51 protein-coding genes (1 of these 51 running past the window's edge) are annotated in these 55970 nt (G+C 72.9%); 24 read left to right on the plus strand and 27 right to left on the minus strand.

The features are described from left to right. The coding region (locus ACZ6ZI_RS30515; protein ID WP_469526177.1) for an acetyl-CoA carboxylase biotin carboxylase subunit at window positions 1–1014 on the minus strand (1014 nt) is incomplete at its 3' end. 376 nt (window positions 1015–1390) lie between these two features. Here ACZ6ZI_RS30515 and ACZ6ZI_RS30520 point away from each other — a divergent pair. After that, window positions 1391–1864: a hypothetical protein gene (locus tag ACZ6ZI_RS30520; RefSeq protein WP_469526178.1), complete on the plus strand. Its 474-nt coding sequence runs from the start codon at window positions 1391–1393 to the stop codon at window positions 1862–1864. On the opposite strand, the gene ACZ6ZI_RS30525 is transcribed toward ACZ6ZI_RS30520, so the two are convergent. The 4 genes from ACZ6ZI_RS30525 to ACZ6ZI_RS30540 all read right to left on the minus strand — a co-directional run bounded on the left by ACZ6ZI_RS30525 (window position 1845) and on the right by ACZ6ZI_RS30540 (window position 4646). Next, window positions 1845–2453 carry a Maf family protein gene (locus ACZ6ZI_RS30525; RefSeq protein WP_363062487.1) on the minus strand — a complete coding sequence of 203 codons (609 nt, stop codon included), beginning with the start codon at window positions 2451–2453 and terminating at the stop codon, window positions 1845–1847. The genes ACZ6ZI_RS30520 and ACZ6ZI_RS30525 overlap by 20 nt on opposite strands. Before the next feature lie 126 nt (window positions 2454–2579). Next, complete coding sequence (gene mmpB, locus ACZ6ZI_RS30530) at window positions 2580–2714, minus strand: morphogenic membrane protein MmpB (protein WP_363062485.1); 135 nt, start codon at window positions 2712–2714, stop codon at window positions 2580–2582. A gap of 102 nt (window positions 2715–2816) precedes the next feature. Beyond that, entirely contained in the window at window positions 2817–3035 is a 219-nt protein-coding gene (locus ACZ6ZI_RS30535) for an acyl-CoA carboxylase epsilon subunit (protein WP_469526181.1), read from the minus strand. Window positions 3036–3053: 18 nt separating this feature from the next. Further along, window positions 3054–4646, minus strand: coding sequence for an acyl-CoA carboxylase subunit beta (locus tag ACZ6ZI_RS30540; protein ID WP_469526182.1), 1593 nt, complete (start codon window positions 4644–4646; stop codon window positions 3054–3056). A 465-nt stretch (window positions 4647–5111) separates the two neighbouring features. Here ACZ6ZI_RS30540 and ACZ6ZI_RS30545 point away from each other — a divergent pair, with 465 nt between their 5' ends. The 5 genes from ACZ6ZI_RS30545 (at window position 5112) to hutH (ending at window position 11299) form a co-directional block, all read left to right on the plus strand. Beyond that, a complete protein-coding gene (locus ACZ6ZI_RS30545; protein WP_469526185.1) occupies window positions 5112–5975 on the plus strand; it encodes a biotin--[acetyl-CoA-carboxylase] ligase in 864 nt (287 codons plus the stop codon). A 237-nt stretch (window positions 5976–6212) separates the two neighbouring features. Next, window positions 6213–7370 (plus strand): adenylate/guanylate cyclase domain-containing protein, encoded by a 1158-nt coding sequence (locus ACZ6ZI_RS30550; RefSeq protein WP_469526188.1) that lies wholly within the window; start codon window positions 6213–6215, stop codon window positions 7368–7370. Window positions 7371–7407: 37 nt separating this feature from the next. Continuing rightward, window positions 7408–8211, plus strand: coding sequence for an enoyl-CoA hydratase/isomerase family protein (locus tag ACZ6ZI_RS30555; RefSeq protein WP_469526564.1), 804 nt, complete (start codon window positions 7408–7410; stop codon window positions 8209–8211). Between the two features lie 117 nt (window positions 8212–8328). After that, window positions 8329–9444, plus strand: coding sequence for a GGDEF domain-containing protein (locus ACZ6ZI_RS30560; RefSeq protein WP_469526190.1), 1116 nt, complete (start codon window positions 8329–8331; stop codon window positions 9442–9444). Window positions 9445–9757: 313 nt separating this feature from the next. Next, a complete protein-coding gene (gene hutH, locus ACZ6ZI_RS30565) occupies window positions 9758–11299 on the plus strand; it encodes a histidine ammonia-lyase (protein WP_469526566.1) in 1542 nt (513 codons plus the stop codon). Between the two features lie 77 nt (window positions 11300–11376). Here the strand turns inward: hutH and ACZ6ZI_RS30570 are convergent, their stop codons facing one another. Then, window positions 11377–11880 (minus strand): hypothetical protein, encoded by a 504-nt coding sequence (locus tag ACZ6ZI_RS30570; protein ID WP_469526193.1) that lies wholly within the window; start codon window positions 11878–11880, stop codon window positions 11377–11379. 107 nt (window positions 11881–11987) lie between these two features. Between ACZ6ZI_RS30570 and ACZ6ZI_RS30575 the strand changes: the two genes are divergently transcribed. Together ACZ6ZI_RS30575 and ACZ6ZI_RS30580 are read left to right on the plus strand one after the other, a co-directional pair. Beyond that, complete coding sequence (locus ACZ6ZI_RS30575; RefSeq protein WP_469526196.1) at window positions 11988–12329, plus strand: hypothetical protein; 342 nt, start codon at window positions 11988–11990, stop codon at window positions 12327–12329. 160 nt (window positions 12330–12489) lie between these two features. Further along, on the plus strand, window positions 12490–13734 hold the full coding sequence (locus ACZ6ZI_RS30580) for a L,D-transpeptidase (protein WP_469526567.1): 1245 nt from the start codon (window positions 12490–12492) through the stop codon (window positions 13732–13734). 101 nt (window positions 13735–13835) lie between these two features. Here the strand turns inward: ACZ6ZI_RS30580 and ACZ6ZI_RS30585 are convergent, their stop codons facing one another. The 6 genes from ACZ6ZI_RS30585 to ACZ6ZI_RS30610 form a co-directional block, all read right to left on the minus strand. Then, window positions 13836–14900, minus strand: coding sequence for a cobalamin-independent methionine synthase II family protein (locus tag ACZ6ZI_RS30585; protein WP_469526198.1), 1065 nt, complete (start codon window positions 14898–14900; stop codon window positions 13836–13838). Window positions 14901–15166: 266 nt separating this feature from the next. Continuing rightward, the gene (msrA, locus tag ACZ6ZI_RS30590; protein WP_469526200.1) at window positions 15167–15835 is read right to left on the minus strand and encodes a peptide-methionine (S)-S-oxide reductase MsrA; all 669 of its coding nucleotides are present in this window, start codon (window positions 15833–15835) and stop codon (window positions 15167–15169) included. 78 nt (window positions 15836–15913) lie between these two features. After that, complete coding sequence (locus ACZ6ZI_RS30595) at window positions 15914–17077, minus strand: hypothetical protein (protein WP_469526202.1); 1164 nt, start codon at window positions 17075–17077, stop codon at window positions 15914–15916. Then, window positions 17077–18675, minus strand: a complete 1599-nt coding sequence (locus ACZ6ZI_RS30600) for a M48 family metalloprotease (RefSeq protein WP_469526204.1) — start codon at window positions 18673–18675, stop codon at window positions 17077–17079. Before ACZ6ZI_RS30600 ends, ACZ6ZI_RS30595 begins: the two co-directional genes overlap by 1 nt. Before the next feature lie 104 nt (window positions 18676–18779). After that, window positions 18780–19808 (minus strand): hypothetical protein, encoded by a 1029-nt coding sequence (locus tag ACZ6ZI_RS30605; RefSeq protein ID WP_469526206.1) that lies wholly within the window; start codon window positions 19806–19808, stop codon window positions 18780–18782. 151 nt (window positions 19809–19959) lie between these two features. Next, window positions 19960–21069, minus strand: coding sequence for a hypothetical protein (locus ACZ6ZI_RS30610; RefSeq protein ID WP_469526207.1), 1110 nt, complete (start codon window positions 21067–21069; stop codon window positions 19960–19962). Between the two features lie 129 nt (window positions 21070–21198). On the opposite strand from ACZ6ZI_RS30610, the gene ACZ6ZI_RS30615 reads away from it, so the two are divergent. Continuing rightward, on the plus strand, window positions 21199–22356 hold the full coding sequence (locus tag ACZ6ZI_RS30615) for a cystathionine gamma-synthase (RefSeq protein ID WP_363062457.1): 1158 nt from the start codon (window positions 21199–21201) through the stop codon (window positions 22354–22356). An 80-nt stretch (window positions 22357–22436) separates the two neighbouring features. On the opposite strand, the gene ACZ6ZI_RS30620 is transcribed toward ACZ6ZI_RS30615, so the two are convergent. The 3 genes from ACZ6ZI_RS30620 to ACZ6ZI_RS30630 all read right to left on the minus strand — a co-directional run bounded on the left by ACZ6ZI_RS30620 (window position 22437) and on the right by ACZ6ZI_RS30630 (window position 23782). Then, a complete protein-coding gene (locus ACZ6ZI_RS30620) occupies window positions 22437–22688 on the minus strand; it encodes a hypothetical protein (RefSeq protein WP_469526209.1) in 252 nt (83 codons plus the stop codon). After that, window positions 22685–23188: an RNA polymerase gene (locus ACZ6ZI_RS30625; protein WP_469526211.1), complete on the minus strand. Its 504-nt coding sequence runs from the start codon at window positions 23186–23188 to the stop codon at window positions 22685–22687. Before ACZ6ZI_RS30625 ends, ACZ6ZI_RS30620 begins: the two co-directional genes overlap by 4 nt. Window positions 23189–23260: 72 nt before the next feature. Next, window positions 23261–23782 carry a MarR family winged helix-turn-helix transcriptional regulator gene (locus ACZ6ZI_RS30630; protein WP_363062451.1) on the minus strand — a complete coding sequence of 174 codons (522 nt, stop codon included), beginning with the start codon at window positions 23780–23782 and terminating at the stop codon, window positions 23261–23263. Window positions 23783–23964: 182 nt separating this feature from the next. On the opposite strand from ACZ6ZI_RS30630, the gene ilvA reads away from it, so the two are divergent. The 3 genes from ilvA to ACZ6ZI_RS30645 all read left to right on the plus strand — a co-directional run bounded on the left by ilvA (window position 23965) and on the right by ACZ6ZI_RS30645 (window position 27287). Continuing rightward, the gene (ilvA, locus tag ACZ6ZI_RS30635) at window positions 23965–25200 is read left to right on the plus strand and encodes a threonine ammonia-lyase (RefSeq protein ID WP_363062449.1); all 1236 of its coding nucleotides are present in this window, start codon (window positions 23965–23967) and stop codon (window positions 25198–25200) included. 180 nt (window positions 25201–25380) lie between these two features. Continuing rightward, the gene (locus tag ACZ6ZI_RS30640) at window positions 25381–26415 is read left to right on the plus strand and encodes an ATP-binding cassette domain-containing protein (protein WP_363062447.1); all 1035 of its coding nucleotides are present in this window, start codon (window positions 25381–25383) and stop codon (window positions 26413–26415) included. Further along, complete coding sequence (locus tag ACZ6ZI_RS30645) at window positions 26412–27287, plus strand: ABC transporter permease (RefSeq protein ID WP_469526213.1); 876 nt, start codon at window positions 26412–26414, stop codon at window positions 27285–27287. Before ACZ6ZI_RS30640 ends, ACZ6ZI_RS30645 begins: the two co-directional genes overlap by 4 nt. An 83-nt stretch (window positions 27288–27370) precedes the next feature. On the opposite strand, the gene greA is transcribed toward ACZ6ZI_RS30645, so the two are convergent. Together greA and ACZ6ZI_RS30655 are read right to left on the minus strand one after the other, a co-directional pair. Beyond that, a complete protein-coding gene (gene greA, locus ACZ6ZI_RS30650) occupies window positions 27371–27868 on the minus strand; it encodes a transcription elongation factor GreA (RefSeq protein ID WP_363062443.1) in 498 nt (165 codons plus the stop codon). A 322-nt stretch (window positions 27869–28190) separates the two neighbouring features. Next, a complete protein-coding gene (locus ACZ6ZI_RS30655; protein WP_363062439.1) occupies window positions 28191–28604 on the minus strand; it encodes a DUF4307 domain-containing protein in 414 nt (137 codons plus the stop codon). A gap of 259 nt (window positions 28605–28863) precedes the next feature. On the opposite strand from ACZ6ZI_RS30655, the gene mca reads away from it, so the two are divergent. Continuing rightward, a complete protein-coding gene (gene mca, locus ACZ6ZI_RS30660) occupies window positions 28864–29745 on the plus strand; it encodes a mycothiol conjugate amidase Mca (RefSeq protein ID WP_469526214.1) in 882 nt (293 codons plus the stop codon). A 2-nt stretch (window positions 29746–29747) separates the two neighbouring features. Continuing rightward, window positions 29748–29975, plus strand: a complete 228-nt coding sequence (locus ACZ6ZI_RS30665) for a hypothetical protein (protein ID WP_363062435.1) — start codon at window positions 29748–29750, stop codon at window positions 29973–29975. A 306-nt stretch (window positions 29976–30281) separates the two neighbouring features. On the opposite strand, the gene ACZ6ZI_RS30670 is transcribed toward ACZ6ZI_RS30665, so the two are convergent. Continuing rightward, window positions 30282–33611 (minus strand): tetratricopeptide repeat protein, encoded by a 3330-nt coding sequence (locus tag ACZ6ZI_RS30670; RefSeq protein ID WP_469526216.1) that lies wholly within the window; start codon window positions 33609–33611, stop codon window positions 30282–30284. Between the two features lie 240 nt (window positions 33612–33851). Here ACZ6ZI_RS30670 and ACZ6ZI_RS30675 point away from each other — a divergent pair, with 240 nt between their 5' ends. The 5 genes from ACZ6ZI_RS30675 (at window position 33852) to ACZ6ZI_RS30695 (ending at window position 42820) form a co-directional block, all read left to right on the plus strand. Continuing rightward, window positions 33852–35906, plus strand: a complete 2055-nt coding sequence (locus tag ACZ6ZI_RS30675; RefSeq protein ID WP_469526218.1) for a thioredoxin domain-containing protein — start codon at window positions 33852–33854, stop codon at window positions 35904–35906. 242 nt (window positions 35907–36148) lie between these two features. Next, window positions 36149–37429, plus strand: a complete 1281-nt coding sequence (locus ACZ6ZI_RS30680; protein WP_363062429.1) for a glycosyltransferase — start codon at window positions 36149–36151, stop codon at window positions 37427–37429. Continuing rightward, on the plus strand, window positions 37426–39189 hold the full coding sequence (locus ACZ6ZI_RS30685) for an ArnT family glycosyltransferase (protein ID WP_469526219.1): 1764 nt from the start codon (window positions 37426–37428) through the stop codon (window positions 39187–39189). Before ACZ6ZI_RS30680 ends, ACZ6ZI_RS30685 begins: the two co-directional genes overlap by 4 nt. Next, on the plus strand, window positions 39186–40379 hold the full coding sequence (locus ACZ6ZI_RS30690) for a glycosyltransferase (RefSeq protein WP_469526221.1): 1194 nt from the start codon (window positions 39186–39188) through the stop codon (window positions 40377–40379). The genes ACZ6ZI_RS30685 and ACZ6ZI_RS30690 overlap by 4 nt, the downstream gene beginning before the upstream one ends. Window positions 40380–40402: 23 nt before the next feature. Continuing rightward, the gene (locus ACZ6ZI_RS30695) at window positions 40403–42820 is read left to right on the plus strand and encodes a galactose oxidase-like domain-containing protein (protein ID WP_469526223.1); all 2418 of its coding nucleotides are present in this window, start codon (window positions 40403–40405) and stop codon (window positions 42818–42820) included. 89 nt (window positions 42821–42909) lie between these two features. On the opposite strand, the gene trhA is transcribed toward ACZ6ZI_RS30695, so the two are convergent. Further along, on the minus strand, window positions 42910–43602 hold the full coding sequence (gene trhA / locus ACZ6ZI_RS30700) for a PAQR family membrane homeostasis protein TrhA (protein ID WP_363062423.1): 693 nt from the start codon (window positions 43600–43602) through the stop codon (window positions 42910–42912). A gap of 219 nt (window positions 43603–43821) precedes the next feature. Between trhA and ACZ6ZI_RS30705 the strand changes: the two genes are divergently transcribed. Next, window positions 43822–45654 carry a phosphoenolpyruvate carboxykinase (GTP) gene (locus tag ACZ6ZI_RS30705; protein WP_363062421.1) on the plus strand — a complete coding sequence of 611 codons (1833 nt, stop codon included), beginning with the start codon at window positions 43822–43824 and terminating at the stop codon, window positions 45652–45654. A gap of 68 nt (window positions 45655–45722) precedes the next feature. On the opposite strand, the gene ACZ6ZI_RS30710 is transcribed toward ACZ6ZI_RS30705, so the two are convergent. Genes ACZ6ZI_RS30710 through ACZ6ZI_RS30725 form a run of 4 tightly spaced genes read right to left on the minus strand, consistent with a single transcriptional unit; the run spans window position 45723 to window position 50281 of the window. After that, on the minus strand, window positions 45723–46346 hold the full coding sequence (locus ACZ6ZI_RS30710; protein ID WP_469526225.1) for a hypothetical protein: 624 nt from the start codon (window positions 46344–46346) through the stop codon (window positions 45723–45725). Next, entirely contained in the window at window positions 46333–48000 is a 1668-nt protein-coding gene (locus ACZ6ZI_RS30715; RefSeq protein ID WP_469526226.1) for a vWA domain-containing protein, read from the minus strand. The genes ACZ6ZI_RS30710 and ACZ6ZI_RS30715 overlap by 14 nt, the downstream gene beginning before the upstream one ends. Further along, window positions 47997–49184: a toxic anion resistance protein gene (locus tag ACZ6ZI_RS30720; RefSeq protein ID WP_469526228.1), complete on the minus strand. Its 1188-nt coding sequence runs from the start codon at window positions 49182–49184 to the stop codon at window positions 47997–47999. The genes ACZ6ZI_RS30715 and ACZ6ZI_RS30720 overlap by 4 nt, the downstream gene beginning before the upstream one ends. After that, window positions 49181–50281: a hypothetical protein gene (locus tag ACZ6ZI_RS30725; protein ID WP_469526230.1), complete on the minus strand. Its 1101-nt coding sequence runs from the start codon at window positions 50279–50281 to the stop codon at window positions 49181–49183. The genes ACZ6ZI_RS30720 and ACZ6ZI_RS30725 overlap by 4 nt, the downstream gene beginning before the upstream one ends. Window positions 50282–50424: 143 nt before the next feature. Between ACZ6ZI_RS30725 and ACZ6ZI_RS30730 the strand changes: the two genes are divergently transcribed. Further along, entirely contained in the window at window positions 50425–50847 is a 423-nt protein-coding gene (locus ACZ6ZI_RS30730; RefSeq protein ID WP_469526231.1) for a hypothetical protein, read from the plus strand. Between the two features lie 57 nt (window positions 50848–50904). Here ACZ6ZI_RS30730 and ACZ6ZI_RS30735 read toward each other — a convergent pair whose 3' ends face one another. After that, the gene (locus ACZ6ZI_RS30735; RefSeq protein ID WP_469526232.1) at window positions 50905–51297 is read right to left on the minus strand and encodes an SCO4983 family protein; all 393 of its coding nucleotides are present in this window, start codon (window positions 51295–51297) and stop codon (window positions 50905–50907) included. Window positions 51298–51446: 149 nt separating this feature from the next. Further along, complete coding sequence (locus ACZ6ZI_RS30740) at window positions 51447–52658, minus strand: pyridoxal phosphate-dependent aminotransferase (protein ID WP_363061882.1); 1212 nt, start codon at window positions 52656–52658, stop codon at window positions 51447–51449. 270 nt (window positions 52659–52928) lie between these two features. On the opposite strand from ACZ6ZI_RS30740, the gene ACZ6ZI_RS30745 reads away from it, so the two are divergent. Together ACZ6ZI_RS30745 and ACZ6ZI_RS30750 are read left to right on the plus strand one after the other, a co-directional pair. After that, the gene (locus ACZ6ZI_RS30745) at window positions 52929–53405 is read left to right on the plus strand and encodes a macro domain-containing protein (protein ID WP_469526235.1); all 477 of its coding nucleotides are present in this window, start codon (window positions 52929–52931) and stop codon (window positions 53403–53405) included. Window positions 53406–53566: 161 nt separating this feature from the next. Next, a complete protein-coding gene (locus ACZ6ZI_RS30750; RefSeq protein WP_469526237.1) occupies window positions 53567–54034 on the plus strand; it encodes a hypothetical protein in 468 nt (155 codons plus the stop codon). Window positions 54035–54043: 9 nt separating this feature from the next. Here ACZ6ZI_RS30750 and ACZ6ZI_RS30755 read toward each other — a convergent pair whose 3' ends face one another. Then, window positions 54044–54496 carry a nitroreductase/quinone reductase family protein gene (locus ACZ6ZI_RS30755; RefSeq protein ID WP_469526238.1) on the minus strand — a complete coding sequence of 151 codons (453 nt, stop codon included), beginning with the start codon at window positions 54494–54496 and terminating at the stop codon, window positions 54044–54046. A gap of 103 nt (window positions 54497–54599) precedes the next feature. Between ACZ6ZI_RS30755 and ACZ6ZI_RS30760 the strand changes: the two genes are divergently transcribed. Then, a complete protein-coding gene (locus ACZ6ZI_RS30760; protein ID WP_469526241.1) occupies window positions 54600–55691 on the plus strand; it encodes a LysR family transcriptional regulator in 1092 nt (363 codons plus the stop codon). On the opposite strand, the gene ACZ6ZI_RS30765 is transcribed toward ACZ6ZI_RS30760, so the two are convergent. Then, on the minus strand, window positions 55583–55970 hold the 3' portion of the coding sequence (locus ACZ6ZI_RS30765) for a peptidylprolyl isomerase (protein WP_469526242.1). 113 nt of this gene lie beyond the right edge of the window; the window shows 388 of its 501 coding nt (coding positions 114–501); its start codon lies beyond the right edge, outside the window — the gene reads right to left on this strand; it ends in the stop codon at window positions 55583–55585. The genes ACZ6ZI_RS30760 and ACZ6ZI_RS30765 overlap by 109 nt on opposite strands.

Genomic DNA, 55970 nt, shown 5'->3' on the forward strand with positions numbered 1-55970 from the left:
GCCGTTGATGCGGAACTCGATGGAGTGGCCGCGCAGGGTCGGGTCGTCGTAGCCGAGGGCCTCGCCGTCGGCGATGCGGAACATCTCCCGCACCAGATCGATGCCGGAGACTTCCTCGGTGACGGGGTGTTCGACCTGGAGGCGGGTGTTGACCTCGAGGAAGGAGATGAGGCCGTCGGCGGAGACGAGGAACTCCACGGTGCCGGCGCCGATGTAGCCGGCTTCCTTGAGGATGGCCTTGGAGGCGGCGTAGAGCTCGGCGTTCTGCGCCTCGGTCAGGAACGGTGCCGGGGCTTCCTCGACGAGCTTTTGGTGGCGGCGCTGGAGGGAGCAGTCGCGGGTGGAGACGACGACGACGTTGCCGTGGGAGTCGGCCAGGCACTGGGTCTCGACGTGGCGGGGCTTGTCGAGGTACTGCTCGACGAAGCATTCGCCGCGGCCGAAGGCGGCGACGGCCTCGCGGACGGCGGAGTCGTAGAGCTCGGGGACCTCTTCGAGGGTGCGGGCGACCTTCAGGCCGCGTCCGCCGCCACCGAACGCGGCCTTGATGGCGATCGGGAGGCCGTGTTCCTCGGCGAAGGCGACGACCTCGTCGGCTCCCGAGACCGGGTCGGGGGTTCCCGCGACCAGGGGGGCGCCGGCGCGCAGGGCGATGTGGCGGGCGGCGACCTTGTCACCGAGGTCGCGGATCGCCTGGGGCGGGGGGCCGATCCAGGTCAGGCCGGCGTCGATGACGGCCTGGGCGAACTCGGCGTTCTCGGAGAGGAAGCCGTAACCGGGGTGGATCGCGTCGGCGCCGGAATCGGCGGCGGCCTGGAGCACCTTGCCGATGTCGAGGTAGCTGGCCGCGGGAGTGTCACCGCCCAACGCGAAAGCTTCGTCTGCCGCGCGGACGTGCAGGGCGTCCCGGTCCGGATCGGCGTAGACGGCTACGCTCGCGATCCCGGCATCCCGGCAGGCCCGAGCAACGCGGACAGCGATTTCGCCACGGTTGGCGATGAGCACCTTGCGCACGATGGCTCCCTCCTTGAAACAAGCTGAGTTTAGGGACAGGCAACACGGCCTTTCGACCCTTCCCCGGAGGTGAGCTTGCCCACACAGAGCGTGACACAGGTCCCTCCCGAGTCGGAAAGCCCTTGTGTCGCCCCAGGTCAGGGAGATCCCCGACTGCACAGTAACCCCGTTGCGTATCGAAGGTCTCTGTTCACCGGGTCAGCCGCCCCCGTTGATTCTTTGTCGAGTCCCTACGAACGGCCTATGCATTCTTTGAGTGAGAGCCGTCACGGAGGGCTCCCGTAACGAAGCCGACCGGCCCCCTTGTCCCCGGGATTACTCGTTAGTAGCCTCCAGGCGTCGAACACGCTTGTGGTGTGTGGGGGATGGGGGCGTCGTGCTGCGCAGAATCGTGGCCGGGCTCGGCGCGGCGGCGTGCGTCGCCGAGGCGGCCGTCCTCGTCCTCGTCCACGTGGTCCTGGGTCGGACCACCGCGAACCAGTCGATGTCCATCGCCGGTACGGACCCCGCGCTCGTGTCCACGGCGACCTACGGGCTCGGCGCCGGCACCGGCGCGTTCCTGCTGCTCTGCGCCTTCCTGCTGGCCGTCGTCGCCCTGCGCGACCGCGCGCCCGGGCGTTTCGCGCGCGTCGTGATCATCGCCGCCGCGGCCCTGCACGTCCTGCTCGGGGTGCTGTCCGTCGGGCTCGTCGGCTGGGTCGCCTTCGCGGCGACGATGCTGATCTTCTGCCTGCTCGTGCTGGTCCTGACGCTCCACGGGCGCGCCGCCGGCCCGGGCGCGGACGAGGGTCCGGACCCGGACCCGGGCTCGGACCCGGAGGTGAAGGGGTTCAGGCCCACAAGTCCGTGATGGACACGTCCAGTTCTCCCAGCAGGGACCGCAGCAGCGGCAGCGAGAGGCCGATCACATTGCCGTGATCGCCGTCGATGCCGTCGATGAACGGCGCGGACAGCCCGTCGAGGGTGAAGGCCCCGGCCACGTGCAGCGGCTCGCCGCTCGCCACGTACGCGGCCACCTCGGCGTCCGACGGCTCGCCGAAGCGGACCGTCGTGGAGGCCGTGGCCGACACCCGGCGCCCGTTCGCGGTGTCGATGACGCAGTGTCCGGTCCGCAGGACGCCCGCCCGCCCGCGCATCGACTTCCAGCGCGCGGTGGCCTCCGCCGAGTCGGCCGGCTTGCCCAGGGCCTCGCCGTCCAGCTCCAGCACCGAGTCGCAGCCGATCACCAGCGCGCCCTCGGCCTCCGCGAGGCCCGCCACCACGTCCGCCTTGGCCTCGGCGAGGGCCAGGGCCAGGTCGGCCGGGTTGTCGTGCTCGATGGTGTCCTCGTCGAAGCCGCTGACGATCACGTGCGGGGCGAGTCCGGCCTGCCGCAGCAGGTTGAGCCGGGCGGGCGAGGCGGAGGCGAGGACAACGGTGCGTACGGTCATGCGGGCCATCGTAGGGCGGCCCGCGCGGCGCGGGACCCGTCGGGACCCGTGAGGCCGCTGCCGGGGCCGGCCGGGCCCGGGCGGGGCGGTCGGGGGCGTTCGGTGGCCGGGCGGGCGCGGGCGGGCGCGGGCGGGCTAGAAGGGGGCCACGCCCAGGACGTACACGCCCACCACCATCGCCAGGGCGAGCACCAGCAGCAGGCGGCGCAGCATCGCCTGGGCGTCGCGCATGTCCTTCGGCGGCTCGTTCTTCGGGTCTGACCAGAGCATGCCCCGATCCTGTCCCGGGGACGACGGTGGCGCCTGAGTACGGGTACTCAGGCGCCACCGTCGGTTCACGCCATCTTCGGCGCGGGGGTCTCGGCCCCGGCCTCAGCCCTGGCCGGGCCAGTACGTACGGCCCCACGCGCGCGGTCCCGGGTGGGGCACGCGGCGGCGCGCCACCCGGGCGGGCGAGGCCCACTCGTCCCGGACCCGGGGCGCGGTGCCGGCGGCGCCGGAGGCCAGCGCCGCGGCGCGTGCCTGTACGACCGCCAGTGCGGCGGCCAGCTCCTCGGGGGTGGGGTTGCCCTTGACGACCTTGATGACCACGGAGTCCTCCTGGAGGGCCTAGAGGGGGATGTTGCCGTGCTTCTTCGGCGGCAGCGACTCCCGCTTGGTGCGCAGCTGCCGCAGCCCCTTCACCACGTGCGCCCGCGTCTCGGACGGCAGGGTCACCGCGTCGACGTAACCGCGCTCGGCCGCCGTGTAGGGGTTGAGGAGGGTGTCCTCGTACTCGGTGATGAGCCGCGCCCGGGTCTCCTCCACCTCCTCGGGGGCCGCCTCGGCGAGGGTGCGGCGGTGCAGGATGTTGACCGCGCCCTGGGCTCCCATGACCGCGATCTGCGCGGTCGGCCAGGCGAGGTTCAGGTCCGCGCCGAGGTGCTTGGAGCCCATGACGTCGTAGGCGCCGCCGAAGGCCTTGCGGGTGATCACGGTGATGAGGGGGACGGTGGCCTCGGCGTACGCGTAGATCAGCTTCGCACCGCGCCTGATGATTCCGTTGTACTCCTGGTCGGTGCCCGGGAGGAAGCCGGGCACGTCCACGAAGGTCAGGACCGGGACGTTGAAGGCGTCGCAGGTGCGGACGAAGCGCGCGGCCTTCTCGGAGGCGTTGATGTCCAGGCAGCCGGCGAACTGCATCGGCTGGTTCGCGACGATGCCGACCGGGTGGCCCTCGACGCGGCCGAAGCCGGTGAGGATGTTCGGGGCGAAGAGGGACTGGGTCTCCAGGAACTCGCCGTCGTCCAGCACGTGCTCGATCACGGTGTGCATGTCGTACGGCTGGTTCGCGCTGTCGGGGATCAGCGTGTCGAGTTCGAGGTCGAGGTCGGAGACCTCGGTGTCCGCCTCCTCCGGGAAGGCGGGCGGCTCGGAGAGGTTGTTGGACGGCAGGTACGCGAGGAGGGACTTCACGTACTCGATGGCGTCCTTCTCGTCGCCGGCCATGTGGTGGGCGACGCCGGACGTGCTGTTGTGGGTGCGGGCCCCGCCCAGCTCCTCGAAGCCGACGTCCTCGCCGGTGACCGTCTTGATGACGTCCGGGCCGGTGATGAACATGTGCGAGGTCTGGTCGACCATGACCGTGAAGTCGGTGATGGCCGGGGAGTACACGGCGCCGCCGGCACAGGGGCCGACGATCAGGCTGATCTGCGGGATCACGCCGGAGGCGTGGACGTTGCGGCGGAAGATCTCGCCGTACATGCCCAGCGCGCTGACGCCCTCCTGGATGCGGGCGCCGCCGGAGTCGTTGATGCCGACGAGGGGGCAGCCGGTCTTCAGGGCGAAGTCCATGACCTTCATGATCTTCTGGCCGTAGACCTCGCCGAGGGCTCCGCCGAATACGGTGAAGTCCTGGGAGAAGACGGCCACGGGGCGCCCGTCGACCGTGCCGTAGCCGGTGACGACGCCGTCGCCGTAGGGGCGGGTCCGGTCGAGCCCGAAGGCGGTGGAGCGGTGCCGGGCGAACTCGTCCAGCTCTACGAAGGAGCCCTCGTCCAGCAGCAGCGCCACCCGCTCACGTGCCGTCAGCTTGCCTTTGGCGTGCTGCTTCTCGACGGCGCGAGCGGAACCTGCGTGGGTGGCCTCCTCGACGCGGCGCCGCAGGTCCGCGAGCTTGCCCGCGGTCGTGTGCATGTCGATCGGCTCTGAGGGTTGTGACATCGGGGTCGCGGCTCCCTGTGTGGTGTCAACTGCCTGGTCAATTGATTGACTGCTGCTGGCTACTGGTGCGTAGCGTATCGGCGGGCATGGCGCTCGGCAGTGCGGCGTTTGACACACCTGATGTGGCTTGCCTGGCCTGGCCGTCTTCCCTAGGGGAACGGATTCCCGGCCTCGCGGCCGAGGCTTCCCGCTTCACCGCGGGCCGCCCCGTGCGGGGAGTGCCCGCCCGAGGTCCTACGCCCGCTCCACAGGCGGTGACCGCCGACCCGGGCCGGGTCGTGGACCTCGCGGACGCGACCGGAGGTCCGTGACGGATCCACTGCCTGCGCGTCGTCGGGGTGGAAACGGAACTTGAATGCCCGCTTTACCCGAGAATTCCCCACGCACCCGGAGCTAGGGTCGGTCACGATCCGAACGCAATCCTCGGTCAGAGGGTCACACCCGGCGACAAGAAGGAACCCGATCATGCCATCAGATGCAGCAGCCGGAGCCTCAGCGGGACGCTGGTCGAGCCTGGACCGACCTCCTCTCAACGTCGCGGGTCTGCGGCGGGCCCTCGTGACCGGGGACGGGCTGTGGACCTCCCTGGAGGTGGTCCCCGCGACCGGCTCCACCAACACCGATCTCGCGGCGCGCACCGCCGGGTTGTCCGAGGGGGCCGTGCTGGTCGCCGAGGAGCAGACCGCCGGGCGCGGACGCCTGGACCGGACCTGGAGCGCGCCCGCCCGGTCCGGACTGTTCTTCTCCGTCCTGTTCAAGCCGGGTCCGGACGTGCCCGAGGAGCGGTGGGGGTGGCTGACCCTGCTGGCGGGGGTCGCCGCCGCGTCCGGGCTGTCCCGGGCCGCGGGCGTGGACACCCTCCTCAAGTGGCCCAACGACCTGCTGGTCGTCGTGGACGGCGAGGAGCGCAAGACCGGCGGGATCCTCGCGGAGCGGGTCGCGGACGGGGTGGTCGTCGGGATCGGGCTGAACGTCACCCTCACCGAGGACGAGCTGCCCGTGCCGGGCGCCGGCTCGCTCCTGCTGGCCAAGGCGACCGTCACCGACCGCGAGCCGCTGCTCAAGGCCGTGCTGCGCTCCCTGGAGGAGTGGTACGGGCGGTGGCGCGAGGCCGGCGGCGACCCGGCGGCCTGCGGGCTCCAGGAGACGTACGCGGCCGGCTGCTCGACCCTGGGCAAGCACGTGCGGGCGGACCTGCCCGGCGGGCGGGCCCTCACCGGTACGGCCGAAGCGGTCGACGCGGACGGGCGGCTCGTCATCCGTACGGTCGAGGGCGAGCGGGAGGCCGTGGGCGCGGGCGACGTGGTGCACCTGAGGCCCGTGCGCTGACCCCGCCGGGAGCGGTGCGGGGCCCGGGATCGGGTCCGTACGGGCGGCGCGTTCCCCGGCCGCGGGGGATTCCGGGCGCCTACGGACCCCCGTGGGACCCCCGGGGCCCGCCGCGGGCGATCGGGCCCCGGGGAAGGGGAGTGAGCTACGGCACACCTGCCGTATGGTTTAGGCGATCCCGGTCCCGCGGTGATCACCCGGTTCGGCAGTGCGTACGGAATGGACAGGAGGCGGCCCTTGACCGTCGACGACTCGACGTCCAGCCCGTCCGGGTCCGGCTCCGGTGCCGGACCCGGTACCCCGATCGGGCGGGACCAGCACACGCCGCTGCACGAGGTCGACCACACGGCGCAGCCGACGGCCGACCCGCTCGCGATCCGCCTGGAGCAGCTGATCCTGGGCGCCGAGCGGCGCTACACCCCCTTCCAGGCCGCCCGGAGCGCCGGCGTGTCGATGGAGCTGGCCTCCCGCTTCTGGCGGGCCATGGGCTTCGCGGACATCGGCCAGGCCAGGGCGCTGACGGAGGCCGACGTGCTGGCGCTGCGCCGGTTGGCCGGTCTGGTGGAGGCGGGGCTGCTGAGCGAGCCGATGGCGGTGCAGGTGGCCCGGTCGACGGGGCAGACCACCGCCCGGCTGGCCGAATGGCAGATCGATTCCTTCCTGGAGGGGCTGACGGAGCCCCCGGAGCCGGGGATGACCCGTACGGAGGTCACGTACCCGCTCGTCGAGCTGCTGCTGCCGGAGCTGGAGGAGTTCCTCGTCTACGTGTGGCGGCGCCAGCTGGCGGCGGCCACGGGGCGCGTCGTGCAGGTGGCGGACGACGAGGAGATGGTCGACCGGCGCCTCGCGGTGGGCTTCGCGGACCTGGTGGGCTTCACGCGGCTCACCCGGCGCCTGGAGGAGGAGGAGCTCGGCGAGCTGGTCGAGGCCTTCGAGACCACGGCGGCGGACCTGGTGGCGGCCCACGGCGGTCGGCTGATCAAGACCCTCGGCGACGAGGTGCTCTACTGCGCCGACGACGCCGGCACGGCGGCCGAGATCGCGCTGCGCCTGATCGAGACGATGGAGTCGGACCCGCAGATGCCCGAGCTGCGGGTCGGCATCGCCTTCGGCACGGTGACGACCCGGATGGGCGACGTCTTCGGCACGACGGTGAACCTGGCGAGCCGGCTGACCTCGATAGCCCCCAAGGACGCCGTGTTGGTGGACGGGGCGATGGCCCAGGAGCTGGGGCGCACGGGAGCCGCGCCGGTCTCGGAGAAGGAGGCCGAGACCGAGGAGGGCGGGGGCGCGTACCGCTTCGCGCTCCAGCCGATGTGGCAGCGGCCGGTGCGCGGTCTGGGTGTGGTGGAGCCCTGGTCGCTGACGCGCCGGAAGCCTAAGATCCCCGGGTAACGTTCGTTAACCTGTTTCCGGGGAGAGTGCCGTGGCTGTGGACGAGGTCCGTTTCGGGGAGTTCGTGGCGGTGCGACGGCACGGCGACGAAGGGGTCGTCGCGGAGCTGGTGCTCGACCGCCCCAAGGCCATGAACGCGGTCTCCACGGAGATGGCCCGCTCGATCTCCGCCGCTTGCGCGGCGCTGGCCGCCGACGCGGGGGTGCGGGTCGTCGTCCTGTCGTCCACGCACGAGCGGGCGTTCTGCGTGGGGGCGGACCTCAAGGAGCGCAACTCCTTCTCGGACGCCGAACTGCGCCGGCAGCGGCCGACCACGCGCGGGGCGTACGGGGGGGTGCTGGAGCTGCCCATGCCGACGATCGCGGCGGTGCACGGCTTCGCGCTGGGCGGCGGCTTCGAGCTGGCGCTGTCGTGCGACGTGATCGTGGCCGACGAGAGCGCCGTGGTCGGGCTCCCGGAGGTTTCGGTCGGCGTGATCCCCGGCGGAGGCGGTACGCAGCTGCTGCCGCGCCGCGTCGGGGCGGCGCGGGCCGCCGAGCTGATCTTCACCGCCCGGCGGGTGGAGGCGGCCGAGGCGCTGGAGCTGGGGCTGGTGGACTCGGTGGCCCCGGCGGGCGAGGACCGGGCGCGGGCCCTGGAACTGGCGGCGGCGATGGCGGCGAACTCGCCGGTGGGGCTGCGGGCGGCCAAGCGGGCGCTGCGGCTGGGGCACGGCAAGGACCTGGCGGCGGGGCTGGAGATCGAGGACGCGGCCTGGCGGACGGTGGCCTTCTCCGGGGACCGGGCGGAGGGCGTCGCGGCGTTCAACGAGAAGCGCCGGCCGAACTGGCCGGGGGAGTAGCCGCCGGGCGGGATGTTCGCCGGGCGTTGCGTGCGTACGTCACCGTTCGTGATCTTGAGGTCACCGAAAGCCGCGCCAATTGTCACCAAATCGGATAAAACTCCCTAACCTGGGGTGATGGGAGTTGACGGGCGGCTTCGGGCCGTCGTGGGCCTCGCGCAGGCCATGGCGGCGGCGTGCGCGCCACGGGACAGTGTCCGGGCCGCCGCGCGCGGCGCGCGGGTGGCGATGGACGGGTCCTTCGCCGCCATCTCCGCCTGGGAACGGGAGCGGGGCCGCCTGCGGGTCCTCGTGAACGAGGGGGAGCGGCGGCCGGGCGAGGAGGAGTTCCCCGAGGACGAGTCCTACCCCGTGCACGACTTCCCCGAGATCACCGAGTTCCTGCACGAGCGGTGGGCCGGCGGCGGCGGACCGCACGCGTGGGTGGAGAGCGCCGCGGACGGGCGGCCGGGCCGCCGGGGCGAGGTCCTCAGGCGGCGCGGCCGCGGCTCGTGCGTGGTCGCGCCGATCGTCCTCAGCGGGCGTGCCTGGGGCGAGCTCTACATCGCCCGGGACGAGGGGCTGGCCGACTTCGACGGGGAGGACGCCGAGTTCGCGACGGTGCTGGCGGCCGTGGTCGCGGCCGGGCTCGCGCAGAACGAACGGCTGGAGGAGGCCCGCCGCCTCGCCTTCACCGACCCGCTGACCGGCCTCGCGAACCGGCGCGCCGTGGACATGCGGCTCGACGAGGCGCTGGAGGAGCACCGGCGCACCGGGGTGGTGGTGAGCCTGGTCGTGTGCGACCTGAACGGGCTCAAGAAGGTCAACGACACCCTGGGGCACGCCACCGGCGACCGGTTGTTGGAGCGGTTCGGGACGGTGCTCGGTCTGTGCGGGGCGATGCTCCCGGGGGCCCTGGTGGCGCGGTTGGGCGGCGACGAGTTCTGCCTGGTGAGCGTGGGGCCGGTGGCCGACCGGGTGGTCGAGGTCACCGAGGAGGTGTGCGTACGTGCCGGCGCCTTGGAGTGGGGCGAGGGCGTGGCCTGCGGGGTCGCCTCCACCGGGGACCCGATCGGCCCGGTCAAGTCCTCGCGCCGGCTCTTCCGGCTCGCGGACGCCGCGCAGTACAAGGCCAAGGCGGCGCGCGCGGCGAAGCCGGTGGTCGCGGGGCGCGACACGGCGGTGGTCCGACTGGCCGACGCCGCCGCCCGGGAGGGCGCCGGCGAACGCCGCCGTTTCCGCGGCCGCCAGTAGGACCGCCGCTGTCGAGCCGGGGCCGCGGGCCGGGCCGCGCCGGGTCGCACCGGTCGGGTCCGGCCGCGTCGGGCGTGTCGGGTCGCGTCGGCCGCGCCGGGTCGCGCCGGTCGGAGGTCCGGCAGCGCCGGGCGGGTCGGACCGGGCGCGCCCGCGGCGTGGGCGTCCCGCCGCGACGGTGCGCGATGCGTCGGGCACCGGGCGCCACGCGGGGTCGGAGCCGGGCGGCGTAAGGGGTGGCGGGGCGGCTCGATCGTGACAAAGCCGGCTAGTGACATGAAGGGATTCAATCCGTAGGGTGCTGAATATGGATATGCACACTGTCGTGGTGGGAACGTCCGGGACCACCGCCGAGGACGTCATCGCCGTCGCCCGCGGCAACGCGCGGATCGAGCTGTCCGCCGAAGCGCTGGAAGCGCTCGGCCGCGCTCGTGAGATCGTCGACGCGCTCGCCGCCAAGCCCGAGCCCGTCTACGGGGTCTCCACCGGTTTTGGCGCCCTCGCCTCCCGGCACATCAGCCCCGAGCTGCGCGCCCAGCTCCAGCGCAACATCGTCCGCTCGCACGCCGCCGGCATGGGCCCGCGCGTCGAGCGGGAGGTCGTGCGCGCCCTGATGTTCCTGCGCCTGAAGACGGTCGCCTCCGGCCACACCGGCGTCCGCCCCTCCGTCGCGCAGACCATGGCCGACGTGCTGAACGCCGGGATCACCCCCGTCGTCCACGAGTACGGCTCCCTCGGCTGCTCCGGCGACCTCGCGCCGCTCTCCCACTGCGCCCTCGCGCTCATGGGCGAGGGTGACGCGGAAGGCCCCGACGGCGTCGTGCGCCCCGCCGGCGAACTCCTCGCCGAGCACGGCATCGAGCCCGTCGAACTGCGCGAGAAGGAGGGCCTCGCCCTCCTCAACGGCACCGACGGCATGCTCGGCATGCTGGTCATGGCCCTCGCCGACCTCGACACCCTCTACAAGTCCGCCGACATCACCGCCGCCCTCACCCTGGAGGCGCTGCTCGGCACCGAGAAGGTCCTCCAGCCCGAGCTGCACGCCATCCGCCCGCACCCCGGCCAGGGCGCCTCCGCCGCCAACATGGCCGCCGTGTTGAAGGGTTCCGGGCTCACCGGGCACTTCCAGGAGGAGTCCGCGCCGCGCGTGCAGGACGCCTACTCCGTGCGCTGCGCCCCGCAGGTCGCCGGCGCGGGCCGCGACACCATGGCCCACGCCGCCCTGGTGGCCTCCCGCGAGCTGGCCGCCGCCGTCGACAACCCGGTGGTGCTGCCCGACGGACGCGTGGAGTCCAACGGCAACTTCCACGGCGCCCCGGTCGCCTACGTCCTGGACTTCCTGGCCATCGCCGCCGCCGACCTCGGCTCCATCGCCGAGCGCCGCACGGATCGCCTCCTGGACAAGAACCGCAGCCACGGCCTGCCGCCGTTCCTCGCGGACGACGCCGGCGTGGACTCCGGCCTGATGATCGCCCAGTACACGCAGGCCGCCCTGGTCAGCGAGCTGAAGCGGCTCGCCGTCCCGGCCTCCGCCGACTCGATCCCCTCCTCCGCCATGCAGGAGGACCACGTCTCGATGGGCTGGTCGGCCGCGCGCAAGCTCCGTACGGCCGTCGACAACCTGACGCGGATCATCGCCATCGAGCTCTACGCGGCCACCCGCGCCATCGAGCTGCGCCACGGCCTCACCCCCGCCCCGGCCAGCCAGGCCGCCATCGCCGCGACCCGTGCGGCGGGCGTCCAGGGCCCCGGGCCGGACCGTTTCCTCGCCCCCGACCTGGCCGCCGCCGACGCGTTCGTCCGCGCGGGCGCCCTGGTGGCGGCGGTGGAGCCGGTGACGGGTCCGCTCGCCTGACGCGTCCCACGACGACACAGGGCCGCACCCCGCGAGGGGTGCGGCCCTGTGCCGTTCCCGGCGGGGGTGCCCCGGCGCTACCCCTCGCGGGAGCGGCGGACGGAGAAGGCGACGAAGCCGGCCCCGAGGCCCAGGCAGAGCGTGCCGCCCAGCACGTACGGGGTGGTGTCGATGCCGCCGGTGTCGGCGAGCGAGAGCGTGACGGCGGTCGAACCGGCGGCCGGGCCGGCGGTCGAACCGTCGGTGGATCCGGCGTCCGGACCGACGGGCGATCCGGCGGCCGGGTCGGCGCCGGAACCGGAATCCGAACCGGAAGCCGAGGCGAAGGTGGCGTCGGTATCGGCGCCGGAGCCGGTGGCGCCGCCGTCGCCGGCATCGAAGTCAGCCGTCGCGCCGGACACGTCGGAGACGCCGGAGGCGTCGCTGACGGTGCCGGTGTTGGCGGAGGCGGGCGCTCCGGACCTGCCGGACGCGCCCGGCGGCGCCTGCGGCGCGGTCGCGTTGGCGGAGGGGACGAACCAGAGGGCGGCGAGGAGGGTCGTCGCCCCGAGCGAGGTGAGCAGTGGTCGACGTGCGGACACGGAGCGATCCCCCTTGTGGCAGCAGCGAATTGGCCGTGTGGGCAGATGCTAGTGAAAGGGGCGGGTCGCGGGAAAGTCGGGGCCGTCGCGGGCTTACGCTCCGTCGTATGAACCCTTCTGACACATCACGATACGTACGGCTTCGGGTGGATTTGGTGCTGGAGGTGACGGATGCCGAAGCGCTCATCGGCGCCGCGCTCGCCCACATCAAGGCCGACGAGTTCATGCCGGACGAGGAGCGCGGGCACGCCGAATCGGCCGTACGGGAAGACGAATCGGAGGCGCTGGCCTACCTGGTGGACCCCACCGACCTGGTCGTGGAGCTGCCCGGCGTCGAGCTCGCGCAGGCCTCGTGGAGCAGCGAACCGGTCGAATACGACCCCGAGTCCCTGGAGTGGGACATCGACGAGGAAGATGGTGTCTACGAGGAAGAGGCCGACAACGCCTGACCGTGGGGTTGCACACATTCGAACGGAGTGTGGAACCGTTCCGCGCCGTTAACGCGTTGTCAGGACGAGCAGGGGGGTGATCCCCCCTGCCCGGCCCGATCCCGGGAATGCAGCCTCGGGGTTTCCGGCAACGATGGAGTGACGTGTGAGGACGTACAGCATGCGGCGGAGAAGGTCCCTTGTGGCCGTGTCCGCCGTGCTCGGTGGCGTACTGATGCTTTCGGCCTGCAATGACGGGGGCGCCGAAAAGCCGCAGGGGAGCGCGGAGGCGGGCAAGTCGCAGGCGGACGTGGACGCCGCCGCGGCGAAGGACGCATCCAAGGCGAAGATCGTGATCGCGCCGAAGGACGGGTCGAGCAACGTGGCCCTGAACGACGGGGCGAACGTCACCGTCAGCGACGGGACGCTCACCAAGGTCGAGTTGAAGTCGGTGGAGGGCGCCGCGGTCGCGGGCAAGATATCCGCCGACGGCAAGAGCTGGAAGCCCGACGCGGCCCTGAAGCGCTCCACCAAGTACGCCCTGGCGGCGACCGCGAAGGACGAGTCCGGTCGCGAGGCCCACGAGAACGCCTCCTTCACCACCCTCTCGCCGGAGAACAGCTTCATCGGCTCCTTCGTCCCGGACGAGGGCCAGACCGTCGGCGTCGGCATGCCGGTCTCGATCACCTTCAACAAGCCGATCAAGGACCAGAAGGCGGTCCAGGCGGCCATCACCGTCAGCTCCAGCAGCGGCCAGGAGGTCGTCGGCCACTGGTTCGGCAACCAGCGCCTGGACTTCCGCCCGGAGCAGTACTGGCAGGCCAACTCCACGATCACCCTGAAGCTCGCGCTCCAGGGCGTGCAGGGCGCCCCCGGCATCCTCGGCGCGCAGAACAAGACCGTCACCTTCAAGGTCGGCCGGAGCCAGGTCTCCACCGTCGACGTGAAGGCCAAGACGATGACGGTCACCCGTGACGGTCAGGTCCTCAAGACCATCCCGATCTCGGCCGGTTCCCCCGAGAACCCCACGTACAACGGCCAGATGGTGATCTCCGAGAAGTTCAAGGAGACCCGGATGGACGGCGCCACCGTCGGCTTCAAGGGCAACGACGGCAAGGGCGAGTACGACATCAAGGACGTCCCGCACGCGATGCGCCTGTCGACGTCCGGCACCTTCATCCACGGCAACTACTGGGGCGCCGACTCGATCTTCGGCAAGGTCAACACCAGCCACGGCTGCGTCGGCCTGAACGACGCCAAGGGCGCGAACGACCCCGACCAGCCCGGTGCCTGGTTCTTCGACAACTCGCTCATCGGCGACGTCGTCACCGTGGTGAACTCCCCGGACAAGACCATCAAGCCGGACAACGGCCTCAACGGCTGGAACATGCCGTGGGCCGAGTGGAAGGCCGGCCCGTCGGCCTGACGCCTCCCCGGCGCGCTCCGCGCGCCCTGTGACACCCGCGGACGGCGGGGAGCCCAACGGGCTCCCCGCCGTCCGTCGTCACGCCTCCCGGCGGCCCGTGGTCACAGGCCGAGGGCCTCGGAGGCCAGGGCCGTGCCCCGCACCCGGGCCTCGATCTTGGCGAAGGCCACCTCGCGCGAGGTCGAGGTGTCGTCCGCGAACGGCGAGAAGCCGCAGTCGTCACAGGTGCCCAGCCGCTCCACCGGGATGTGCCGCGCGGCGGCCAGCACCCGGTCGCGCACCTCCTCGGCCGTCTCGACGCGCGGGTCGACCGGGTCGGTCACCCCGACGAACACGCGCGCGTCGGCCGGCAGGTGGTCGCCGATGACGCCCAGCACCCGCTCGGGGTCGGCCTCGCCGGCGAGCTGCACGTAGAAGTTCCCGACCCGCAGCTCGAACAGCTTCGGCAGCAACCGCGCGTAGTCGACGTCCGCGCTGTGCGTGGAGTCCTGGTCGCCGCCCGGGCAGGTGTGCACGCCCAGGCGGGCCCGCTCCCGCGCGTCGAACCGGTCGAGGACCTCGTTGTTGAGGGCGACGAAGTCGGAGAGCAGCCCGCCGCTGGGGTCGAGCTTGAGGGAGAGCCGGCCCTCGGTGAAGTCCAACTGCACCACGTGGGCGCCCGCCTCCAGGCAGCGCCGGATGTCGGCCTCGGCGCCGTCCTTGAGGTCGTTCAGGAACTCCTCGCGCGGGTAGCCCTCGATGCCGTCGGCCGGGTACAGCAGGCTCAGCGCGGACGGGGCGATGACCGCCTGCTTGATCGGGAGGTCGGTGTGCCGGCGGGCGTCGCGCAGGTAGGCGTCCGCGTGGACCTGGTAGCGGAACGGACCCGCCGTCAGCCGGGGCAGCTGCCGGGTGTGGCCGTCGGCGAAGGGGATCACGGCGCCGTCGGGGGCCAGGGTGGTCAGGCCGGTGAGGGGATAGGTGGCGAAGCTGGGCTTGGCCTGCTCGCCGTCGACCAGGACGGGGGAGCCGAGCCGCTCCAGCCGCTCCAGGGTCTCGGCCGTCGCCTGCTCCTGAAGCTTCGTCAACTCGTCGGCGGACAGGCGCCCTTCGGCGTGGTCGGCGAGGGCCGACAGGAGGGCGGGCGGGCGCGGGATGCTGCCGATGGCCTCGGTGGGGATGCTCATGGCCGGACCCTAGGAAGCGCCGCCCGCGCGGGCAACCGGTCTGCGGCCCGCGCCGGCCGGGACCCGTCGCCCCCGCCGGCGCGAACCTTCCCCACCCCCTGATGATCGCCGCAGGTCACCGCCCCGCCCGCACAGCTCTGGCCAGGGCTTTTGCGGATACCCGGGGCGTCCCGGGCCGGCAACGACTTTGGCGGGTTCACCGATCCGGGCGGCGCCGCCCCCCGCGGTTGACCGATTCCCGCCGCCGGCCCCCGCCCGCGCGTCGCCTACTCCCCGGGAGCCCCGGCGATGCCGATGGGGCAGGAGACGCCCGTGCCGCCGATGCCGCAGTAGCCCGCCGGATTCTTGTCGAGGTACTGCTGGTGGTAGGCCTCCGCGGGCCAGAAGGGGCGGTCCTCGGCCGGGAGGACCGCGGTGGTGATGTCGCCGTACCCCGAGCCCGTCAGGACCTTCCCGTAGGCCTCGCGGGAGGCCTCCGCCGCCGCCTGGTGGGCGGGGGAGTGGGTGTAGACCGCCGAGCGGTACTGGGTGCCGACGTCGTTGCCCTGGCGGAAGCCCTGGGTGGGGTCGTGGGACTCCCAGAACAGCTTCAGGAGGGTCTCGTAGGAGACCAGCGACGGGTCGAAGACCACGCGGACGACCTCCGTGTGGCCGGTCTGGCCCGAGCACACCTCGTCGTACGTCGGGTTCTGCGTGTAGCCGCCCTGGTAGCCGGCGAGGGTGGTCCACACCCCCGGGGTCTGCCAGAACTTGCGCTCCGCGCCCCAGAAGCAGCCCAGACCGAAGTCGGCCACCTCCAGGTGCGCGGGATAGGGGCCGGCGAGCGGGTTGCCGAGGACCGTGTGGCGCTCCGGCAGCGAGAACTGCGCCTGCGGGCGGCCCTTCAGGGCCTCCTCGCGGGTGGGGAGCTCGGGCGTGCGACGGTACGAGAACATGGGGATTCCCTCCTTGTGGGAGTGTCAACGGGTGGCGGCCGCGCAGGATTCCCGCGCGGCCGCCCGGCCTCCCCGGCGTCAGATGGCCGGCGTGGACACGTCCACGGCCCAGTCGCGGGCGTACGTGTACCGCTTGCGCGGGTCTTCCGCGTACGTCCACGGCATCGAGCCGATGTACCCGTCGATGTGCCGGAACTGCTCGACGGCCTGCGCGTCCCGGTCCTGCCAGAACAGGAAGAACGCCAGCATGTGCCGGACCCACACCACGCCAGGGCGCAGCGGGTCGGCGTCGGCCAGGTCCTGGAGGGCCGCGTCGGTGGCGGCGACGATCTCCGGCTGCTTGTACCAGGTCTCGATCTCGATGTCGGTCTCGTCGTACTCCTGCTCGAAGTACGCGATCAGCGGCAGCAGCGTCAGCAGCTCGCCGGGCCCCCCGAGGGCGGCCGACCCGCGGGCGAACTCGAGGGCCAGCTCGTGCGAGCCGCGCCACTTGCGGCACCAGTACTGGAGCGCGATGGTGTGCGCGAACAGCAGGCGCGGGGCGCGGTCGGTGATCTCCGCCCACAGGGCGCGGTAGCGCTCGTGCGAGTAGCCCAGGCCCATCGCGATGGCCTGCTCGACCATGTACGGCAGGGGGTCCGCCGGGTCGGCGAGCCGCTGGGCCTCCTGGGCGGCGCGCTGGGCGGTGCCGAGGAGCTGGTGGAAGAGGCGGAACTGTTCCTGGGTGGTGTGGGAGGCCCGCGCGCTGCCGCGCACGTTCCAGGCGACCTGGACGGCGGTCTCGGCGGCGACGACGGCGGCCGTCGGGTCGGTGGGGCGGGCGGCGCGCCAGGCCAGGAGCCAGGCGTCGTCCTCGTCGCAGGCGGACCGGGACAGCAGGAGGACGCGCTGCCAGCGCTCCTCCCAGTCGTCGCCGGTCAGCTCGACGTACTGCGCGGCGGTCTCCCAGTGACCGGCGCGCACGGCGTCGAGGACCTGGAGCTGCTCGGCGGACAGCGCCCGGGGGCGGTCCACGTTCAGGTCCTCGGGGGCGGCGAAGCCCAGGGCGCGGGCCGCCTCGCCCTTGGCGTCCCGCGCGGTCGCGGCGTCGGCCTCGGTCTGCTCGGTGAGCCGGGCGGTCTCGGCCTCGTGGGCCTCGGCGCGGGCGGTGAGCCGCTTCGCTTTGCCGATGAGGTAGAAGCCGCGGGCGACGTACAGGGCGCCCGTGAGCGCCAGGGTGGCGAGGACGAGAAGGAAGACCATCACGGGGCGAGTACCAGCTTCCGCAGGGGTTCGGTGTCGGGGGAGTCGGCGACGGCGGCGTCCAGGGCGGCCTCCAGGCGTTCCTCGAAGCCGTCGCCCGCGTAGCGCAGGCTCGTGTCCTCGGACCAGGACAGCTGCCAGCGGGCGGTGCCCTCGGCCATCAGGTCGGCCTTGACCAGTACCTCCAGGACCCGGCGCTGGGCGGCGCGGGCGTATTCGCGGGCCGCGCGGCCGGTGGCGGTACGGGCCCCCTCGGACCGCGGGAGGCGCTCGGTCAGGCGGGCGCGCAGCCCGGGGTCGCGGTCGAGGGCGTCGAGCAGGCCGGCCGGGGTGGGCTCGACGCCTTCGGCGGCGACGGCCTCACGGGCGCGGTGGGCCTCGGAGCCGGTGAAGTAGATCATGCTCGCGTGGACGAGGTCCTCCCAGTCCACCCGTGCCAGTTCGAGGGCCTGGGGGGTGAGCGTGACCGGCTCCAGGGCGACCGCCACCGCGTCGGCGTCGGCGAGCAGCGCCAGGGCGGGGCGGGCGGCCCGGCCGCCGAGGCCGTCGTCGGGCAGGGCCTCGACGCGGGCCACGCGTTCGGCGAGCGCGGGGTGGGAGTCGTAGGGGGAGGCGGGTTCCGTCGACAGCTCGGTGCGCCGCTCGTCCAGTGCGGCAGAGCGGGCGTCGAGGAAGGGGCGGAACCCGCCGATGAACTGCCCGGCGGGGGGCAGGACGCCGGCGCCGACGCCGAGGGTGGCGTAGGCGTTCAGGTAGAACCGGTACGCCGGTCCCAGGGCGTTCAGCTCGCGCAGCGCGGAGGCGGTGGCGTCGCGGCCCGCGACGCGTACGGCGGCCAGGTCGGCGGCGAGCTCCTGGCGGCGGGATCCGGCGAGGCCGGCCCGCAGGTAGAGATGGGCGTAGGCGGTGTAGACGGAGGCCATGATCCGGTACGAGAAGCCCTCGCCGTCGGTGTCGACCTCCTTGGCCTTCTTGCCCTTGGCGACGCGCTTCGCGGCCCGCTTCTCCTGCCGGGCGCGTTCCTTGGCCTCCTTGGCGTCCGCGCGGTCGTGGAAGTGCGCGATGGTGCGCGTCAGCTGGACGTGGCCGCGCCGTAGGAGCGGGGTGAGGCGGGTGTCGAAGTTGGCGTAGTGGCCCATCTCGTGGGCGAGGACGGAGCGCAGCTGGAACTCGTCGAGGCCCGTCATCAGGGGCAGGCCGAGGTGCAGGCGGCGGGTGCCGGGGAGCAGGCCCAGCAGGCGGGAGTCCTCGCCGACGGACGCGTTGACCTCGTCGGTCAGCACGATCTCGTCGGGGGCGCGGGTGCCGACCTGCGCGGCGGTCTCCCGTACGACCTGCCACAGGGCGGGTTCGTCTTCCTCGGTGGCGAGGACGCCGGGCTCGGGCTCCGCCTTGGGGGTGCGGAGCATGAAGACGCCGCGCACGATCGGGATGGCGAGGACGATCGAGCCGATGATGATCTTGCCGCCGATGAAGGCGGGCAGCCAGCTGTGGGCGGCCCAGTCCATCAGGCCCAGGAGGACCAGGAGGACGAAGCTCAGCAGGTAGAACCCGCAGAGCAGGACGAGAGTGCGCAGCGTGCGCAGTGAGGCGCCCATCAGGACGGTTCCCCCCGGGGAAGAAGAAAAGGGTGCGGGTGGTGCGGGTGGTGCGAGTGGTGCGGGGCGTACGGGTCGTGCGGGGGCGGGGTCGCCGGGCGGCCCTACCGCTCCTTGCGGGAGCCGTGGGCCGCGAGGCCCCGGGCGCGCTCGAAGGCGGCCGTCGGGCCGGCCGGGTCGGAGGCCCAGGGTTCGGCCCCGCAGTGGGGGCCGATCAGCCGGAACTGTTCCAGGGCGGCCCCGTGCAGACCGGCCTCGCCGAGGCGGTGCGCGAGCAGGTGGCGCAGCCGGGGCAGTTCCTCGTTTCCGGGCGCTACGGTACCCAGCCGCGCGGCGACGTCCGCGAGCACGGTCCGGTTGCGCGCGGAGCGGGCGCCGGCGGCCTTGGCGGACAGCTCGGCCAGCGCGTGGAGGTACACGCCGGGCAGGAGGCTGCCGGGCGGGGCCGTGGCCACGGCCCGTTCCGCGAACTCGATCATCAGCTCCGCGGAGCCGTGCCACTTGGCGCACCAGAACTGAAGGGCCTGCCAGTGCGCGCCGGCGTGGTGCGGGGCCCTGCGTACGAGGTTGCGCCACAGGTCGGCGAACTCGCTGTGCGAGTACGACATGGCCCGGGCGGCGGTGATCATGACCACCCAGGGGCCGGGGTCGGCGGGGGCCAGGTCGGCGGCGCGCTGGGCCGCGGCCATCGCGGCGGGCAGGCGCGCGAGGAACTGCTCCATGTCCGCGTCGGGGACGTCGCGCGCGTAGGCGGAGCCGCGCACCGCCCACGCCTGGCGCACGAGCAGGGAGGCGTGGACCGTCGCGGCGTCCGCGTCGGCGGGTTCCGCGGTGCGCCAGTCGGCGAGCCAGCGGTCGTCGCCCTCGGCGATGCGCACCAGGAGCTCCACCCGGGTCCAGCGGGCGTCCCAGTCGTCGCCGGCGGCCCGGACGTGGGCCGCCGGTGCGCGCCAGTCGCCCTCGAAGGCCGCGTCGGCCACCCGGCGGCGCTCCGCGCGGTGGGCCGGGTCGCTCGCGGGACCGGCGGCGTTCGGGTCGAGCGCCGCGGTGGGGACGAGGCCGAAGGCGGCCGGGTCGAAGCGGGTGCGGACCCAGCGGGTGGCGAGCGCGCGGGAGGTGCGGTTGACGATCACGGGCGGATCATGCGCCCTCGACCTCACTTACGGCAACTTTATTGGCCAACGGTTTCCGGCCAGGAGGCGCCCGGCGCCCCGGCCCGGCGCCCCGCGCGGTGGCCCAGCCCGGTGTCCCCGTGTCGCGCCCCGGCCGCTGTCCGCGCCCCCGTCAGTGCGGCAGCGTCGCCGGGGAGCCGCCGTTCGCCTCGTACCCGGCCACGGCCAGCGCCCGGTACACCGCGTACGTCGCCGCCGGTTCGGCCCCCGCCGACCACGGCAGGGCGCCGACGTAGCCGTCGACGAAGCGCACCTGCTCCATCGCCTCCGCCCAGCGCTCCATGTTCACCAGGTACGCCAGCAGCAGGTGTCGTACGTGCGGCAGCATCGGGTCGTCCGGACGGGCCTGGTGCACCGCGTAGAGGGCGCCGCCGACCGCGCGCGTGACGACCTCGCTCTGCCAGAAGCTGTTGACCAGGTTCACCTCGGGCAGGTGCTCGTGCACCGCGAACAGCGGCAGCGCCGCCAGCAGCGAACCCCGCGGCGCCCGGGCCGCCGCCGCGTGCGCGAACGCGTCGGCCTGCTCCCGCGAGCCGTGCCACTTCTCGCACCAGTACTGCAGGGCCGCCAGGTGCGCGCCCATGTGGTCGGGGGCCAGGTCCATCACCTTCGCCCAGAGCATGTCGAACTCCGCCTCCGGGTAGTGCAGCGCCCGGGCGACGGCCAGCTCGGTGATGAACGGCACCGGGTCGCCCGGTGCCAGCAGCGCCGCCTTGCGGCAGGCCTCCAGGGCCTCCTCGACGATGATCCGGTGGTCGGTCGTACCGACCCCGCCCGACGCCCGCCACGCCTGCTGGACCAGCAGCTCCGCGTGCACCTGCGCGCCGCCCGCGTCCTTCTCCGCCTCCAGCCGCCAGGCCTTCAGCCACCCGGCCCCGGCCCCGGGCTCACGGGCGAGCTCCAGCGCGGCCGCGCCGCCGAAGCACTGCACGCGCTGCCAGCGCAGCTCGCCCTCCTTCGGGGTCCCGGCCAGCAGGGCGGAGGCCGCCTTCCACTGACCGCTGCGCTGGACGCTGCCGAGCGCGTCCACGAAGTCCTGGTCCGGGCCGGGGAGCCGGACGTCCAGCTCCTCCTCCCGTATGAACCCGTAGTTCGCCGGGTCCGCGGCGTCGGGGCTGTCGGGCATGACCCGACGGACGCCGCCACCGCGTCTGGCGCGCACGTAGAGGGCGATCGCGACCGCGACCACGCCGAGCCCCGTCAGGACCGAAAGAATCTCCATACCGCCAAGCGAACCAGACACGGCGGGGGAAAGGCCAATGGTGCCCCCTGCCACCGCCGACCTGCCGGTATCGCCGCCGGCGTCCGGCCGGGGGAGGAACCCGGCGCTGACGGGGCATAGCATCTGCCCATGAGCGACGACAGCCACGAGCACCAGAGCTTCGAGACCCGCGCGATCCACGCGGGCAACACCGCGGACCCGCTGACCGGAGCGGTCGTCCCCCCGATCTACCAGGTGTCCACCTACAAGCAGGACGGCGTGGGAGGCCTGCGCGGCGGCTACGAGTACAGCCGCAGCGCCAACCCCACCCGCACCGCGCTGGAGGAGAACCTCGCGGCGCTGGAGGGCGGCCGCCGCGGCCTCGCCTTCGCGTCCGGGCTCGCCGCCGAGGACTGCCTGCTGCGCACGCTGCTCTCCCCGGGCGACCACGTGGTCATCCCGAACGACGCCTACGGCGGCACCTTCCGCCTCTTCGCGAAGGTCGTCTCCCGCTGGGGCGTCGAGTGGTCGGTGGCCGACACCTCCGACGCCGACTCCGTGCGGGCCGCCCTCACCCCCAAGACCAAGGTGATCTGGGTCGAGACCCCCTCGAACCCGCTGCTCGGCATCACCGACATCGCCGTGGTCGCCGACATCGCCCGCACCGCCGGCGCGAAGCTCGTCGTCGACAACACCTTCGCGTCCCCCTACCTCCAGCAGCCGCTGGCGCTCGGCGCGGACGTGGTCGTGCACTCGCTGACCAAGTACATGGGCGGCCACTCCGACGTCGTCGGCGGCGCCCTGGTCACCGCCGACGAGGCCCTCGGCGAGGAGCTCGCCTACCACCAGAACGCGATGGGCGCCGTCGCCGGCCCCTTCGATTCCTGGGTCGTGCTGCGCGGCATCAAGACCCTCGCCGTGCGCATGGACCGGCACGCCGAGAACGCCGCGAAGATCGTGGAGGTGCTCCAGCGCCACCCGAAGGTCACCAAGGTCCTCTACCCTGGCCTGCCCGAGCACCCGGGTCACGAGGTCGCCGCCAAGCAGATGCGCAACTTCGGCGGCATGGTCTCCTTCCAGGTCGCCGGCGGCGAGGAGGAGGCCGTCGCGGTCTGCGCCCGGACCAAGGTCTTCACCCTCGCCGAGTCCCTCGGCGGCGTCGAGTCCCTCATCGAGCACCCGGGCCGCATGACCCACGCCTCGGTGGCCGGTTCGGCCCTGGAGGTCCCCGCGGACCTGATCCGCGTCTCGGTGGGCATCGAGAACGTCGACGACCTGATCGCGGACCTCACCCAGGCCCTCGGCTAGTCACGGCCCTCGGCCGGTCACGGCCCTCGGCCGGTCACGGCGTACGGCGTACCGCGCCCCTCTCCCCGTCCCCGGATGGGCTACCAGCCCTCCAGGGGCGGGGAGACGTCGCTCGGCGGCACGGCCCAGGGTCGGGTCATCGCCGCCCACACGGTGAAGGCCACCGCAGCCGCCCACAGCAGGCTCCAGCCGAACCGGCGCAGGGCCCGGCGGCGGCGCAGCAGACGCCGCCCGTGCGTGGCCGCCGCCGCCGCGAGATCGGCCGGCACCGCCGGGTACGGACCCTCCAGCAGCTCCCTGACCTGCGCTTCCTTACGGTCGTACGGGCTCATGCGGCACCCCGCCGGACAGCCGGCCCCGAGCCACCCGACCCGCCCGAGGCCTTCGCGGCGCCCGCGGAAGCGGCGCGCAGCGCCCGCAGCGTCGCCACGGCCCGGTTGCACACCGCCTCGACCCGCTCCGGCGGCAACCCGAGCTGCGCGGCGGTGACCTCCTCCGCGACCCCCTCGTGGATCCGCATCACCAGCACCAGCCGCTCCAGCGGACTCAGCGGTGCCAGCACCCCCGTTCCGGCGGGCAGCCGCCACGCGCCCCGCGCGTACGCGGCGCACAGCTCCTGGCGGGTGCGGTCGTAGGGATCGTCCCCGCGCGAGCGCGTCCAGTGCGCGTAGGTCCGCGCCAGCGCGCCCGCGAGGATCCGGCGCGCGACGGGCGCCCGGTCCGCGGGCTCGGCCGTCAGCAGCACCGCGACGTACAGCAGCCGCCCCGCCGCACCCGCGACGAAGGCCTCGAACTCCGGGTCTCGCCCCGAACGCCGGTCCACGGCACCCATGGTGCGGCCGGGGCCACCACCCGGGTCAAGGGGTCGGACGGGCCGGGATCCGCCGGGCCGCGTTCCGCGCGCTCAGGAAGCGGGGCCGCCCTCGGCGGCGGCCGCCATCAGCTCCGACAGCGAGAGGTTGAACCGGGTCAGCAGGGTGGTGAACGCCGTGCGCTCCTGTTCGTCCCACCCCTCCGTCACCCGCGCCATCAGCTCGCGCCGGGAGGAGCGGACCTCCTCCAGACGGGCCAGCCCGCGCGGGGACAGCGCGAGGACCACGGCGCGCCCGTCCTCGGGGTGCGAGGTGCGCTTGACGAGACCGGAGTCCACGAGCGGGGCGACCTGACGGGTCACCGTGGAGGAGTCGATGCCCATGCCGCCCGCCAGCGCCTTCACGCCCATCGGGCCTTCCAGGTCGAGGCGGTTCAGCAGCAGGTACGCGGCGCGGTCCATCGAGTTGCGGGCCTGGCCGACACCGCCCAGGCGGGTCTGCTCGGCGCGCCGGGCGAACACCGCCACCTGGTGCTGGAGCGCGTCGAGGAGGCCGGGGCCGGCGGGCGCTTCGGCCGCCGTGGGCAGGTCGGAACTGGCCGGGATGGAGGGCATGGCCGTGGGCTCTCTTCACATGGGGTCGACAAGGTTGGGGGACAGAGTACGCGGACGCACGGCGGCTCGTACGCCGCGTTTGAGAACTGATACGACCCGTCCGCCGGGCCGTGCCGGACCCGTCCGGCATGGCGGGATTTCGCCCATGCGCCGCGGTCCCCGGAGGCTGCGAGACTGACCGCATGAACTACCGCGTGCCCCAGCCCGTCCCCTCGGTCATCCTCGACGACGTCCGCGGCGCCCAGAAGATGCTGTCGGGCGTCTCACGGGTGACCCCCATGGAGGGCAGCAGGCACCTCACGGCCCTCACCGGCTCCCCGGTGCACCTCAAGTGCGAGAACCTCCAGCGGACGGGCTCCTTCAAGCTGCGCGGCGCCTACGTGCGCATCGCGGGCCTGCGCCCCGAACAGCGCGCGGCCGGCGTCGTGGCGGCGAGCGCCGGCAACCACGCGCAGGGCGTGGCCCTGGCCTCCTCGCTGCTCGGGGTCCGCTCCACCGTGTTCATGCCGGTAGGGGCGCCGCTGCCCAAGGTGGCCGCCACCGAGGAGTACGGCGCCGAGGTGCGGATGTACGGGGACGTCGTCGACGAGACCCTGGCCGCCGCCCAGGAGTACGCCGACCGGACCGGCGCGGTGTTCATCCACCCCTTCGACCACCGCGACGTCATCGCCGGCCAGGGCACCGTGGGCCTGGAGATCCTGGAGCAGTGCCCCGAGGTGCGCACGATCCTCGTCGGCATCGGCGGCGGCGGTCTCGCGGCCGGGGTCGCCGTGGCCGTGAAGGCGCTGCGCCCGGACGTGAAGGTCATCGGCGTGCAGGCGGCGGGCGCGGCCGCCTACCCGCCCTCGCTGCGGGTCGGGCACCCGGTGTCCGTCGACAACCCGACCACGATGGCCGACGGCATCAAGGTCGGTCGTCCCGGGGACGTCCCGTTCGCGATCATCGGGGAGCTGCTGGACGACGTGCGGACGGTTTCCGAGGACGCCCTGTCCTCCGCGCTGCTGCTCTGCCTGGAGCGGGCCAAGCTGGTCGTCGAGCCCGCCGGGTGCAGCCCGGTGGCCGCCCTGCTGAGCGAGCCCGAGCTGTACGGGGGCGGCCCGGTGGTCGCCGTCCTGTCCGGCGGCAACGTCGACCCGCTGCTGCTCCAGCGGATCCTGCGGCACGGCATGGCGGCGGCGGGCCGCTACCTGTCCCTGCGGTTGCGCGTGGCCGACCGGCCGGGGGCGCTGGCCGGGCTGCTGGGGGTGTTGTCGGTGGTGGACGCGAACGTGCTGGACGTCAGCCACGTGCGCACCGATCCGCGGCTCGGGCTCACCGAGGTCGAGGTCGAGTTGCAGCTGGAGACCAAGGGCCCGGAGCACTGCGCCCAGGTGGCGCGCTCGCTGCACGGCGCGGGGTACCGGGTGACGAGCTCGTAGGGAGGCCACGCTCCCGCCGCGGAGGAACACGTTCGAGGCATGGCGTGACGCGATATGACGCGATACCGTCCTGGTCCGGTCCGATACCGCCGGGCGAGGCCCGCCCGGCGCCCCTAGGATTTGCGCAGGAACATCCCCCATTCAGCCGATTCGCTTCGCATCGCACACGGGAGAATCCAAATGCCAGGCGCCATCTACGCCGAAGGTCTGGTCAAGACCTTCGGCGACGTACGGGCACTGGACGGCGTGGACCTCGATGTCCCCGAAGGCACCGTGCTGGGCCTCCTCGGCCCCAACGGCGCGGGAAAGACCACGACCGTACGCGTCCTGACCACCCTCCTTCGACCCGACAGCGGCAAGGCCCTCGTCGCCGGCATCGACGTCCTCGCCCGCCCCAACGACGTCCGCCGCTCCATCGGCCTCTCCGGCCAGTTCGCCGCCGTCGACGAATACCTCACCGGCCGCGAGAACCTCCGGATGGTCGGCCGGCTCTACCAGATGTCCGGCAAGGAGGCCAAGGCCCGCGCGGACGAGCTGCTGGAGCGCTTCCACCTCGCCGACGCCGCCGACCGCACCGCCAAGACCTACTCCGGCGGCATGCGCAGACGCCTCGACCTCGCCGCCGCCCTCGTCGTCCGCCCTCCCGTGATGTTCATGGACGAGCCCACCACCGGCCTCGACCCCCGCAACCGACAGGCCCTGTGGGACGTGATCGAGGAACTCGTCGCGGGCGGCACCACCCTGTTGCTCACCACCCAGTACCTGGAGGAGGCCGACCGCCTCGCCCACGACATCTGCGTGGTCGACCAGGGCCGGGTCATCGCCCGGGGCACCTCGGACCGGCTCAAGGCCCGCACCGGCGGCGAGCGCGTCGAGGTCGTCGTCCACGAACGCGAGCACATCGCCGAGGCCCGCACGGTGCTCGCCGGCTTCGGCAAGGGCGAGACCACCGTCGAGGAGCACACCCGCAAGCTCACCGTCCCGGTGGCCGGCGGGGCCAGGCTGCTCGCCGAGGTCATCCGGGAACTGGACGGCCGGGGCATCGAGATCGACGACATCGGCCTGCGCCGCCCCACCCTCGACGACGTGTTCATCTCGCTCACCGGCCACGCCGCCGAACGCGCGACCGACGAGGACGCGGAAGGCGGCGCGGACCCCAAGGGCCGCGGGTCCGCGCGCGGGTCCGGATCCAGGACGAAGGAGGCGGCGAAGTGACCGTCACCGACCCGGCGGCGCCGGGACCGGCCGCCCCCCGACCGGCCGCCCCCCGGCCGCGCGGCGGAGTCGTCCAGGGCGTCACGGACTCCCTCGTCATCGCCCAGCGCAACCTCATCAGGATGTCCCGCATCCCCGAGATGATCATCTTCGGCGTGATCCAGCCGGTGATGTTCGTCGTCCTGTTCAGCTACGTCTTCGGCGGCTCCATCAGCGTCGGCGGCAACACCTCGCCGGCGGCCTACCGCGAGTTCCTGATGGCCGGCATCTTCGCCCAGACCGTCACCTTCGCCACCGCCGGCGCGGGCGCGGGCATCGCCGACGACATGCACAAGGGCCTGATCGACCGCTTCCGCTCCCTGCCCATGGCGCGCGGCGCGGTCCTCACCGGGCGCACCCTGGCGGACCTCGTCCAGACCACCCTGACCCTGATCGTCCTCGCGATCGTCGCCCTCCTCGTCGGCTGGCGCACCCACACCAGCCTCGGCGAGGTGCTCGGAGGCTTCGCCCTGCTCCTCCTGCTCGGCTACGCCTTCTCCTGGATCGGCGCCCTGATCGGCCTGTCGGTGCGCACCCCGGAGGCGGCCACCTCGGGCGGGCTGATCTGGCTGTTCCCGCTCACCTTCATCTCGAATGCCTTCGTCCCGTCCGAGAACATGCCGACCTTCCTGCGGCACATCGCGGAGTGGAACCCCTTCAGCGCCACCGTCCAGGCGGCCCGCGAGCTCTTCGGCAACCTGCCGCCCGGCTACCCCGTCCCGGAGGCCTGGCCGATGCAGCACCCGGTGCTCGCGTCCGTCCTGTGGTCCCTGCTGATCATCGTGGTGTTCCGCAGCCTGGCGGTCCGCAAGTACCGCTCGGCCACCGCCTGACCCGCCGCCCGACCCGCGCCGCACACGCGAAGACCCCCGCCGGAACCCGGTTCCGGCGGGGGTCTTCGCGTGTGCGGGAGTGATCAGCCGGTGAACGGCTTGACGGCCAGGATCCTGACCGTGGCCTTCTTGCCGTTCGGCAGCTCGTACTGGGCGTCCTCGCCGACCTTCTTGCCGCTCACGCCGCTGCCCAGCGGGGACTGCGGGGAGTAGGTCTCGAAGTCCGAGGAGGCGTACTCGCGGGAGGCCAGCAGGAACTCCAGCGTGTCGTCCTCGTCGCCGTCGAAGGCGATCGTCACGAGGGTGCCGGGAGCGACCACACCATCGGACGCGGGCGCGGTGCCTACCTTCGCGTTCTCCAGGAGCTGGGTGAGCTGGCGCACCCGGAGCTCCTGCTTGCCCTGCTCCTCCTTGGCCGCGTGGTAACCGCCGTTCTCACGCAGGTCGCCCTCCTCGCGGGCGGCTGCGATCTTCATGGCGATCTCCGTGCGTGCGGGACCAGAGAGGTAGTCCAGCTCGGCCTTCAGCTGGTCGTACGCCGCCTGGGTAAGCCAGGTGACGCTCTCGCTCGTCTGGGTCACGGGTGCTCCTCGTCGGTACAGGGGACTTCAAAGCCGCCAGCGGCGGGCGAAACCACGAGCCTAACAATTCGGGAAGAAAAGGGGGAGGACACCATGTGTATGAAGTGTGTCATCGTGCCTCCGCCGGGCTCGTGGGGCCCGAATGAACCGCGTGACGACGTCAGCGTTCGAAATGCGTGAGGACGCGGCCCTCGGCGAGCGACTCCTCCGGGCGGTAACCGGCCGGGGCGTCGAATCTCCCCGTTCCGCGTCCCGTCCCGGTGTCGACCGCGTCGTCCGTCGCGGGGCGGAGGGCGGAGGGCGGAGGGGGAGGACCCGTAGGTCAGCGCGCGGTGCCCGCCGCCTGGCAGCCGACCAGCTCGATCATGGTCGCGCGGCCGGTGGTCTTCAGGGTGACCAGCTCGTCCACCCGCTTCGCCCGCTCGTCGATGACGAAGTCCGCCCGACCCACCTCGCCGTGCCCCTCGTCCTGGGAGCTGAGCGTGCACACGCCCTTCACCGAGGCCTCCTTGCGGACCTCCAGGTGCACCTGGACCTCGCGGTCGGAGACGATCTGGAACTTGATCACCTCGGCGCTGACGGTCTGACCGCCCACGTAGTCCCAGCCGATCCACCCGACCACGGCCAGCAGCCCGACGCCCAGCACCGAGCCGACGACCTTCAGCTTGCGGTCCGCACGCTCGTCCGCGGAGCGGCCGTAGCGGCCCTCGGGGAGCCCTTCGCGTACCGCGCTCATGATCGTTCCTCTCCGCGGGGCCGGGGGCTTCCCCCACCGGTCCGGTATCCAGGTAACTGGAGCATGCCACGGCGCCCCGGGCGGGGAGGAATCGGGCCGGCCTCCGGGCCTCCCGCGTCCCGCTCGGGAGGGGCACGAGGGGCGCACGAAGGGCGCTGGAGGGCGGGGACAGCGGGCGGGGAATCCCCTTCGTCGTTTGCCCCGGGGAGGCGTCACTATAGAAGCCGACCGTCGCGCCCGATTCGCAGAGGATCCTGTCTTGACCGAGCAGCTTCGACTGATGGCCGTCCACGCCCACCCCGACGATGAGTCGAGCAAGGGCGCGGCCACCATGGCCAAGTACGTGTCCGAGGGGGTGCCCGTGCTCGTCGTCACCTGCACCGGCGGTGAGCGCGGCTCCGTCCTGAACCCCAAGCTCCAGGGCGACAAGTACATCGAGGAGAACATCCACGAGGTCCGCGCCAAGGAGATGGACGAGGCCCGCGAGATCCTCGGCGTCCAGCAGGAATGGCTCGGCTACGTCGACTCCGGCCTGCCCGAGGGCGACCCGCTGCCCCCGCTGCCCGAGGGCTGCTTCGCCCTCGCGGACGTGGACGAGGCCGCCGGCGAGCTGGTGAAGAAGATCCGCGCCTTCAAGCCGCAGGTCGTCACCACGTACGACGAGAACGGCGGCTACCCGCACCCCGACCACATCATGACCCACAAGATCACGATGGTGGCCTTCGACGGCGCGGCCGACACCGACAAGTTCCCGGAGGCCGAGTTCGGCCCGGCGCACCGGCCGCAGAAGCTCTACTACAACCAGGGCTTCAACAAGCCGCGCACCATCGCCCTGCACGAGGCGCTCCTCGCCCGCGGCCTGGAGTCCCCCTACGGCGAGTGGCTGGAGCGGTGGAAGGAGTTCGAGCGCAAGGAGCGGACCCTGACCACCCACGTGCCGTGCGCCGACTTCTTCGAGATCCGTGACAAGGCCCTCATCGCGCACGCCACGCAGATCGACCCCGACGGCGGCTGGTTCCGCGTCCCGATGGAGATCCAGAAGGAGGTCTGGCCCACGGAGGAGTACGAGCTCGCGAAGTCGCTCGTCGACACTTCCCTCCCCGAGTCCGACCTCTTCGCGGGCATCCGGGAGAATGCTTAGCCATGAGCGCTACGCAGGCAGCAATCACCCAGTTCCTTCCGCTGGCCGCCGACACCTTCGACAAGAACAAGGTGACCCCCGGAATCCTGGGGTTCCTCGTGTTCGCGGCCCTCGCCCTCGGCGTCTGGGGCCTGATGAAGTCGATGAACCGGCACATGGGCCGGGTGGACTTCCAGGAAGCCCCCGAACCGGCCGCCGGTGCGGCGGGCAAGAGCACCCCGAAGTCGTAGGCCGGCGGGCCCCGGCGCGCGGCCCCGAAGGCCGTACGCCGCCCCGGGCCCGCCCGTCGCGGCCCCCGGCCGCGCCCGCCCCGGGCGCACGCGGCCGCGAGCGGCCGTACGCCCGCCGTGCCCGGCCCCGGCACGCGGGCCCGCTCGGCGTACCCCGGCGGCGCCCACCGGCCCCGGCCGACCGCAACGGACCCGCCCGGGTCCGGCGTACCCGGCCGGTCCTGCGGATCCGCCCGGGTCGGCACGCCGTGTCGGCCCCGACCGGCGTCGCCCCGGCCGCACGGCACCGCCGGCCCCGGCGTCCGGTCAGGGCGCGGGCGGCGGGACCGGGACCCCCATCAGCTCCTGCGAGTGCAGGTTCGGGACCAGCCCCAACCGCCACGCCTGCCAGCCCTCCGCCGGATCCACACCCCGGGCCAGGACCACCCCGTACGTCTCCAGGCAGTCCTCCAGCCGGCCGTCGCGCAGCGGATGCCCGGCCGCCGCCAGCGCCGCCAGCTCGGCACGCGCCCCCTCCACGCCCACCGGCACGGTCACGGCCGGGGCGTCGACGTACGGCAGCAGCGTGCACCGCAGGAACCGCGCCCAGTCCTCCCCGCGCCGGTCCCGGTACGAACCGAACAGCCGGACCGCCTCCTCGCACAGGCCCGCCGCCTGCGCCGACCGCCCGTTGCCCGCCTCCACCACCGCCAGCTCCAGACAGGTCCAGGCCTCCCCGTGGGCCAACCCGATCCGCCGGAAGTCCGCCCGCGCGTCCGTCAGCAACTGCCGGGCGAAGCCGGAATTGCGCAGGTTCCCCGTCCGCGCCGCGTTGAGGTCGCGCGTGACCCGACCCGAATGGTGGCGGGCGTGCGCCAGCCCGTACACGTCCCGCATCCGCGAGAACATCGTCCGGGCCCGCTCCAGCTCCCGTACCGCCTTGTCCGGCTCGCCGTTCTCCTCCAGCGCCTGCCCCAGGTGGTACAGCGTCCACGCCTCACCGCGCGCGTCCTCCGCCAACCGGTGCCGCCCGAGCGCCTCCCGCAGCCGCTCCAGGGCCCCCGCCGGATCACCGTCCACCACCCGCGCCCGGCCCGACTGGGTCAACGCCCACGCCTCGCCGCGGTCGTCACGGGTCCGCCCGTACAGCTCCAGCGCCCGCCCCAGCTCCGCCTCCGCCCGCGCCACCTCGCCCGTCCGCAGGTACACCTGCCCCAGCTGGAAGTGCGCCCACGCCTCACCGTGCACGCTCTCGCTCTCCCGGTGCAGCGCCAACGACTCCTCCAGCAGCGCCATCGCCTCCGCCAGGTGCGCCCGGTCCCGCTCCACCGCCGCCAACGCGTGCAACCCCCACGCCCGGTCGCCCGCCAGCTCCGGCGGCTCCTGCAACACCAGCGCCTCACGGATCCGCGCCGCCGCCTCCGGCAGGTTCCCCTGGTGGTGCAGCGTGATCCCCAGCGAGATCAGCGCCATGCCCGCCCCCGCGTCCTGCTCGGCCTCCCGGTACTGGTCGACCACCGACGCCAGCGTGGTGCGGGCCTTGTCGAGATCGCCCAGCTGGCGGGCGGCGATACCCGTACGCCACTGCACCGAACGGTTCAGCCGCCCCTGGTCCACCGCCCGCGTCAGCTCGTTGATCTCACCCAGCCGGTACAGGTCCCCGCGCAACAGGCAGAAGTCGCACAGCGCGCCCAACAGGTCCAGCACCGCCTGCTGGTCCACCCCCTCCGAATGCCGCAGCGCCGCCGTGATGAAGCTCGACTCGTCGTCCAACCACCGCAGCGCCGCGTCGAGCGAGGCGAACCCGTGCCCCCCGAAGTGGTTCGCCCGCGTCGACATCTTCCCGTCGACCATCCGGATCACCGAGTCCGCGAGCTGCGCGTAGTCACGGATCAGCCGCTCGTGGGCCGCCGCCGACTCCGCCCGGTCCTCGTCCGCCGCCAGCCGCGCCGCCGCGTACGCCCGCACCGCGTCGTGCATCCGGTACCGCTCCCCGCGTACGAGGTCCAGCAGCCCCGCCTGCGCCAACTCGCGCAGCAGCCGCCCGGCCTCCACCCGGCCCGCACCCGTCAGCGCGGCGGCCGCCGCCGCGCCCAACGAGGCCCGCCCCGCCAACGTCAGCCGGCGCAGCAACCGGCGCCGCTCCTCCGGCAACCGCGCGTACGCCAGGTCCAGGGCGTGCTCCAGCGAAGCCCGCCCGACGTCCCCGTCCGAGGCCCGCGCCGCCCCCAACGGCGCCAGCACCCGCAGCGCCAACGGCAACCCCGCCCCCAACGCCGACAACCCGGCCCGCGCCCCCGCACCGGCCCCGCCGCCCGCACCCGCGGCGCCCTCGCCCGCGGCCCGCGCCCCCGCCCCCAACACCTCGGCCGCGTCCCGCTCCGACAACCGCCCCACCGGCAGCCGGTACACCCAGGCCCCCAGATCCTCCGGCAGCTCCAGCGGCTCCCGCGCCGTCACCAGCACCAGGCTCTCCGAACGCTCCGGCACCAGCGCCCGCACCTGCTCCACGTCCACCGCGTCGTCCAGCACCACCGTCACCGGCAACCCCGCCAGGTGCTGGTGGTACAGCTCTCCGAGCCGCCTCACCTGCTGCTCCGCCGAGGCCCCCTCCCGGAACAACAACTGCTCCCGCGGCGCCCCCAACCGGTTCAGCAGGTGCAACAACGCCTCCCGGGTGGACAGCGGGGACTCACCGGGAGCCGTACCGCCCCGCAGGTCCACCAGACACGCGCCCCGGAACTGGTCCCGCAGCGCGTGCGCCGCCCGCAGCGCCAGGGCCGTGCGCCCCACCCCGGGCTCGCCGTGCAGCACCACGACCACCGGCCGCGTCTCCGTACTGGCACGGGCACCGTGCACCCACTGGGCGATCCGCGCCAGCTCCGCCTGCCGCCCCACGAACAGCGGCCCCGCGTCCGGGAGCTGCCCGAACGACTGCTCCAGCATGCTGCGCCGGCGGGCCTCCGCGCTGCGGTCGTTGCCGCGCAGCGGGGCGAGCGGGCCCGGGGACTGCTTGCCGAGGACGGCTCCGCCACCCCCGGCCGCACCGGATCCGCCGCCCGGTCCGCCCGCCCCGCCGGCCACCCCGCCGTTCACGCCCGCGCGGCCGCGCACGGGTCCCCGTACCGCCGTCGCCACCAGCCGCTGCTGCTCCAGGAACGGCCGGACCCCGCGCACCTCCAGCGCCGTCAGCCACTGCAAGCGCAACTGCTCCGCCCCGCCGGGACGGCCCGCAACCCCCGCCCGCCGGTTCGCCGCCGGGACGTGGGAGGCCGTCACCTTCACCACCGTCGCGGCCGCCCCCGCGACGCCCACGACCACCCCCGCGCTGATCGCCGTGCCCGCGTCGACGCCGAAGGCCAGGTCCGCGCCGACCGCGGCCGCCGCCGCGACCGCCGTCGCCCACAGGGCCGCCCCGTTGCCGCCACGCCGGAACGCCTCCCCGAGCGACTGCTTCCCGGCGGCGGCCTCGTCCAGGGCCGACACGTACGCCGCGTACTCCTCGGCCGCCGCGGCGGCCATCCCGTCCAGGGCCTCACGGCCGCGCGCCAGCAACGCCCCCCGGTCCACGGACCCGCCGCCGGATGCCCCGCGGGCCTCCTCCTCGACGGCCCGGACCAGAAGTCGCTCGGCCTCGACACGATGACTGTCCCGCATCGGCGTCCTCCTCGGAGAGTTCCGTGCACCGCGCACCGTGCGCCAAGTGTCCTGCGGGACGGACCCGAGCGCGAGGGAATCTGAGCTGGTTCAGAGGTAGTTGACGCCCCGACGGTCACCCGCGCCGCCCCCGCGCAGCACGGTCCGTGGCCGCGCGAACCCTGCGCACCCACCCCACCACCACCCGCCACGACCCCCGGCGTTCGAGTCCCCCCGGCCCCGGTGCGCGAGGATGGGGGCATGCCCAACCGACTCGCGCACGCCACGTCCCCGTACCTGCTCCAGCACGCGGACAACCCCGTCGACTGGTGGCAGTGGGAGCCCGCCGCCTTCGAGGAGGCGCGCCGGCGCGGCGTGCCCGTCTTCCTGAGCGTCGGGTACAGCAGCTGCCACTGGTGCCACGTCCTCGCGCACGAGTCCTTCGAGGACGAGCTGACCGCCGCCTACATGAACGAACACTTCGTCAACATCAAGGTCGACCGCGAGGAACGCCCCGACGTCGACGCCGTCTACATGGAGGCCGTGCAGGCGGCCACCGGGCAGGGCGGCTGGCCCATGTCCGTGTTCATGACGGCCGACGCCGAGCCCTTCTACTTCGGCACCTACTTCCCGCCGGAGCCCCGCCAGGGCATGCCCTCCTTCATGCAGGTCCTCGAAGGGGTGCGCACCGCCTGGGTCGGCCGGCCGGAGGAGGTCGCCGAGGTCGCGCAGCGGATCGTACGGGACCTCGCCGGGCGGCAGCTCGACTACGGCAAGGCGGGCACCCCCGGCCCCGAGGAGCTGGCCGGGGCCCTGCTCGGCCTCACCCGCGAGTACGACTCCGCGCGCGGCGGCTTCGGCGGCGCCCCCAAGTTCCCGCCGTCCATGGTGCTGGAGTTCCTCCTGCGCCACCACGCCCGCACCGGCTCGGAGGGCGCCCTCCAGATGGCCGGCGACACCTGCGAGGCGATGGCCCGGGGCGGGATCTACGACCAGCTCGGCGGTGGCTTCGCCCGGTACGCGGTCGACCGCGAGTGGGTGGTGCCGCACTTCGAGAAGATGTTGTACGACAACGCCCTCCTGTGCCGCGTCTACGCGCACCTGTGGCGTTCCACCGGCTCCGAACTCGCGCGGCGCGTGGCGCTGGAGACGGCCGACTTCATGGTGCGGGAACTGCGCACCGAACAGGGCGGGTTCGCCTCCGCGCTCGACGCCGACAGCGAGGAGCCGGGCAGCGGCCGACACGTGGAGGGGGCCTACTACGCCTGGACGCCGGGCCAGTTGGTCGACGTGCTCGGCGAGGAGGACGCCGCGGTGGCCCGGGCCTGCTTCGCGGTCACCGACGAGGGCACCTTCGAGCACGGCAAGTCCGTCCTCCAACTCCCGCAGGACGGGCCCGTCGTGGACGCCGACCGGCTCGCCGACATCAAGGCGCGCCTCCTCGCCGCGCGCGCCGAACGCCCCGCGCCCGGCCGGGACGACAAGGTCGTCGCCGCCTGGAACGGGCTCGCCATCGCGGCGCTCGCCGAGTGCGGGGCCTACTTCGAGCGGCCGGACCTGGTCGAGCGGGCCATCGAGGCCGCCGACCTCCTGGTGCGGGTGCACATGGACGGGCGGGCCCGGCTGGCGCGGACCAGCAAGGACGGCCAGGTCGGGGCGAACGCCGGGGTGCTGGAGGACTACGGCGACGTGGCCGAGGGCTTCCTGACGCTGGCCGCCGTGACCGGCGAGGGGGTGTGGCTGGAGTTCGCCGGGTTCCTCGTCGACCTCATCCTGGCCCGCTTCACCGCCGAGGACGGCTCCCTCTACGACACCGCGCACGACGCCGAGCGGCTCATCCGGCGCCCCCAGGACCCCACCGACACCGCCGCGCCCTCCGGCTGGACGGCCGCGGCGGGCGCGCTGCTGTCGTACGCCGCGCACACCGGCTCCGAGGCGCACCGCACCGCGGCGGAGCGGGCGCTGGGCGTGGTGCACTCCCTCGGGCCGCGCGTGCCGCGGTTCATCGGGCACGGGCTGGCGGTGGCGGAGGCGCTGGTGGACGGGCCGCGCGAGGTGGCCGTCGTGGGGCATCCGGACGATCCGGCGCGCGCCGCGCTGCACCGGACGGCGTTGCTGGGGACGGCTCCCGGGGCGGTGGTGGCGGTCGGGATGCCGCGTACGGCGGACGGCGCGGGCGCGGAGTTCCCCCTTCTTGACGAGCGCACACTCGTTCGCGACCTTCCGACGGCGTATGTGTGTCGACATTTCGTCTGCGCGCGGCCTACGACGGAACCGGTCGAGCTGGCGCAGCAGTTGGGGGCGGTTCGTCCCTGATTCGTGAGGAGTACCGTCAATTCCGGTTGTCGTACATCAACTCGGAAACGTGGTTTTTATCCAGGGAGCGCCTGAGCTTCACGTTCCCTGCCTAGTCTCAGGTCGTTCGGGTCCACCGAGACGGCGCACTGGGGGGTGCGCTCAAGGGGGGAACGGAGGCGGCGGGCCGGGGGGCCCGCGTCACGCCTCCGGGGGGTTCGTCGATCGCCGCCTGGGGTTGCGGCACGTCTGTGGGGGACAGATTGTTCACCTCTGTACTGATATCCGCCATTTCGCTTGCGCTCTTCTGGATGGCCGCCTTCACCCTGTGGTGGCAGATGCACGCGTGGCGCACGCCCGAGACGCTCGCCTCGACCCGCTTCGACCGCCCCGACGGCGGCGGCAGGCTGGCGTTCTCGTTGTTGCTCCCCGCCCGCCACGAGCAGGCCGTCCTGCGGCACACCATCGACCGGTTGCTCGAATCGACGCACACCGACTACGAGATCATCGTCATCGTCGGCCACGACGACCCCGAGACGGCGGCCGTCGCCGAGGGCGCCGCAGCCGGGGCGCCCGACCGGGTCCGGGTGGTCGTCGACCACCACGAGACCAAGAACAAGCCCAAGGCCCTCAACACCGCCCTGCCGCACTGCCGGGGCGACATCGTCGGCGTCTTCGACGCCGAGGACCAGGTCCACCCGGAACTGCTGGCCCACGTCGACCACGCCTTCCGCGCGACCGAGGCGGACGTGGTCCAGGGCGGGGTCCAGCTCATCAACTTCCACTCCAGCTGGTACAGCCTGCGCAACTGCCTGGAGTACTTCTTCTGGTTCCGCTCCCGCCTGCACCTGCACGCCGAGAAGGGGTTCATCCCGCTCGGCGGCAACACCGTCTTCGTCCGCACGGACGTGCTGCGCGAGGCCGGAGGATGGGACCAGAACTGCCTCGCGGAGGACTGCGACCTCGGCGTGCGGCTGTCCTCCGTCGGCAAGAAGGTCGTCGTCGCCTACGACTCGGACATGGTCACCCGCGAGGAGACGCCGGGTTCGCTGATGAGCCTGCTCAAGCAGCGCACCCGCTGGAACCAGGGCTTCCTCCAGGTCTACCGGAAGAAGGACTGGCAGCAGCTGCCCGGGCGCGGCCAGCGCTGGCTGGCCCGCTACACGCTGATGACCCCCTTCATGCAGGCCGCGTCCGGGGTGATCATCCCGCTGAACTTCGCCGTCGCCGTCTTCCTCGACGTCCCCGTCGGCATCGCGATCATCACCTTCCTCCCCCTGATCACGGCGATGGTGACGTTCGTCTTCGAGATCGTCGGCCTGCACGACTTCGGCCGCCAGTACGGACTGCGCGTGCGTTTCACGCACTACCTCAAGCTCGTCGTCGGCGGCCCGTTCTACCAGGTCATGCTGGCCGGCGCCGCGATCCGCGCGGTCTGGCGCGAGCAGCGCGGCCAGGGCGAGTGGGAGTTGACCAGCCACACCGGAGCCCACCTCACCGGGGCGACGGCCACCACCGCGATCCGAGAGGACAGCCACCAGTGACCGCCACCCTGCCCACGGCCACTGATCCCCAGCCGGGCGCGACGAACGACACGGGCGCCGGCACGCAGCTCCTTCCCGTCCGGCCCCTGCCCGGCGGCGAGACCGGGCCCGCCCCCCGGGCCGCCGCCGCCACCGACACCGCCGCCGGCTTTGGCGTCCGCGGCGGACTCGGCGTGCGCCCGCCCGCGCCGGCCCGCCCCTTCGTCCGCTTCCGCTCCTCGCGCCCCGACCTGCTGCTCTGCGGGGTCCTGCTGCTGGTGATCGTCCTCGTGCAGGGCTGGAACATCACCAACTTCCCCACCCTGAGCGACGACGAGGGCACCTACCTCGCCCAGGCCTGGGCCGTCCAGCAGGGCGAGGGCCTCGCGCACTACACGTACTGGTACGACCACCCGCCGCTCGGCTGGATCCAGGTCGCCGCCCTGACGTACCTGCCGTCGCTGATCGTGCCCGAGTCGATGACCGTCGCCCCGATGCGGTTCGCGATGCTCGCCGTCTCCGCCGTCAGCGCCGTGCTCATCTACGTCCTCGCCCGCCGCCTGTGGCTGCCGCGGTGGGCCGCCGGCCTCGCGATGGGCCTGTTCGGGCTGTCCCCGCTGTCCGTGGTCCTCCAGCGGGAGATCTTCCTCGACAACCTCGCCGTGATGTGGATGCTGCTGGCGTTCTGCCTCGCCGCGTCCCCCAGCCGCCACCTGTGGCACCACTTCGGCTCGGGCCTGGCGGCCGCCACCGCCGTCCTGACCAAGGAGACGATGCTGGTGGTGCTGCCGGCGCTGCTGGTGACCATGTGGCGCCACAGCCACCGCGACACCCGCAAGTTCGCCGTCACCGGAGCCATCACCGCCTGCGCCCTGATCGGCCTCTCGTACCCCCTGTTCGCCCTCCTCAACGGAGAGCTGCTGCCCGGCGCCGGGCACGTGTCCCTCATCGACGGCATCACCTACCAGATGGGCCGCCCCGGCTCCGGTTTCATCCTCGATCCCGGCTCCGGCTCCCACGGCGTCTTCCGGTCCTGGCTGTACTACGACACCGTCCTGCCGCTCGGCGGCCTCGCCGGCGCCGTCCTGCTGCTGGTCACCTTCCGCTGGTCGGTGACGGCGAGGGCGCTCGCCGGACCCGCCCTGGCCGCCGTGATCCTCGCCGTCGTCGCGATGCGGCCCTCCGGCTACCTCCCCGCCATGTACGTGATCCAGGCCCTGCCCTTCCTGGCCCTGGTCCTGGCGGCGGCGGCCGCCAGCGTCACCCACGCCGTCCTGCGCCGCCGGCGGGCGCCGGGGGAGCGCCGGGGGCTCGTGTACGGCCGCCGCGCGCTGGTCGGCGTACTCGCCGTCTGCGCCGCCGCGTACGTCCTGCCGCGCTGGTACGAGGGCAACCGCACCGCGCTGACCGTCGACGCCAACGGCCCCTACCGGCAGGCCGCGTCCTGGCTCGGCTCGGAGGTCGCCGACCCGGCGAACACCCGCGTCCTCGTCGACGACGCGCTCTGGTTGGACGCCGTTCACCGCGGTTTCGCACCCGGCCTGGGCGCCATCTGGTTCTACAAGGCGGACCTCGACCCGGCCGTCACGAAGACGTTGCCGCGCGGTTGGCGGGACATCGACTACGTCGTCTCCTCGCCCACCGTGCGTCGTGACGCGGCGAACCTGCCCAACGTGAAGGCTGCACTCGAACATTCGACGGTGGTGGCCGTCTTCGGCGCGGGCGAGGACCGCATCGAGATCCGCCGCACCGACCGCGAGAGTGGAGCTGAACCACGATGAGCGAGGACCTGTGGCCCCCGCGTTCCCTGGACGACCCGCGGGGCCCGGAGGTCGACGCCCCGCCGGTCTCCGCCCCCGCCGGCATCACCCTGATCATCCCGACCTTCAACGAGTCCGACAACGTGGGGGAGTTGCTGCGCCGGCTCGCCGCCGTCCTCCCCGCCGACCCGCCCTGTGAGGTGCTGCTCGTCGACGACTCCACCGACGACACCCCCGCGGCGATCGAGAAGGCCGGAGCCGACTGCCCCTTCCCGGTGGCCGTCCTGCACCGGGAGCGGCCCGTCGGCGGGCTCGGCGGGGCCGTCGTCGAGGGGATGGCGCGGGCCGGGTACGAGTGGATCGTCGTCATGGACGCCGACCTCCGACACCCGCCCCACCTGGTTCCCGAACTCGTCGGCGAGGGCATCCGCGCCGGCGCCGACCTGGTCGTCGCCTCCCGCCACCTGCCCGGCGGCAGCCGGGCGGGGCTCGCCGGAGGCCACCGGGTCGCGGTCTCCCGCGCCGCGACCTTGCTGGCCAAGGGGCTCTTCCCGCGCGCCCTGCGCGGGGTCGGCGACCCGATGAGCGGCTTCTTCGCCATCCGCCGCGGCGCCGTCACCGGGGAGGCCCTCGCCCCCCTCGGCCACGAGATCCTGCTGGAGCTGGCCGTCCGCTGCCGGCCGCGCACCATCACCGAGGTCCCGTACGTCTTCGAGGACCGTCACGCCGGCGCCTCGAAGTCCACGCCCCGCGAGGGGCTGCGCTTCCTCGCCCACCTGGCCGCCCTGCGCTGTGCGAACCCGCTCGCCCGGATGATCGGCTTCGGCCTCGTCGGGCTCTCCGGGTTCGTCCCGAACCTGGCCGCGCTCTGGCTGCTGACCCACGTCGGCGTCCAGTACCTGGTGGCCGAGGTCGTCGCGAACCAGGCCGGGGTCCTGTGGAACTTCTGGCTCATCGAGACGCTGGTCTTCCGCGACCGGCGCCACCACCGCCGGCGCCTCGACCGCCTCGGCCGCTTCGCGCTCCTGGCCAACGCCGACCTGCTCCTGCGGATCCCGCTCATCGCGCTGTTCGTGGGCCACCTCGACATGGACGTCCTGCCGGCCACCGCCCTCGCGCTCGTCACCACCTTCGTCCTGCGCTTCGTCGCCACCGAAGCCCTCGTCTACCTGCCGCGCGGGCCACGTGCGGCAACCACCACCAGGAGTTGAGCCGCACCGAAAGGACAGCCCGTATGCGAAGGAAGATCCGACGGAGGGCCGGGCGCCGGGCCGCCCTGACCGCCGTCGGGGCGATGACCGCCGCCCTGCTGCTCAGCGCGCCGCAGCCGGCCTCGGCCGGACCGCCCAACCTGCTGACCAACCCCGGTTTCGAGACCGCCGGAGCCCCCGGCTCGGACATGCCCCACTGCTGGTCGAAATCCGGCTGGGGAGACAACGACTTCACCTTCGCCACCGTCTCCGACGCCCACAGCGGCTCCCAGGCCATGCGCGTCTCGCTGACCCGCCGCGTCGACGGCGACCGCAAGGCCCTGGTGACCGAGAACACCACCTGCGCCCCGACCGTCACGCCGGGCAAGCAGTACGACCTGTCCGCCTGGTACAAGTCGAACACCCCGGACGTGTCCGTCACCGTCTTCCGCCACGACACCACCGCCGGCTGGCAGTACTGGACCGACCTCCAGAACCCGCCGGTCAGCGCCGCGTGGGCGCGTACGGAGGTCCGTACGCCCGCCGTCCCGCCGAACACCGACAAGATCGCCTGGGGGCTGTCCGTCTACGGCGTCGGGACCCTCACCACCGACGACTACGCCCTGGAGGAGGTCGGCGCCCCGCCGCCGCAACCCACCTGCACCGGCACCGCCGAACAGTGCGCCAAGGGCAAGTGGGAGGTGATCCCGGCGCAGAACCCGGTGCGCTCCATGCACGCCGTGGTCCTGAAGAACGGCAAGGTGCTGCTCATCGCGGGATCCGGCAACGACATCGCGCAGTTCAACGCGGGCACCTTCACCTCCGCCGTCTACGACCCGGCGAACGGCACCTTCAGGACGATCCCCACGCCCGTGGACATGTTCTGCTCCGGGCACGTGCAGCTGTCCGACGGCCGGGTGCTCGTGATGAGCGGCAACAAGGGCTACCCGTCGGCCGACGGCAAGATCGGCTACCAGGGCCTGAAGGACAGCTACGTCTTCGACCCGACCACCGAGACGTACACGAAGACCAACGACATGAACGGCGGCCACTGGTACCCGTCCGCCACCATCCTCGGCAACGGCGACGTGATCTCCTTCGGCGGGCTGAAGGAGGACTCCACGGGCAACGTCACCGCGGAGAGGTTCTCGGCGGCGCAGAACAAGTGGCTGCCGATGAACGAGGTCAACCAGACCTGGTCCTACTGGGGTCTGTACCCGTCGATGATCCTCATGCAGGACGGCCGCCTCTTCTACTCCGGCAGCCACACCTTCGGCAACGGCACGCCCGGCACCGGCGCCTCGGTCTACGACTACGACGCCAACACCATCACCGACGTGCCCGGGCTGCGCAACAAGGACCAGCGCGACGAGTCGGCGAGCGTCCTGCTGCCCCCGGCCCAGGACCAGCGGGTCCTGACGATCGGCGGCGGCAACAACGAGACCAACCCGGCGGCCAACCGGCTCACCGACATCATCGACCTGAAACAGCCGAGCCCCGCCTACACCGCCGGCCCCGACCTGCCGCAGGGCCTCGTCGACACCGGGACGGGCAAGCGCCCGCAGACCGGAGCCGAGGGCAAGATGTACGTCTCCGCCGTGCTGCTGCCCGACGGCAAGGTGCTGGAGACCGGCGGCGGGCTGCACGACCGGGCCGACCCGGTCTTCGAGGCCTCCTTCTTCGACCCGACGAGCAACACCTACCAGCCGGGTCTGGCCACCGACCCGATCCCGCGCACGTACCACTCGGCTTCGTTCCTGCTGCCCGACGGCCGCGTCATGTCCGTCGGCGACAACCCGGGCAACGGCACGTACAACCACGCCGTGTCGATCTACACCCCGCCCTACCTCTTCAAGGGCCCGCGCCCGCAGCTCACCTCGGTGATCGACACCGACTGGATCTACGGGGACACCCAGCGGATCACCGTGAACCGGCCCATCGCCAAGGCCGAGCTGATCCGCCCGGCCGCCGTCACCCACTCCTCGGACCCCAACCAGCGGTTCGTGGACCTGCCGATGACGGTCGTCAACAACACCACCATCGACCTCAACGTCACCACCAACCCCAACCTGGCGCCGCCCGGCTGGTACATGCTCTTCGGCGTCGACGCGGCGGGCGTCCCCTCCCTCGCCACCTGGGTCCACCTGGGCGGAGCCCCCGCCCTCAAGGCGACCGAGGAGCGACCCTCGGCCCACGAGCACACCTTCGCGAGCGACCTGGCCGCGCCCAAGCCGAACCCGGCCCGCCGGGACTCGGCGCCCGTCGCGCCCACCGTCGCCGGTTGCGACCGGCACTACGGGACGGCGACGGTGTGCGTCCCGACGAACTTCCCCGCGGAGGTGAAGAAGACCACCCAGGCCCGCTGCGAGTGGCTGGCCGCGCACAGGTTCCCGAAGCGGATGAAGGTCAACGGCAGCGATCCGCTGCGCCTGGACGCCGACAAGGACGGCTACACGTGCTGACGTACTGAGGTACTGAGGTACTGAGGTACGGACGCCGCGGGTGCCCGGCCGACCCCGGCCGGGCACCCGCGCGCCGTCGCCGGTCCGCCTCAGTGGCGGTAGGCGGCCAGGGAGATGCCGACGTAGTGGGCGACGAAGGCCGCCAGCGTCAGCGAGTGGAAGACCTCGTGGAAGCCGAAGAAGCGGGGGGAGGGGTTGGGGCGCTTGATGCCGTAGATCACCCCGCCGACGCTGTAGAGCAGTCCGCCGACGACCACCAGCACGAGAACGGCGATCCCGCCGGCGCGCAGGAAGTCGGGCAGGAAGAACACCGCGGCCCAGCCCATGGCGATGTAGCAGGGGGTGTACAGCCAGCGGGGCGCGCCGACCCAGAACACCCGGAAGGCGATGCCGGCCGCGGCGGCGATCCACACCGCCCACAGCAGGGTCCGCCCGGTGGAGGCGGGCAGCAGCAGGACGGTCAGCGGGGTGTAGGTGCCCGCGATGATCAGGAAGATGTTGGCGTGGTCGAGGCGCCGCAGGATGGCCTCGCCGCGCGGTCCCCACGTGCCGCGGTGGTAGACGGCGCTGATGCCGAACAGCAGGCAGGCCGTGAGGATGTAGACCCCGCAGGCCACGCGGGCCTTCGTCGAGTCGGTGAAGGCCATCAGCGCCAGACCCGCGACGACGACCGCCGGGAACATCCCGGTGTGCAGCCATCCGCGCATGAGCGGCTTGACCTCGGACTCCGCCTGTGGGGCTGCCGGCGTGGCCGCGACGACGGCGGCGGCGTCTGAACTCATGGCGACATGCTACCTACGGGTCCGTAGGTTTCCGTTAGTGCTCTTTACGGAAGATTGACGGACGTGGCGATGCTCACGTGAGAGGCCCCCTGGACATATGCGCATACGCACCGGATGATCAGATGAGTGCGGTCGGCACCGGATGAGCGGAGCGCGAAGCGTCCGGGTCGCAGCCCCCACGGGGCATACACCAAACAAACCCCTCAACAAGGAGCAATCGTGGCGCGCGACAACGCGGCTCCCACTTCCATCCCGACGACCCACCAGGAGCTGATCTCCTGGGTGGACGAGATCGCGGCCCTGACCCAGCCGGACCGCGTCGTCTGGTGCGACGGTTCCGAGTCCGAGTACGAGCGCCTGTGCGCGGAGCTCGTCGCCAAGGGCACGTTCAAGAAGCTGGACGAGGCCAAGCGCCCGAACTCCTACTACGCCGCCTCCGACCCGTCCGACGTCGCGCGCGTCGAGGACCGGACCTTCATCTGCTCCGAGAAGGAAGAGGACGCGGGCCCGACGAACCACTGGAAGGCCCCCTCCGAGATGAGGGAGATCTTCGCCGGGCAGGAAGGTATCTTCCGCGGCTCCATGAAGGGCCGCACGATGTACGTCGTGCCCTTCTGCATGGGCCCCCTCGGCTCCGAGCTGTCCGCGATCGGCGTCGAGATCACCGACTCCGCCTACGTCGCGGTCGCCATGCGCACCATGACCCGCATGGGCAAGGCCGTCCTCGACGAGCTCGGCACCGACGGCTTCTTCGTCAAGGCCGTCCACACCCTCGGCGCCCCGCTCGCCGAAGGCCAGGCGGACGTCCCGTGGCCCTGCAACACCACCAAGTACATCTCCCACTTCCCCGAGAGCCGCGAGATCTGGTCCTACGGATCCGGCTACGGCGGCAACGCCCTCCTCGGCAAGAAGTGCTACGCGCTGCGCATCGCCTCCGTCATGGCGCGTGACGAGGGCTGGCTCGCCGAGCACATGCTCATCCTGAAGCTCACCCCGCCGGCCGGCGAGGGCGAGACGAAGTACGTCGCGGCCGCGTTCCCGTCCGCCTGCGGCAAGACCAACCTGGCCATGCTGGAGCCCACGATCCCCGGCTGGACCGTCGAGACCATCGGCGACGACATCGCCTGGATGCGCTTCGGCGAGGACGGTCGCCTCTACGCGATCAACCCCGAGGCCGGCTTCTTCGGCGTCGCCCCCGGCACCGGCGAGCACACCAACGCCAACGCCATGAAGACCATGTACGCCAACACCGTCTTCACCAACGTCGCGCTCACCCCGGACGGCTCCGACGTCTGGTGGGAGGGCATGACGGAGGAGGCCCCGGCCGAGCTCATCGACTGGAAGGGCAACCCCTGGACCCCGGAGTCCGAGACCCCGGCGGCCCACCCCAACGCCCGCTTCGCCGTCCCCGCCTCCCAGTGCCCCACGATCGCCCCCGAGTGGGAGGACCCCAAGGGCGTCCCGATCTCCGCGATCCTCTTCGGCGGCCGGCGCGCCTCCGCCGTCCCGCTGGTCACCGAGTCCTTCGACTGGAACCACGGCGTCTTCATCGGCTCGAACATCGCCTCCGAGAAGACCGCCGCCGCCGAGGGCAAGGTCGGCGAGCTGCGCCGCGACCCCTTCGCCATGCTGCCGTTCTGCGGCTACAACATGGGCGACTACATGGCCCACTGGGTCAAGGTCGGCGCCGGCGCCGACGCCGCCAAGCTCCCGAAGATCTACTACGTGAACTGGTTCCGCAAGAACGACGCGGGCAAGTTCGTGTGGCCCGGCTTCGGCGAGAACAGCCGCGTCCTGAAGTGGATCGTCGGCCGCCTCGACGGCACCGCCGAAGGCGTCGAGACCCCCATCGGCTTCCTGCCGACCCGCGACTCCCTCGACCTGGACGGCCTGGAGCTGCCCGCCGAGGACCTCGACTTCCTCCTCACCGTCGACAAGGAGGTCTGGCGCGAGGAGGCCGCCCTGGTCCCCGAGCACCTGAACACCTACGGCGACCACACTCCCAAGGAGCTGTGGGACCAGTACCACGCACTGGTCGAGCGCCTGGGCTGAGCCCGGCGCACCCCCGAAGACCGCGGCCGGCTGTCCCCGACCGCAGGGCTGACGCGGGAGTCCCCGACCTAGGACTCTCTGCGACCTTCCAAATAGGTCGTGTGCGTCTGCTGACGGCGGGCCTCCGTTTCACGGAGGTCCGCCGTCACGCGTTCCGCCTCCTCGGACAGCACCGACAGCTGCCGCTCCAGGTGCCGTTCGGGGGACTCGCCCCCCGGGTTCAGCCGCGTCCACCACCGCGCCCGGTTGTACGCGTCCACCCCCTCCGGCACGTCCAGCCGGATCGCCCGCGACAGCGCGTGCACCGCCTCCGGCTCCCCGGCCAGCACCTCCGCCGGCCACCCCGGCTCCAGCAGCGCCGCGTACACGTCCAGCAGCTCGCTCAGCTTGCCCTCGGCGGCCGGCGGCAGCTCCACCTCCCCGACGTACTCCCGCAACCGGTCCAGGTCCTCGCGCACGCCCCCCAACCGCCGCGCCGGGTCCGGGAAGCACGGCGTGACGATCCGCGCCGGCGGGGCGATCAGCGCCCCCGCCCCGTACAGCCCCGCGACCACCACCGGCCAGTAGGCGCCCGCCACGCCCGCCCACGTCAGGCCCAGCCCGACGAGCCCGCACGCGCCGCCCGCCAGGTTCTTGGTCGACTCCAGGTACGCGAGCGCCCGCCCGACCGGCGTCCTCCTACTGGTAACCACGGATCTCCTCGAAGGCCCCGTCCAGGGAACCGTTGCCCTCGGTCGCGTCGAACAGTCGCCCACCCGTCAGCTCGGTGATGTGCGTCAGCTCCTTGCGGTCCGAGTCCCCGAACAGCACCGCGAACACCGGCGTGTGCCGGCGCGCCTCGGGCAGCGCCGCGTAGAAGGCGTCGAAGTCCTTCGCCTTGTCGCCGCTCTGCCCGTCGGTCATCAGCACGATCGAGGTGAACGCGTCGCTCTCGCCCCGCCCCAGGTGCTCGTACGCCGCCTTCAGGCTCCCGTACACGGCCGTGCCGCCCTCCGGACGCAGCCCCTTCACGTCCCCGCGGATCGCGTCCAGCGCCGGCCCCGGGTTCCCCGGCTCGACGACGTGCGTGAGCACCTTCTTCACCCGGTCCCCGAACGGCAGCAACGTCACCTCCTCCCGGTCCCGGAACCGCTCGCCCGGCCCCGAACTCCCCGTCCCCGTCAGGTCCGTCAGCGCGGCGCGCAACCGCCCGATCCGGTCCTCGTCCGCCATGGAACCCGAGGTGTCCAGCACGTACACCGTCCGCGAGGGGCGCCGCAGCTCGTTCTCGTACGAGGCCAGCAGCCCGTCCGCCACCGACCGCGAGCCCGGGAACGGCAGCTCGCGCCGCTTCTCCCCGTCGAGACCGGCCGCCGGGGCCACCCCGGCCGCCACCGGCCGCCGCATCGTCCGCTCCGTGATCGACTTCTGGGCCGCGTCACCGCGCAGCCAGTCCGTCAGCAGCCGGCCCGAATCGCGCGCCCCGGCCGGAGCCGACGCCAACAGCGTCAGCGGATAGTGCGCGGTGACCACCCCGTCCCTGGGGCGGATCACCGTCAGCGGGGACTTGGCCCGGTCGTTCATCGACAGCAGCACCGACTCGTAGTTCACGAGCGCGTCGACGTCGTCCCGCTTCCCGTACGCCGTCGCCAGCCAACCCGAGGAACCCGACGTCAGCCTCTGCCCGTTGAAGAACCCCTTCAGGCGGGGCCGCGCCTTGTCCACGTCCGCGTCCGTCAGCGCCGCCTGCGCCCCCGACAGCCCCGAGGCCACCGAGACCAGCGCGGAGAAGCCGGAGTTGGACCGCACCGGGTCCGTCATCCCGTACGTCAGCCTCCCGGCCGCCACGGCCTCCTCGACCGCCGCCCAGGTCACCTCCGCGGGCTTCCAGCCCAACCGCGCCAAGGCCTCCGGCTTCACCCCGACCGCCACCGGCGAGGACATCACCGGCGTCTCCGTGCCGAGCTTCGCCGCGGCCTCGGGACGCAGCCTCAGGTAGTCGTTGGAGGACAGCCAGATCGCGTCGTAGCGCCCGTCCGCCTTCCCGGAGGCCACCTGGTCCGCCGCGTCCAGCGTCCCCGACCAGGTGAAGTCGACGGAGACCCCCGTCGCCGCCTTCGCCGCCTTCAGCACCGGCTCCATGTCCGCCAGCTCGCTGGACGCCAGCACCCGCAGCCGGCCCTCCTTGTACTCCTGCGGCTTCGAGGAACCACCGGAAGAGCCCGAGGAGCCCGAGCCGCCCGCCGTGGTCCCGGGAGCCTGCGAGGTGCAGGCCGCCGCCCCCAGCAGGGCGACCGCCAGGGCCACCGACGCCGCCCCCCGCGCCCGCCGCACCGCCCGCGCGGTGTGTCCCGTACGCCCGTTCATCGCTCCCCGCCTTCCGGCGCGTCCGCGGTCCGCGTCCGGGCCAGCCGCTCCGAGGCGGCCCGCAGCTCGTCCGTCAGGGACTCCACCGTCACCGCCATGTTCTCCGTGGCCCGTGCCTTGAACGTGTCGATCGCGTCCAGCGTCCGGAAGATCTCCCCGAACGCCTCCCGCAGCGTCTGCGCCCCCACCGCCGGGTCCGCCGCGATCCGCTGGACCTCCCCGCTCTGCGAGGCCAGCATCCGCGCGTTGCCCCGGATCAGCTCCTCCGTCGTGCCCCGCAAGGCGTTCACCTGCTCGACCACCTTGCGCTGGTCGTCCAGGGCCGAGGCCAACATGACGGCGATCCGCAACGCCGACACCGTCGTCGTCGCCGCCCGGTCCACCCCCTTGATCAGCTCCTCGTTGTTGCGGCGCACCACGTCCATCGCCAGATAGCCCTGCGCGCACACCGCCAACTGCGTCAACAGGTCCTGGTGCTTCTGCCGCACCGGGAACAGCACGTCCGCCCGCAGCGCGTCCGCCCGCCCCGGATCGGTGCGCTCCGCCTCGGCGATCCGCGAGGCGACCGCCGCGTCCAGGGCCTCCGTCAGCACGGCGCACTCCTGGAGCCGGCCCATCGTCTCCCACAGCGCCGCGCGCTCCGTGTGCAGCGCCGCGTTGTCGCGCCGCAGCTCGTCCTGCCCGCCGCGCAACGCGCCCACGATCCGGTCCAGCGTCGTCTGCGAGGAGGCGTACCTCGCCACGTGGTCCCGCATCCGGTTCCCGCCCGGCAGCCGCGCCAGCAGGCGGCGCGCCCCCCTCGCCGGAGCGTCCCGCGGGTCGAGGTCCTCCACGGCGCGCCGCAGCTCGACCAGCGAACCGGCCACCCGGGCCTGCGCGTCCGCGCCCCCGTCCGCGCCCAGGGAGCGCACCGCCCGCTCCAGCATCCGGTTCGACTGCCGGTCGGCGCCGCGCATCTCGGCGGCGCCCAGGGCGGCGATCTCCCCGATCCGGCCGGCGAACTCCGGGGACCGGGCGTCGATCCCGGCGAGCCCGCCCACGAACTCGTCGGCCCGGCGAGCCATCTCGTCGTGGACCCCGTCCCCGAGCGGGACCAGGCCGCCGGCCCGGTCCGGCCCGATCGGGGCCACGGGCCCCGGCGCGGTGAGCACGAGCGGGCCCTCCTCTGCGGGTGTCGTCGTCATGGCGTGTCCCCCTGTCCCTTGGCCCGGGCGGCCAGCGCCATCAGGACCTTGACGGTCGGCGCGCCCACCTGCCGGATTCCGGTCAGCCCCGGGTTGAGGTGGCCGGCGAACGGCGCGGTGGCGGCGGTGAACTCTGCGAGACCGTCCTGCGGACGGAATCCGTGCCGCAGGGCCAGCTCGCGCAGCTTCGGGTCCTCGGCGAGCAGCCGGCCCAGCTCCCTGGCCTCCTCGGTGAGGGGCACGAAGGTGTGCGGGGAGTTGACCGTGGTGTCCGGGTAGAGCACCACCATGTCCCCGAGCTGCGCCGGAGTCTGCTTCTTCATCAGGAGCGAGGCCACCTGGGACTCGTAGGCCAGGATCAGCGGCTCCCCGCTGCCGCTGATGAACGCGCGGAACGGGTCGTCCGTACTCGGCGCCAGCGCGCCCTGCACCGAGGTCAGCTTGCGCATCAGGGGCGCCGTCCGGGCGATCCCGGCGTCGTCGGAGACCACGGTGTTGTTGTTGGCGACGTTGGAGGTGGCGGCGACGAACAGCGCGCCCGAGTTGGAGGTCGCCGGGTCGGTGGTCTTGATGAACAGGGTCCCGGTCAGCTCGCCGTGGGGGGCGGAGCCGGGCAGCTGCTGCCAGGTCCGGTCCTCGCCGGCCGCCTTCAGGTACGGGCCCATCAGGAGGGTGCCGGAATTCGTGCCGGTCATCCTCACCAGCCCGTTGTCGGCCAGTACCTTCGTGGCGTTGGCGCGGGCGACGACGACGAGCGGGGAGAAGAACGGCCTGGTGGTCTGCGCGCCCTTCACCCCCGCCGCGGCCTCGATCTCCTGCGCGGGCTCGCTGCTGCTGGGGAAGGCGAAGTCATACTCCTTGAGGGGGAGTTGGTCCATCGCCCAGGAGCCGGAGGTCTCCGGCTTCACGGTGTAGCCCTTGTCCTTGAGGGCCTTGACGACATCGGGGTCGCGGAAGAAGTCGGACTTCTCCGATCCGATGACGCCGCGCACGGTCTTCGTTGCCGTGCCTTCCGGCTTCTCGCTCCCGATGACGATGGCGCCGATCACGCCGCCGATCAGGAGGATCGCCAGAGCGATTCCGAGGATGCGTCTCACGGGTGCAGCGTGCTCGCGGAAACCCACATTCCGCGTGGAGTCGAATGAACGCGAGGTGTCCAGGCGGTCCCACTTCGAAATGCTGTCCGGTCCCGTGGGTGCTGGTGGGCGGGGCGGGCTCCCGGGAGGATCGGGGCATGGCCGTGAGCGCGTTGAAGTGGCAGGGCCGGACGGTCGCCCTGACGGGACTGGCCGGCCTGCTGGTGTTCGCCCCGCTGGGGCTCTACGTGTGGGCCGGCGGCGCCGCCGAGCAATCCGCGGCCCCGCCCCTGCCGGCGCCCGAGGTGCGGGTCACCGCCTGCCGGATCGACCCGGCGAGCCGGCGCGTCCTGGCCGCCGTCGAGGCGCGGGGGAGCGGGTCGTACGTGGTGACCGTGGAGTTCCGTGACGCGGAACGCCCCGGCCCCCGGGCCCGCGCGGCCCAGGCCCTGGTCCGCGTCCCGGGCCTCACCCCGGGCACCCCGGAGCGGGCGGAGGCCGTCGGTCCGGTCTGGCCGCCGGACACCGCCCCGTGGTGCGGCGTCGCGGGGGTCGCCCCGCAGCCCACGACGGGCGCGACGGGCTGAGCGGGGGAGGGGGCATGGCACCCGGTCCGGAGCCTCCGCGGCCCCGGACCGGGGCCGTCAGTGGGCGCCGGCCAGGTCGACGGAGTCGAGGGCGGCGGCGTGGGCGTCCATCCGCTCGGCGGCGAGGATCGCCGCGGCGGTGTCGGCGCGGGAGGCGGCGACGAGCAGGGCGCGGGCGGCGAGGTCGTGGGCGCGACGGTGCAGGGCGAGGCCGTCACCGGCGGCCCGGTGGTGCGCGACCCGTGCGGGGCGGGCCCCGCGCAGCCGCGCGACCTGGTCGGCGATGCGCGCGGCGCCCTCGTCGAGTCCGAGCTCGTCGGTGACCGCGAGGAGCGCGGCCAGGTGTCCGGCGAGTTGGGTGTCGAGGGCCTCGGTGCGGCTGCTGTGGGGGTAGTCGGCCTTGCCGTCCACGCGGTGGACGACCGACTTGGAGCGGATCGGCTCGTACATGAGGAGGCCTCCTGCGTGGTCAGGAGACCATCCTACATTGGATCCGTTCTAAAGTTGAGTTGAATCCGGAAGGAGGGCTGTCGGAGGCCGCCGAGGGCCGCCGGAGGGCGGCCCGACCCGGCGGCCCGACCCGGTGGACCGACCCGGTCCTAGTGCTGGCCGTAGCCGTCGAGGAACCTGCCGATCCGGGTCACCGCGTCCGCGAGGTCCTTCGCGTTGGGGAGCGTCACGATGCGGAAGTGGTCCGGCTCGGGCCAGTTGAAGCCCGTTCCGTGCACCACCATGATCTTCTCGGCGCGCAGCAGGTCGAGCACCATCTGCCGGTCGTCCTTGACCTTGTAGACGGCCGGGTCCAGCTTCGGGAAGAGGTACAGGGCGCCCTTGGGCTTCACGCAGGTGATGCCCGGGATCCGCGTCAGCAGCTCGTACGCCGTGTCGCGCTGCTCCAGCAGCCGCCCGCCGGGCAGGACCAGGTCCTCGATGGACTGGCGACCGCCGAGGGCGGTGGCCACGGCGTGCTGCGAGGGCATGTTCGCGCACAGGCGCATGTTCGCGAGGATCGTGAGGCCCTCGATGTACGACGAGGCGTTCTTCTTGGGGCCGCAGACCGCCATCCAGCCGGCGCGGTAGCCGGCGACGCGGTAGTTCTTGGACAGGCCGTTGAAGGTGAGCGTCAGCAGGTCCGGCGCGATGGCGGCGGTGTTGGTGTGCGTGGCTCCGTCGTAGAGGATCCGGTCGTAGATCTCGTCCGAACAGACCACCAGGTTGTGGCGGCGCGCGATGTCCGTCAGTCCCCGCAGCATCTCGTCGTCGTAGACGGCGCCGGTCGGGTTGTTCGGGTTGATGATCACGATCGCGCGGGTGCGGTCGGTGACCTTGCGCTCGATGTCGGCGAGGTCCGGCATCCAGTCGGCCTGCTCGTCGCAGCGGTAGTGCACGGCGGTGCCGCCCGCGAGGCTGACCGAGGCGGTCCACAGGGGGTAGTCCGGAGCCGGGACGAGGACCTCGTCGCCGTCGTCGAGCAGCGCCTGCATCGACATCTGGATCAGCTCGGAGACCCCGTTGCCGAGGTAGATGTCCTCGACGTCCAGCTCGATGCCCTTGGTCTGGTAGTGCTGCATGACCGCGCGGCGCGCGGAGAGCAGCCCCTTCGCGTCCCCGTAGCCGTGGGCCGTGCCCAGGTTGCGGAGCATGTCCTCGAGGATCTCCGGCGGGCACTCGAAGCCGAAGGCCGCGGGGTTGCCGGTGTTGAGCTTGAGGATGCGATGACCTGCCGCTTCGAGCCGCATCGCCTCTTCGAGGACGGGTCCGCGGATCTCGTAGCAGACATTGGCGAGTTTCGTTGACTGGATCACCTGCATGACGGGAGCTTACGGGCCCGGATGCCCGCCCGCTCGGCCTTTGGGGGCGGGAACCGGAGGTGGGAATTGTCCCGTTTCGGGGGACGAGGGGGTGGCGGCCCCGTCCATCCTTTGAAACGGAGCCCACCGCACCGCTCCGACCTGCGGAATGCGTGGACCGACCCCGAGGTCCGGGCCGGCGGTGTTGCGCTCGTCACGGTGGCGCGGCATGGGCCGGCGGTGGCCCGCACCCCCGCCCGCCCTGTCGGTGGCCGCGCATAGCCTCGGCGCGTGAAGGAACTCAGGATCATCGCCGGGGACGCCACGGTTCCGCAGGCCAAGGGACCCAAGATCGTCGCGCACGTCTGCAACGACATCGGAGGGTGGGGCAAGGGCTTCGTGCTCGCCCTGTCGCGCAGGTGGCCCGAGCCGGAGGCCGCGTACCGGGCCTGGCACCGGCGGCGCGCCGACAACGACTTCGGGCTCGGGGCCGTCCAGGTGGTGCGGGTGAAGCCCGACGTGTGGGTGGCCAACATGATCGGGCAGCGCGGGATCCGCACCGGCAGCGGGGGCCCGCCGATACGGTACGACGCCGTCGCGCGGTGTCTGGACGCGCTGGCCCCGCACGCCGTGGAGCTGGGCGCGAGCGTGCACATGCCGCGCATCGGGTGCGGGCTCGCCGGCGGGACGTGGGCCCGCATCGAGCCGCTGATCACCACCGCGCTGTGCGCGCGGGACGTCGACGTCACCGTCTACGACCGGTCCTGAGCCGGTGTCCGCCAGGTGCCGGTAGCGGCCGGGACCGAACGAGTGGAGCTCGGGGGGCGCGCGTGACCCGGAGGCCCGGCGGATCGATTCGCCCCGCTTCGCCCTCCTAGGGTCGGGCCCGCACCACCCTTTGATCATCTTCGGAAGGGACCCCTCCCGTCATGAAGCTCCGCACCACCCTCGGCGCGACCGTCGGCGCCCTCGCGCTCGTCCTGTCCATGGCCGGCTCGGCCCAGGCCGCGCAGGGCAACTTCCACTACAAGTACGTGGACGGCTACGGCCAGGAGCGGCACGTCACCCTCCACGACCCGCACAGCGGCAAGTGCATCAACCTGCACGCCGTCGGCGAGGACGACGAGCTGCCGGGCTACGGCCCGCACAACGACACCGACACGGCGGTGACCGTCTTCCTCGGCGCGAACTGCGAGGGCCCCGACTGGCGCCTGAAGGCCCACGGAAAGCCGGCCAAGGACACGCTGGAGGTCCGCTCGGTGCGCTTCGACGAGCCGGGCGACGCGTACGACAAGCGCGAGGACAAGCGTCAGGACAAGCGCGAGGACAAGCGCGAGGACAAGCACGAGGACAAGCGCGAGCAGGACCGGTACGAGGAGGAGCTGCGGCGCAAGTAGGCCGCACCGCTACTCCTCGATGATCACCAACGGGATCTCGCGGGGCCAGGCCAGCGCCTGGTGGTCGTCGAACAGCGGCCACAGCGCGGTCATCGCCTCCCAGTACGTCTCGCGTTCCGCCGGGGTCGCCGTGCGCGCCCGGCCTCGCAGGACGGCGGAGCCCACCTGGAGCCGCACTTCCGGGTGGGCGGTGAGGTTCTCGTACCAGGCGGGGTGGCGCGGGCCGCCCGATCCGGCGGCGACCACGAGGTGGCGGTCCGCGTCCCGCCCGTAGATCAGCGGCGTGCGGACGGTGCGCCCGCCGGCCCGGTCGACGGTGGTGAGCAGCAGCGTCGGCACGCCGTGCCACAGGTGGCCGTCGGTGCCGCCGCTGGCCACGTACGTGCGGACGTGGTCGAGCCGGGGGCCGGGGCGTGGGTCGGTGGGGTGTTCCCAGTCGACGGTGACGGCGACGCTGTTCATCTGACCTCCGTTGCGCGGCCCCCTCCCGGCTAACGAGCCTTCGTCGATTCTGGATGCGGCCGACCCGTAGCGCACGCCCGGAGGTCTGGACCAAGCTCGGAGCATGGATCTGGAGCTGAGGCACCTCAAGATCGTTCGGGCCGTCGCGGACGCCGGCAGCCTGACCCGCGCCGCCACCGCGCTCGGGCTCGCGCAGCCCGCGCTGAGCACCCAGCTCAAACGCATCGAGCGGGCCCTGGGCGGCACCCTCTTCGAGCGCGGCCGGGACGGCGTACGGGCCACCGCGCTCGGGGAGCTCGTCCTGGAGCGGGCCCGCGTGGTGCTCCCGGCGGTCTGCGAGCTCCAGGACGAGGCGATGCGCTTCGCCCGCCAGGGCACCGAGGGCTACCGTCTCGGCGCCACGCACGGCCCGCTGCTCGGCGGGCTCGTGGACCGGCTCGCCCGGCAGGAGCCCGGGGTGTCGGTGACCACGTACACCTCCTGGTCGGAGCGGGAGATAGCGGGCGGGGTGGCCGCCGGGCGGCTGGACTTCGCGTTGGTCGGGGTGTGCGGGGAGAGCGCCCCGCCCGAGCCGGGTCGGCTCGCGTGGATGGAGGTGGCCCGCGATCCGGTGCACGTGATGCTGGCCGAGGACCACCCCCTGGCCCCGCGCCCCCGCATCGAGCTCGCGGAGCTGGCCGCCGAGGCGTGGACCGACGTACCGGGCGACGGGTGTTTCGGCGACTGTTTCGCCGCCTCCTGCGTGCGCGCCGGCTTCACCCCGGCCTGCGTGTACGAGACCGACACCGCCTCCTGCGTGCACCTGGTGCAGGTGGGCCGGGCCGTGGGCCTGTGCCGGGCCACCTTCCCCGTCACCCCGGGGATCGTGACGCGGCCGCTGGCCGGGAGCCCGCTGGTGTGGCGGCACCTGCTGGGGTGGCACCCCGCCGCGCGGGCGGCGGCGCGGGCGGCGGGGGTCCTGGAGCACGCCCGGGCCGCCCACGCGGACGCGCTGTCCCGCTCGGCCGCCGTGCACGCGGCGGCCACGACGGGCGCGGGTGTCGGCGTCGGCGGCGGTGTCGGCGGCGTGGCCGGGCGCGACGCCGGTCAGACCACCGGCGTGGCGCTCTCGATCACCACCGGCACCAGCGGGACGTCGCCGTGCCCGCCCGCGCGGCCGGTGCGGACGGCGGCGATGGAGTCCACCACGTCCTGACCGGACGTGACCGTGCCGAACACCGCGTACCCGTACCCGGAGGGCGTCGGGGCGGTGTGGTCCAGGGCCGGGTTGTCGGCGGTGTTGATGAAGAACTGCGAGGTCGCCGAGTGCGGCACGCTGGTGCGGGCCATGGCCACCGTGTAGCGGGTGTTCCTCAGGCCGTTGTCCGCCTCGTTGCGGACCGGCTCGCGGACGGGCCTCTGGCGCATGTCCGCGGTGAAGCCGCCGCCCTGGTTCATGAACCCGGGGATCACGCGGTGGAAGACCGTGCCGTCG

It is taken from the genome of Streptomyces sp. NPDC103540 (assembly GCF_055584445.1).

Coding starts and splice junctions, on each gene's coding strand:
- ACZ6ZI_RS30525 (WP_363062487.1), bottom strand. CDS start 2,453: ATGGCCCGCATGACCGTACGCACCGTTGTCCTCGCCTCCGCCTCGCCC.
- mmpB (WP_363062485.1), bottom strand. CDS start 2,714: ATGCTCTGGTCAGACCCGAAGAACGAGCCGCCGAAGGACATGCGCGAC.
- ACZ6ZI_RS30540 (WP_469526182.1), bottom strand. CDS start 4,646: ATGTCACAACCCTCAGAGCCGATCGACATGCACACGACCGCGGGCAAG.
- ACZ6ZI_RS30545 (WP_469526185.1), top strand. CDS start 5,112: ATGCCATCAGATGCAGCAGCCGGAGCCTCAGCGGGACGCTGGTCGAGC.
- ACZ6ZI_RS30560 (WP_469526190.1), top strand. CDS start 8,329: ATGGGAGTTGACGGGCGGCTTCGGGCCGTCGTGGGCCTCGCGCAGGCC.
- hutH (WP_469526566.1), top strand. CDS start 9,758: ATGCACACTGTCGTGGTGGGAACGTCCGGGACCACCGCCGAGGACGTC.
- ACZ6ZI_RS30575 (WP_469526196.1), top strand. CDS start 11,988: ATGAACCCTTCTGACACATCACGATACGTACGGCTTCGGGTGGATTTG.
- ACZ6ZI_RS30580 (WP_469526567.1), top strand. CDS start 12,490: ATGCGGCGGAGAAGGTCCCTTGTGGCCGTGTCCGCCGTGCTCGGTGGC.
- ACZ6ZI_RS30585 (WP_469526198.1), bottom strand. CDS start 14,900: ATGAGCATCCCCACCGAGGCCATCGGCAGCATCCCGCGCCCGCCCGCC.
- msrA (WP_469526200.1), bottom strand. CDS start 15,835: ATGTTCTCGTACCGTCGCACGCCCGAGCTCCCCACCCGCGAGGAGGCC.
- ACZ6ZI_RS30595 (WP_469526202.1), bottom strand. CDS start 17,077: ATGGTCTTCCTTCTCGTCCTCGCCACCCTGGCGCTCACGGGCGCCCTG.
- ACZ6ZI_RS30600 (WP_469526204.1), bottom strand. CDS start 18,675: ATGGGCGCCTCACTGCGCACGCTGCGCACTCTCGTCCTGCTCTGCGGG.
- ACZ6ZI_RS30610 (WP_469526207.1), bottom strand. CDS start 21,069: ATGGAGATTCTTTCGGTCCTGACGGGGCTCGGCGTGGTCGCGGTCGCG.
- ACZ6ZI_RS30615 (WP_363062457.1), top strand. CDS start 21,199: ATGAGCGACGACAGCCACGAGCACCAGAGCTTCGAGACCCGCGCGATC.
- ACZ6ZI_RS30620 (WP_469526209.1), bottom strand. CDS start 22,688: ATGAGCCCGTACGACCGTAAGGAAGCGCAGGTCAGGGAGCTGCTGGAG.
- ACZ6ZI_RS30625 (WP_469526211.1), bottom strand. CDS start 23,188: ATGGGTGCCGTGGACCGGCGTTCGGGGCGAGACCCGGAGTTCGAGGCC.
- ACZ6ZI_RS30630 (WP_363062451.1), bottom strand. CDS start 23,782: ATGCCCTCCATCCCGGCCAGTTCCGACCTGCCCACGGCGGCCGAAGCG.
- ilvA (WP_363062449.1), top strand. CDS start 23,965: ATGAACTACCGCGTGCCCCAGCCCGTCCCCTCGGTCATCCTCGACGAC.
- ACZ6ZI_RS30640 (WP_363062447.1), top strand. CDS start 25,381: ATGCCAGGCGCCATCTACGCCGAAGGTCTGGTCAAGACCTTCGGCGAC.
- ACZ6ZI_RS30655 (WP_363062439.1), bottom strand. CDS start 28,604: ATGAGCGCGGTACGCGAAGGGCTCCCCGAGGGCCGCTACGGCCGCTCC.
- ACZ6ZI_RS30665 (WP_363062435.1), top strand. CDS start 29,748: ATGAGCGCTACGCAGGCAGCAATCACCCAGTTCCTTCCGCTGGCCGCC.
- ACZ6ZI_RS30670 (WP_469526216.1), bottom strand. CDS start 33,611: ATGCGGGACAGTCATCGTGTCGAGGCCGAGCGACTTCTGGTCCGGGCC.
- ACZ6ZI_RS30675 (WP_469526218.1), top strand. CDS start 33,852: ATGCCCAACCGACTCGCGCACGCCACGTCCCCGTACCTGCTCCAGCAC.
- ACZ6ZI_RS30690 (WP_469526221.1), top strand. CDS start 39,186: ATGAGCGAGGACCTGTGGCCCCCGCGTTCCCTGGACGACCCGCGGGGC.
- ACZ6ZI_RS30695 (WP_469526223.1), top strand. CDS start 40,403: ATGCGAAGGAAGATCCGACGGAGGGCCGGGCGCCGGGCCGCCCTGACC.
- trhA (WP_363062423.1), bottom strand. CDS start 43,602: ATGAGTTCAGACGCCGCCGCCGTCGTCGCGGCCACGCCGGCAGCCCCA.
- ACZ6ZI_RS30715 (WP_469526226.1), bottom strand. CDS start 48,000: ATGAACGGGCGTACGGGACACACCGCGCGGGCGGTGCGGCGGGCGCGG.
- ACZ6ZI_RS30720 (WP_469526228.1), bottom strand. CDS start 49,184: ATGACGACGACACCCGCAGAGGAGGGCCCGCTCGTGCTCACCGCGCCG.
- ACZ6ZI_RS30735 (WP_469526232.1), bottom strand. CDS start 51,297: ATGTACGAGCCGATCCGCTCCAAGTCGGTCGTCCACCGCGTGGACGGC.
- ACZ6ZI_RS30740 (WP_363061882.1), bottom strand. CDS start 52,658: ATGCAGGTGATCCAGTCAACGAAACTCGCCAATGTCTGCTACGAGATC.
- ACZ6ZI_RS30750 (WP_469526237.1), top strand. CDS start 53,567: ATGAAGCTCCGCACCACCCTCGGCGCGACCGTCGGCGCCCTCGCGCTC.
- ACZ6ZI_RS30755 (WP_469526238.1), bottom strand. CDS start 54,496: ATGAACAGCGTCGCCGTCACCGTCGACTGGGAACACCCCACCGACCCA.
- ACZ6ZI_RS30760 (WP_469526241.1), top strand. CDS start 54,600: ATGGATCTGGAGCTGAGGCACCTCAAGATCGTTCGGGCCGTCGCGGAC.